At 72.5% G+C, this 56,684-nt stretch carries 51 protein-coding genes, 1 tRNA gene and 1 riboswitch (1 of these 53 running past the window's edge); of the genes, 19 read left to right on the top strand and 33 right to left on the bottom strand.

The genetic code is table 11. From position 1 onward, the window contains the following. The 8 genes from ACFYW1_RS12950 to ACFYW1_RS12915 all read right to left on the bottom strand — a co-directional run. On the bottom strand, nt 1-660 hold the 5' end (the start) of the coding sequence (locus ACFYW1_RS12950; RefSeq protein ID WP_388990890.1) for an ABC transporter ATP-binding protein. 1,242 nt of this gene lie to the left of the window's left edge; 660 of the gene's 1,902 nt are visible here — the first part of the coding sequence; it begins with the start codon at nt 658-660; its stop codon lies off the left edge, out of view. Next, nucleotides 657-1,469 (bottom strand): class I SAM-dependent methyltransferase, encoded by an 813-nt coding sequence (locus tag ACFYW1_RS12945; protein ID WP_388990887.1) that lies wholly within the window; start codon nt 1,467-1,469, stop codon nt 657-659. The genes ACFYW1_RS12950 and ACFYW1_RS12945 overlap by 4 nt, the downstream gene beginning before the upstream one ends. Further along, nucleotides 1,466-2,074 (bottom strand): hypothetical protein, encoded by a 609-nt coding sequence (locus ACFYW1_RS12940; RefSeq protein WP_356932527.1) that lies wholly within the window; start codon nt 2,072-2,074, stop codon nt 1,466-1,468. Before ACFYW1_RS12940 ends, ACFYW1_RS12945 begins: the two co-directional genes overlap by 4 nt. Continuing rightward, a complete protein-coding gene (locus ACFYW1_RS12935) occupies nt 2,071-3,921 on the bottom strand; it encodes an alpha/beta fold hydrolase (protein WP_388991416.1) in 1,851 nt (616 codons plus the stop codon). Before ACFYW1_RS12935 ends, ACFYW1_RS12940 begins: the two co-directional genes overlap by 4 nt. Nucleotides 3,922-4,490: 569 nt before the next feature. Further along, nucleotides 4,491-4,691 (bottom strand): hypothetical protein, encoded by a 201-nt coding sequence (locus ACFYW1_RS12930; protein WP_283855167.1) that lies wholly within the window; start codon nt 4,689-4,691, stop codon nt 4,491-4,493. 57 nt (nt 4,692-4,748) lie between these two features. Beyond that, a complete protein-coding gene (locus tag ACFYW1_RS12925; protein WP_356932529.1) occupies nt 4,749-4,943 on the bottom strand; it encodes a hypothetical protein in 195 nt (64 codons plus the stop codon). Nucleotides 4,944-5,016: 73 nt separating this feature from the next. Next, nucleotides 5,017-5,190 carry a hypothetical protein gene (locus ACFYW1_RS12920; protein ID WP_187439020.1) on the bottom strand — a complete coding sequence of 58 codons (174 nt, stop codon included), beginning with the start codon at nt 5,188-5,190 and terminating at the stop codon, nt 5,017-5,019. A 290-nt stretch (nt 5,191-5,480) separates the two neighbouring features. After that, a complete protein-coding gene (locus ACFYW1_RS12915) occupies nt 5,481-5,684 on the bottom strand; it encodes a hypothetical protein (protein ID WP_388990884.1) in 204 nt (67 codons plus the stop codon). 462 nt (nt 5,685-6,146) lie between these two features. On the opposite strand from ACFYW1_RS12915, the gene ACFYW1_RS12910 reads away from it, so the two are divergent. Next, on the top strand, nt 6,147-6,515 hold the full coding sequence (locus ACFYW1_RS12910; RefSeq protein ID WP_388990882.1) for a VOC family protein: 369 nt from the start codon (nt 6,147-6,149) through the stop codon (nt 6,513-6,515). A 553-nt stretch (nt 6,516-7,068) separates the two neighbouring features. On the opposite strand, the gene ACFYW1_RS12905 is transcribed toward ACFYW1_RS12910, so the two are convergent. Next, a tRNA-Pro gene (locus tag ACFYW1_RS12905) sits at nt 7,069-7,142 on the bottom strand. A gap of 125 nt (nt 7,143-7,267) precedes the next feature. On the opposite strand from ACFYW1_RS12905, the gene ACFYW1_RS12900 reads away from it, so the two are divergent. Next, nucleotides 7,268-7,969, top strand: coding sequence for a transketolase (locus tag ACFYW1_RS12900; RefSeq protein WP_388990880.1), 702 nt, complete (start codon nt 7,268-7,270; stop codon nt 7,967-7,969). 57 nt (nt 7,970-8,026) lie between these two features. Further along, a complete protein-coding gene (locus ACFYW1_RS12895; RefSeq protein ID WP_388990878.1) occupies nt 8,027-8,929 on the top strand; it encodes a transketolase family protein in 903 nt (300 codons plus the stop codon). A gap of 73 nt (nt 8,930-9,002) precedes the next feature. Here ACFYW1_RS12895 and ACFYW1_RS12890 read toward each other — a convergent pair whose 3' ends face one another. From ACFYW1_RS12890 to ACFYW1_RS12870, 5 genes are all read right to left on the bottom strand, one after another. Beyond that, nucleotides 9,003-11,216: a right-handed parallel beta-helix repeat-containing protein gene (locus tag ACFYW1_RS12890; RefSeq protein ID WP_388990876.1), complete on the bottom strand. Its 2,214-nt coding sequence runs from the start codon at nt 11,214-11,216 to the stop codon at nt 9,003-9,005. Then, a complete protein-coding gene (locus ACFYW1_RS12885; protein ID WP_388990873.1) occupies nt 11,213-12,682 on the bottom strand; it encodes a M1 family metallopeptidase in 1,470 nt (489 codons plus the stop codon). The genes ACFYW1_RS12890 and ACFYW1_RS12885 overlap by 4 nt, the downstream gene beginning before the upstream one ends. Continuing rightward, nucleotides 12,679-14,352 (bottom strand): extracellular solute-binding protein, encoded by a 1,674-nt coding sequence (locus ACFYW1_RS12880; RefSeq protein ID WP_388990871.1) that lies wholly within the window; start codon nt 14,350-14,352, stop codon nt 12,679-12,681. The genes ACFYW1_RS12885 and ACFYW1_RS12880 overlap by 4 nt, the downstream gene beginning before the upstream one ends. 74 nt (nt 14,353-14,426) lie before the next feature. Beyond that, nucleotides 14,427-15,287 carry a carbohydrate ABC transporter permease gene (locus ACFYW1_RS12875; RefSeq protein ID WP_388990869.1) on the bottom strand — a complete coding sequence of 287 codons (861 nt, stop codon included), beginning with the start codon at nt 15,285-15,287 and terminating at the stop codon, nt 14,427-14,429. A gap of 82 nt (nt 15,288-15,369) precedes the next feature. Beyond that, nucleotides 15,370-16,383, bottom strand: a complete 1,014-nt coding sequence (locus ACFYW1_RS12870) for an ABC transporter permease (protein ID WP_388990867.1) — start codon at nt 16,381-16,383, stop codon at nt 15,370-15,372. Nucleotides 16,384-16,725: 342 nt separating this feature from the next. Here ACFYW1_RS12870 and ACFYW1_RS12865 point away from each other — a divergent pair, with 342 nt between their 5' ends. The 5 genes from ACFYW1_RS12865 to ACFYW1_RS12845 all read left to right on the top strand — a co-directional run bounded on the left by ACFYW1_RS12865 (nt 16,726) and on the right by ACFYW1_RS12845 (nt 24,830). Continuing rightward, nucleotides 16,726-17,712, top strand: coding sequence for a hydroxyacid dehydrogenase (locus ACFYW1_RS12865; RefSeq protein WP_388990864.1), 987 nt, complete (start codon nt 16,726-16,728; stop codon nt 17,710-17,712). 62 nt (nt 17,713-17,774) lie between these two features. Beyond that, nucleotides 17,775-18,869, top strand: coding sequence for a LacI family DNA-binding transcriptional regulator (locus tag ACFYW1_RS12860; protein ID WP_388991414.1), 1,095 nt, complete (start codon nt 17,775-17,777; stop codon nt 18,867-18,869). Between the two features lie 156 nt (nt 18,870-19,025). Continuing rightward, the gene (locus ACFYW1_RS12855; RefSeq protein WP_388990862.1) at nt 19,026-20,441 is read left to right on the top strand and encodes a M60 family metallopeptidase; all 1,416 of its coding nucleotides are present in this window, start codon (nt 19,026-19,028) and stop codon (nt 20,439-20,441) included. A 22-nt stretch (nt 20,442-20,463) separates the two neighbouring features. Next, a complete protein-coding gene (locus ACFYW1_RS12850) occupies nt 20,464-22,884 on the top strand; it encodes a polysaccharide lyase 8 family protein (protein WP_388990860.1) in 2,421 nt (806 codons plus the stop codon). A gap of 35 nt (nt 22,885-22,919) precedes the next feature. Beyond that, nucleotides 22,920-24,830 carry a DUF2264 domain-containing protein gene (locus tag ACFYW1_RS12845; RefSeq protein WP_388990858.1) on the top strand — a complete coding sequence of 637 codons (1,911 nt, stop codon included), beginning with the start codon at nt 22,920-22,922 and terminating at the stop codon, nt 24,828-24,830. A 75-nt stretch (nt 24,831-24,905) separates the two neighbouring features. Here ACFYW1_RS12845 and ACFYW1_RS12840 read toward each other — a convergent pair whose 3' ends face one another. The 7 genes from ACFYW1_RS12840 to ACFYW1_RS12810 all read right to left on the bottom strand — a co-directional run bounded on the left by ACFYW1_RS12840 (nt 24,906) and on the right by ACFYW1_RS12810 (nt 32,815). After that, nucleotides 24,906-25,469 (bottom strand): GAF domain-containing protein, encoded by a 564-nt coding sequence (locus tag ACFYW1_RS12840; RefSeq protein ID WP_388990856.1) that lies wholly within the window; start codon nt 25,467-25,469, stop codon nt 24,906-24,908. A gap of 20 nt (nt 25,470-25,489) precedes the next feature. Continuing rightward, nucleotides 25,490-26,047 carry an ATP/GTP-binding protein gene (locus ACFYW1_RS12835; RefSeq protein WP_388991412.1) on the bottom strand — a complete coding sequence of 186 codons (558 nt, stop codon included), beginning with the start codon at nt 26,045-26,047 and terminating at the stop codon, nt 25,490-25,492. Nucleotides 26,048-26,531: 484 nt separating this feature from the next. Then, nucleotides 26,532-26,903 (bottom strand): DUF742 domain-containing protein, encoded by a 372-nt coding sequence (locus tag ACFYW1_RS12830; protein ID WP_356932511.1) that lies wholly within the window; start codon nt 26,901-26,903, stop codon nt 26,532-26,534. A 2-nt stretch (nt 26,904-26,905) separates the two neighbouring features. Next, on the bottom strand, nt 26,906-27,340 hold the full coding sequence (locus ACFYW1_RS12825) for a roadblock/LC7 domain-containing protein (RefSeq protein WP_148840873.1): 435 nt from the start codon (nt 27,338-27,340) through the stop codon (nt 26,906-26,908). Between the two features lie 7 nt (nt 27,341-27,347). Next, a complete protein-coding gene (locus ACFYW1_RS12820) occupies nt 27,348-29,294 on the bottom strand; it encodes an ATP-binding protein (RefSeq protein ID WP_388990853.1) in 1,947 nt (648 codons plus the stop codon). Between the two features lie 465 nt (nt 29,295-29,759). Further along, nucleotides 29,760-32,111: an ABC transporter permease gene (locus ACFYW1_RS12815; protein ID WP_388990851.1), complete on the bottom strand. Its 2,352-nt coding sequence runs from the start codon at nt 32,109-32,111 to the stop codon at nt 29,760-29,762. After that, nucleotides 32,108-32,815: an ABC transporter ATP-binding protein gene (locus ACFYW1_RS12810; RefSeq protein ID WP_388990849.1), complete on the bottom strand. Its 708-nt coding sequence runs from the start codon at nt 32,813-32,815 to the stop codon at nt 32,108-32,110. The genes ACFYW1_RS12815 and ACFYW1_RS12810 overlap by 4 nt, the downstream gene beginning before the upstream one ends. Before the next feature lie 215 nt (nt 32,816-33,030). On the opposite strand from ACFYW1_RS12810, the gene ACFYW1_RS12805 reads away from it, so the two are divergent. Together ACFYW1_RS12805 and ACFYW1_RS12800 are read left to right on the top strand one after the other, a co-directional pair. Beyond that, complete coding sequence (locus ACFYW1_RS12805; RefSeq protein WP_388990847.1) at nt 33,031-34,341, top strand: sensor histidine kinase; 1,311 nt, start codon at nt 33,031-33,033, stop codon at nt 34,339-34,341. Further along, nucleotides 34,338-35,066: a response regulator gene (locus ACFYW1_RS12800; protein WP_388990845.1), complete on the top strand. Its 729-nt coding sequence runs from the start codon at nt 34,338-34,340 to the stop codon at nt 35,064-35,066. The genes ACFYW1_RS12805 and ACFYW1_RS12800 overlap by 4 nt, the downstream gene beginning before the upstream one ends. A gap of 29 nt (nt 35,067-35,095) precedes the next feature. Here the strand turns inward: ACFYW1_RS12800 and ACFYW1_RS12795 are convergent, their stop codons facing one another. Next, a complete protein-coding gene (locus ACFYW1_RS12795; protein WP_388990843.1) occupies nt 35,096-36,295 on the bottom strand; it encodes an MBL fold metallo-hydrolase in 1,200 nt (399 codons plus the stop codon). 111 nt (nt 36,296-36,406) lie between these two features. Continuing rightward, nucleotides 36,407-36,847 (bottom strand): PPOX class F420-dependent oxidoreductase, encoded by a 441-nt coding sequence (locus ACFYW1_RS12790; RefSeq protein WP_388990841.1) that lies wholly within the window; start codon nt 36,845-36,847, stop codon nt 36,407-36,409. A 198-nt stretch (nt 36,848-37,045) separates the two neighbouring features. Here ACFYW1_RS12790 and ACFYW1_RS12785 point away from each other — a divergent pair, with 198 nt between their 5' ends. Continuing rightward, entirely contained in the window at nt 37,046-37,609 is a 564-nt protein-coding gene (locus tag ACFYW1_RS12785; RefSeq protein WP_388990839.1) for a carboxymuconolactone decarboxylase family protein, read from the top strand. Nucleotides 37,610-37,800: 191 nt separating this feature from the next. Then, nucleotides 37,801-38,412 (top strand): TetR/AcrR family transcriptional regulator, encoded by a 612-nt coding sequence (locus tag ACFYW1_RS12780; RefSeq protein ID WP_388990837.1) that lies wholly within the window; start codon nt 37,801-37,803, stop codon nt 38,410-38,412. 56 nt (nt 38,413-38,468) lie between these two features. Here ACFYW1_RS12780 and ACFYW1_RS12775 read toward each other — a convergent pair whose 3' ends face one another. Continuing rightward, nucleotides 38,469-39,470 (bottom strand): DUF6745 domain-containing protein, encoded by a 1,002-nt coding sequence (locus ACFYW1_RS12775; protein WP_388990835.1) that lies wholly within the window; start codon nt 39,468-39,470, stop codon nt 38,469-38,471. A 179-nt stretch (nt 39,471-39,649) separates the two neighbouring features. Next, a complete protein-coding gene (locus ACFYW1_RS12770; protein ID WP_148840887.1) occupies nt 39,650-39,976 on the bottom strand; it encodes a hypothetical protein in 327 nt (108 codons plus the stop codon). Nucleotides 39,977-40,164: 188 nt separating this feature from the next. On the opposite strand from ACFYW1_RS12770, the gene ACFYW1_RS12765 reads away from it, so the two are divergent. The 6 genes from ACFYW1_RS12765 to ACFYW1_RS12740 are packed head-to-tail and all read left to right on the top strand — an operon-like array spanning nt 40,165 to nt 46,320. After that, nucleotides 40,165-41,115, top strand: a complete 951-nt coding sequence (locus ACFYW1_RS12765) for an STM4015 family protein (RefSeq protein WP_388990833.1) — start codon at nt 40,165-40,167, stop codon at nt 41,113-41,115. A gap of 6 nt (nt 41,116-41,121) precedes the next feature. Then, the gene (locus ACFYW1_RS12760; RefSeq protein ID WP_388990831.1) at nt 41,122-42,093 is read left to right on the top strand and encodes an STM4015 family protein; all 972 of its coding nucleotides are present in this window, start codon (nt 41,122-41,124) and stop codon (nt 42,091-42,093) included. Then, nucleotides 42,074-43,228: an STM4014 family protein gene (locus tag ACFYW1_RS12755; protein ID WP_388990828.1), complete on the top strand. Its 1,155-nt coding sequence runs from the start codon at nt 42,074-42,076 to the stop codon at nt 43,226-43,228. The genes ACFYW1_RS12760 and ACFYW1_RS12755 overlap by 20 nt, the downstream gene beginning before the upstream one ends. A gap of 37 nt (nt 43,229-43,265) precedes the next feature. Next, the gene (locus ACFYW1_RS12750; RefSeq protein WP_388991410.1) at nt 43,266-44,081 is read left to right on the top strand and encodes an STM4013/SEN3800 family hydrolase; all 816 of its coding nucleotides are present in this window, start codon (nt 43,266-43,268) and stop codon (nt 44,079-44,081) included. Next, nucleotides 44,078-45,442, top strand: coding sequence for an STM4012 family radical SAM protein (locus tag ACFYW1_RS12745; protein WP_388990826.1), 1,365 nt, complete (start codon nt 44,078-44,080; stop codon nt 45,440-45,442). Before ACFYW1_RS12750 ends, ACFYW1_RS12745 begins: the two co-directional genes overlap by 4 nt. A gap of 8 nt (nt 45,443-45,450) precedes the next feature. Next, nucleotides 45,451-46,320, top strand: a complete 870-nt coding sequence (locus tag ACFYW1_RS12740) for an STM4011 family radical SAM protein (protein WP_388990824.1) — start codon at nt 45,451-45,453, stop codon at nt 46,318-46,320. A gap of 70 nt (nt 46,321-46,390) precedes the next feature. Here ACFYW1_RS12740 and ACFYW1_RS12735 read toward each other — a convergent pair whose 3' ends face one another. The 3 genes from ACFYW1_RS12735 to ACFYW1_RS12725 all read right to left on the bottom strand — a co-directional run bounded on the left by ACFYW1_RS12735 (nt 46,391) and on the right by ACFYW1_RS12725 (nt 50,957). Further along, entirely contained in the window at nt 46,391-47,224 is an 834-nt protein-coding gene (locus ACFYW1_RS12735) for an SGNH/GDSL hydrolase family protein (protein WP_388990822.1), read from the bottom strand. 210 nt (nt 47,225-47,434) lie between these two features. Continuing rightward, a complete protein-coding gene (locus ACFYW1_RS12730) occupies nt 47,435-48,406 on the bottom strand; it encodes a peptidoglycan DD-metalloendopeptidase family protein (protein WP_388990820.1) in 972 nt (323 codons plus the stop codon). 3 nt (nt 48,407-48,409) lie between these two features. Continuing rightward, a riboswitch (cyclic di-AMP (ydaO/yuaA leader) is annotated at nt 48,410-48,564 on the bottom strand. Nucleotides 48,565-48,860: 296 nt separating this feature from the next. Then, a complete protein-coding gene (locus ACFYW1_RS12725; protein ID WP_388990818.1) occupies nt 48,861-50,957 on the bottom strand; it encodes an alpha-galactosidase in 2,097 nt (698 codons plus the stop codon). Between the two features lie 223 nt (nt 50,958-51,180). Here ACFYW1_RS12725 and ACFYW1_RS12720 point away from each other — a divergent pair, with 223 nt between their 5' ends. After that, the gene (locus tag ACFYW1_RS12720; RefSeq protein WP_388990816.1) at nt 51,181-51,993 is read left to right on the top strand and encodes a tyrosine-protein phosphatase; all 813 of its coding nucleotides are present in this window, start codon (nt 51,181-51,183) and stop codon (nt 51,991-51,993) included. Nucleotides 51,994-52,045: 52 nt separating this feature from the next. On the opposite strand, the gene ACFYW1_RS12715 is transcribed toward ACFYW1_RS12720, so the two are convergent. From ACFYW1_RS12715 to ACFYW1_RS12695, 5 genes are all read right to left on the bottom strand, one after another. Beyond that, nucleotides 52,046-52,213: a DUF6126 family protein gene (locus ACFYW1_RS12715; protein WP_177328335.1), complete on the bottom strand. Its 168-nt coding sequence runs from the start codon at nt 52,211-52,213 to the stop codon at nt 52,046-52,048. A gap of 29 nt (nt 52,214-52,242) precedes the next feature. Next, nucleotides 52,243-52,851: a helix-turn-helix domain-containing protein gene (locus ACFYW1_RS12710; RefSeq protein ID WP_388990813.1), complete on the bottom strand. Its 609-nt coding sequence runs from the start codon at nt 52,849-52,851 to the stop codon at nt 52,243-52,245. Nucleotides 52,852-52,925: 74 nt separating this feature from the next. Then, entirely contained in the window at nt 52,926-54,323 is a 1,398-nt protein-coding gene (locus tag ACFYW1_RS12705; protein WP_388990811.1) for an aspartate aminotransferase family protein, read from the bottom strand. Further along, on the bottom strand, nt 54,320-56,221 hold the full coding sequence (dxs, locus tag ACFYW1_RS12700; protein ID WP_388990809.1) for a 1-deoxy-D-xylulose-5-phosphate synthase: 1,902 nt from the start codon (nt 56,219-56,221) through the stop codon (nt 54,320-54,322). Before dxs ends, ACFYW1_RS12705 begins: the two co-directional genes overlap by 4 nt. A 27-nt stretch (nt 56,222-56,248) precedes the next feature. Then, a partial coding sequence (locus tag ACFYW1_RS12695; RefSeq protein ID WP_388990807.1) for a flavodoxin-dependent (E)-4-hydroxy-3-methylbut-2-enyl-diphosphate synthase occupies nt 56,249-56,684 on the bottom strand: 436 nt, incomplete at its 5' end.

Raw genomic sequence — 56,684 nt, 5'->3', positions numbered from 1 at the left:
CTGCTCACGGCCCTCGGCGTTGGCGGCCTTCACCGTCGTCAGGGCGGCGAGCACGCGCTGCAGGTCGGCACCGAAGTCGCCGGTGTCCTCCCGGTTGGCCAGGGCGGCCCGGCGCAGCGCGCGGGCCAGCCACACCGACCCGGTCCCGGCGATACCGAGGCATCCGACGGCGACCAGCAGCAGCCAGATGTCGGTGAACGCCATCATCACCACGGCGCCGACCACGATCAGCCCGTTGAGGACGATCTGGGCGAGGCTCTGGGTGAGCGCGATCTTCATCAGGGAGGTGTCGGCGACCAGCCGGGTGTGCAGGTCGCCCTGGCGCCGGGTGTCGAGGTGCGCGCAGTCGGCCCGGAGCACCTTGCCCGAGAGCAGGACCCGGGCGTCGCGGACGATGTTCTCCCCCGCCCTGCCGATGAGACAGCCCTGGGCGGCGGAGAGCACGGCGTCCAGCAGGAACAGCACGACCAGCGCCACGACGATCCCGACCACCGGGCGGTGGTCCCCGGCGTTCCTGATCAGGTCGGCCAGCAGCACCGGCTGCGTCAGGGTGCACACCACGCCCAGCAGTCCGAGGGCGGTGCCCCCGAGCAGCAGCCGCCACTGCCCGCGCGTCAGGTTCCGCACGGCGCCGCCGGACGCCGCCGCGGTGGCCGTCATGACCGCTCCTCACCGGAGGCGGGGCGCCGGTAGCGGCTGATGTGGACGCCGCTCCCCTCGGGCAGGAACGGACCGCCCGCCCAGTCGCCCTGCCGGGACACCAGGACGAGACCGGCGTCGGCGGCGTAGGAGTCGACGTCCTCGGCGGTGGTGAGCCGGGTGATCTCGGTGCCGATGCTCACCCGGCCGCCCTCGTGCACCAGGTGCGAGGCGTGCCAGAGCCCGCCGGGTATCAGGGTGGAGTAGGTCTGCACGCCGGTGCCCGGTTCGGCGTAGGGAATGAAGAAGGAGGTGCGGGCGCGCCCCTCGTGCAGGGCGGTCACGAAGCCGGGGTTGTGGGTCTCCACGACGAGGGTGCCGCCGGGTGCCAGGTGCCGGGCCGCGCGCGCGACGGCCGTCCGCTGCTCCGTCGGGTCGCAGATCAGTGAGAGGGTGGCGCAGACGCAGTAGACCAGCCCGTACCGGGAGTCGTCGGCGTAGGTGCGGATGTCGCCGTGCACCGGGGTGACCGGGGCGCCGGTGGCGTCGATGGTTTCGCACAGCCGCTGGAGCATCTCCGGCGAGGAGTCCACACCGACGACCTCGCCGGAGAGCCGGGCAAGCGGGACGGCGACGCGTCCGGTGCCCACGCCGAGTTCGAGGGTGCCTCCGCCGGGGTGCCAGGAGGCGAGGACCTCGGCGGTGCGTTCGGCGGAGCCGTCGTGGGGCAGCAGGCGGTCGTAGAAGTCGGCGAACACCCTTCCGTAGCCGATGTCCTGGACATCGGGGGCGGTGGCCACGGAGGCCCAGGAGGGGGCGGCGGTGCTCATACGGTCTCGCTTTCTCGCGCCGGTGCCGCGGTCTCGCGCATCGGTGTGTAGGGGGAGAGGAAGAGGATCTCGGGCTCCTCGGTCTCGTCGTAGCCCGAGTTCTGGACCAGGGCGAACTGGAAGCCCTTGACGTCCGGCGTGCCGGACCGCTCGATCTCCTCGCGGAAGAATTTGCGCAGGATACGGAAGGAGGGCAGGGTCACGGCCACCTCGAACCCGCGGTCGAGGACGCGCAGGATCTCGCTGCCCAGGTCGTACACCGCCTTCTCGCTGCGCCGTTCGGGGAACCAGACGAACTGGCGGGCGCGGCGGCCCTGGATGACCTCCAGCGCGGACCAGTCGGAGGTCTCGCCCGCCTCGTCGAGGGTGCGGTAGTAGAACTGGAAGTCGTGCTGGGCCGGAGTCGGGGCGAAGAAGCGCCAGTTGGGGAAGATGCTGGAGAGCGGGTCGAGCCGCTGGACCCGGCCGAAGGACGGGTGCGGGTGCTGGCAGCAGACGGCGCCGAGGAAGGTGAGGCCGGCCACGAGGCGGACCTTGCCGTCCGTGCCGCCGAAGGCGCGGGTCAGCAGTGAGCCCGTGGCGCGCGGGAGACGGGGGTTGCTCATCGGTTCTCCTCCTCGGACGCGGCGGTCCGGCCGGACGGCTCCGTCCCGGTCAGGGGTCCGGGCCCGGCCCCCGGTTCCCGCCCGGCGGTGTCGGCCAGGAAGGCCAGCAGGTGGCGGAGCGTCTCGGCGGCGTAAAGGGGGTCCGTGAGGATGCCGTCGTGGTCGGCGCTCTCGATGACGACGTTTCGGACGGTCCGGTCCCCGCTGTGGGCGTCGGCGAGGTCCTTGTGCATCAGCAGGTGCTCGGGGTCGCGGTCCACGGTCCGCTGGGCGGAGAGCACCAGGGCGTGGGTGTCCAGCGCGTCGAGTGGCCCGGTGAAGGAGGGGAAGTCCTGCTCGACGGCCTTCCACTCACGCACCGCGGCGGTCCACACGCGGGAGTCCGCGAACTCCATCCTGACCTTGTCCCGCACCTGTTCGGGCAGGTTGGCGACCGGCTCGGGCGTCCGCATCAGCGCCCCGAACCCCAGCCGCAGGCTGATGGCCATGGTGCGCAGGCCCTCCCCGATCCGCGGCGCGGTCGCGCCCTGCTGCGCCGACCGGGTGAGCTGGCCGGGGTGCGAACTGTCCACGTAGACGACGGAGTTCACCCGGGAGCCCAGCCTGACCGCCGCGCGGCGGGAGATCTCGCCGCCCAGGGAGTGGCCCATCAGCACCACCTGGCGCCCCTCGGGGACCGCCGCGTCGATCAGGTCGACCAGGTCGTCGACCGACTCCTCCAGCGTGTACTCTCCGTCCGCGCGGCGCCGGCTGGGGCCGTAGCCGGCCCTGCTGTACATCAGCCACTGCCGGTCCCCGCCGCCGAGGGCGCGGACGATCCAGGCGAAGTACGCGGGGCAGGCGCCCAGTCCGTGGACGAAGACCACCACCGGGTCCGTACTCCGGCCGTCGAGGGTGCTCTGCACGCTCAGTTCGTTGCCGTGCCGGGTGGTGACGACGGAGCCGCCGTGCGGCGTGTCGGTGACGCGCAGCCGCCGGGCCACCGCGACCGTCCCCAGCACGGCCGCGCCGCCCGCCGCCAGCAGGGCCACCGTGGCCGGCATGGTGTCGTCGCGGCCCGCCACCGCCGGGTGGCTGCGCGGCGTGCTGGTGTAGGCGACCATCGGGTGCATCGCGGCGAAGGCCGGGAGGAACCTGCCGAGGCCCATGACGTAGCCGTTGGCCATGTGGAAGAGGACGGCGCCGCTCAGCACCGGGCGGGTCAGCCGGCCGCCCTTCAGGTAGAGCACCGGGAACAGGCACTCCAGGCCCAGCACACCGTAGACGAGGGCGCGGGCCGCCTGCGGGTAGCGCCGGGTCAGCTTCCAGGCCCCCTCGTGCCCGTACGTTTTGGTCCGCATCACCCCCGCCAGCGCGGCCCCCGACCGCCAGTCGGGACCGAGCAGCTTGACCCAGCCGGAGATCAGGTAGGACAGGTTCCCCTGGAACGCGACGTACCAGATCAGGGCGTCCTGGGTGCGGGACGAGGAGGCGAGTCTGGCCAGCCCGGTCGCGGTCTGCACCATGGTGGACGCCTGGTCGGAGCCGTCGGTGCCGTAGCGCTCGGCCGGGTAGAGCAACGCCCCGCTGACGCCGAGGTAGAGGGTGGCGGCCCCGCGCCACCGGCCGTTGCCGGGCAGCATGAGGGCCGCGCTCGCGGCCACCCGTCCGGCGTGCAGCGCCCGGTTGGTCCGCTCGTCGGAGGCCAGGTCCAGCAGCTTGCGGAAGGGCCTGCCGTAACGGGCGTACGCGTCGCGGGAGATGGCCCATTCGTTCAGCCGGCTCGACCGGTGCTCCCGGCGGCGCGCGAGGTGCTCGACGCTGGACAGCAGGGACGTCGCCGCCGCCAGCCGCTCGGAGGCGCCCATGGCTTGCTCGCGGGAGAGGGGGACGGGGCCTTGCAGGGCGGACAGGACCGCGCGCAGCGTCGGCCGCTGTCTGCGGGGGCCACTCGGTCGGGTGGGGCGTGAGGGCATGGACGGGCCTTCCGTGCTGGGGACGAACGAGGTCGGGCCGCCGGTGGGAGGCGGGGGTGTCGGGGTGACGGGTGACGGGGCGGAGGGTGGCGGGCGGCTTCCGGGCCGGTACGGGGTCCCACGGGCCGGGCGGGCCGGGCAGGGTGCTGTCCGGGGTCGTACCGGGTTCCTGCCGGACCGGGCTCGTGCCGTGCGGGGTCCGTGCGTGCCGGGGCCGGGCCGTGAGTCCGGGCGTGGTGGTGGCATGGGCGGGCGACCGCCCTGGAGGCGCTCGTCCCCACGTCACCCACGCACCGTCGCTTCCGGCCGGCCCCGGCACGGTGGCCGCGGCTCCCCGTGCCGGGGCCGGGGGCGACGGGCCTACCGCTCGGCGCCCGTGCCGCCGGGGCGGCCCACCGCCCCCTGGGACGCCGCCGCGTTCACGGGGCGCCCCCACCGGGGACGGGGACGGCGCAATGGGCTCACATGGGGAGCTCGATATCGCTGCCGGTGTAGTTGTAACCGGCGACGAAGGCGTTCACCAGGGCGACGCCGATGGCCACGCCGGCCACGACCCCGGGGGTCGCGGCGACCGGTGCGAAGGTCGACAGCGCCCGGCCGGGGTCGGACTCGGACAGACCGCCGGCACCGCGCAGGGCGGCCGGTGTCGGAGACGTGCTCACAGGGTTCTCCTCACTGGAGTGATGGAACGAAATGGTCTGGTGTCGGGGAAAACGCGACTACATCGGGAGTTCGATGTCGCTCCCGGCCGTGCGGCCAACCGCGTAACCGGCGAGGAACGCGACTCCCACGCCGGCCACGATGGCCACCGGGGTCGCGGCGACCGGCGCGAGGGCCGACAGCGTCACGCCGGGGTCGGACTCGGTCAGGGCACCGGTCGCGGTCAGGACGGCCGGAGCCGAGGATCTGCTCATGAAACTCTCCTACTGGTGAGGTGTCGGGTACTGATGAGGTGCCGGGCCACCCGCAGCGGGCGGCCCGTCGGGCCTACTGCGGGAGCTGTGTGGTGCTTCCGGTGAGGCAGACCGAGATGTCGACGCAGGCCGTCATGGTGAACGTGACGGAGGCGACCGGAACGGTGTCGAGCGGCGCCCGGCCGGGGTCGGACTCGGACAGGGCACCGGTCTCGGACAGGACGGCCGGTATCGAAGCGGTACTCAAGGACTTCTCCTTGCTGGTGGGCGGCCGGTGGGGTGACGTCATGGGCGGGCGGCGCCGACGGGACGGACCCACAGATCGGGGCGCCGAGTGCCGTCGGCCGCGTACCCGGCCGACGGACGGCCTTCGCGTCGTGGAGCCGTCATGGGTACGGCAACCGACGAGGGCGGCCCCTGACGGGACACGGCTCCGACGGGAGGGGTCGGGACGGGCCGCCCCGGGGGGAGCGGCGGGTGTCCGGGCCACGCGCCGGGCGTCTTCCCCGGCCGATACGGGTGGCGGGGTGCCGCCGCCTACATCGGGAGCTCGATGTCGCTACCGCCGGCCAGCTCGCGGACGGCTACACCGGCCGCGAAGGCGACCACCACGGCACTCGCGGTGGCCACGACGGCCGGGGTCGCGGCGACCGGGGACGCGCCCCCGAACACCCGGCCACCGGCGCTCTCGTCGAGCGGGGCGATGCCCCTGGTCCAACCGGGCTGTCTGAATTCGGGCATGTTTCTCCTTCATGGGCGGGCCGCCACCGGGGCGCCCTCATCCAGGCGCGCGCAAGCGCACCCGGGGCCCGGCACCCCGCGTGAACAGACGTTCTGTGATGCGCTCCACACGATGCCGAGAGCCCGGGGGAAAGGGAAGACCGCTCCACTGGCATGAGGATGCGGACTCCGAAGCAACATCCTGCGGGTTCGGGCACGGAGGTATGCGGCGCGTACCGTTTCCGTTAATCCGTCCTGGAACGCGTGGCGTTGGGAGAGGGCCATTGACACGTTTCACCAGTAGTGAAGCGGCGCCGTCTTGAAGTGGCCGGTCAGCGGGGTGGCGTGACTCGTTTCGGGGTGCTCGGGCCGTTCGTGGGCAGCAGTCCGTGTTGCAGATCGTCCGGCGGGGTGGTTTTGCCGATGAGTTCGCCGTCCTCGAACGGTCTACCCAGCGACACGACCGTTCTCGACAGGAGTGCCATGTCCACCATCCAGCCGGTGATCCTGACTGCCGACCAGGACGTTCTGCTCGGCTTCCATACGAAGTTGTTCGGCGCCGAGGAGATCTTCCGGGTGCCGGCGGAAGGCCCGGCCTTCTACCTCGGCCTGCGCATCGGCGACACCGACCTCGGGGTGGTGTCCAAAGCGGACCCGGGGACCGGGGCGGCACCGCGGATCCTGCTCAGCATCGGTGTCGACGACGTCGACGAGACCCTCGGCCGGGTGGAGGTGCTGGGCGGCTCGGTCCGCAGCGGCCCCAACGACATGCCGTGGGGACAGCGCGTCGCCCACATCCAGGACCCCGACGGCAACCCGGTGAACCTCACCCAGCCGATCCCGGCCCGGTGACGCCGTTCCGGGGGCATGCGCTGATCGTGGGCTGCCTGCGGTAGAGGTCGATTGTCGGTGGTGGCCTCGATGTTCGTCAGGACGAGCAGCGCGAAACAGGTGGGCGGCGCGGGCGGGGTCCGTGCGGAGCCCGGTGAGGATCCACCAGCTCTTCAGGTGGGCGAAGCCGCGTTCCGCGGGGGCGCCTCCGGCGGCCAGGGCCCGGTCGGCTTCCTTCTCGGCGGGTGTGAGCCTGCGAGCGCGGGTGGCCTTGAAACCGGTGACGGCCACGGGGTCGTCCAGGCCGAGGAAGCCCAGGTCGGCCGGGGCGCCGAGGCCGGCAGCACGCAGGTGGGCCAGGATGCGGTCGCGGCGGGCGGCGGTGATGACGTGGGTGCGGCCGGGCGGCCGATATCCACACCGGGGAGCAACAGCTTCCTCCCGGAGGCGATCGCCATGCGTACCAGCCCCGGCCCGGGCGTGCGACCGCACTGCGACCGCCACACTCCCGGACGCACGAAAGGCCGCCCTCCCACGAATGAGAGAACGGCCTCCGACTTGCGTTTCCGCACAGTCGGGACGACAGGATTTGAACCTGCGACCCCTTGACCCCCAGTCAAGTGCGCTACCAAGCTGCGCCACGTCCCGATGCCCGCCTGACCTGGGGTTTCCCCTGGCCGAACGCGCATGAGAACAATACCGCACTCGGCGGGGTGGTCACGAACGCCTTTGACACTTGACCTCAACCAAGCTTGATGTTCAACGCTGGTCCCATGACGAACACGACCACCGCACGGACCTTCGACCACCACGACATGAACCGCCTGATGGGCCTGATGACCGGGGACGAGAAGCACGGCCCCGCCGCCACGTCCACGCTGGACGTGCTGTGGGTGCTGTACGACCGGGTGCTGCGGGTGACGCCCGACACCGTCGACGCGCCCGGCCGCGACCGGTTCCTGCTGTCCAAGGGGCACGGGCCGATGGCGTACTACGCCGTCCTGGCCGCACACGGGTTCTTCGGCGAGGAGCTGCTGCCCGGGTTCGGGTCGTACGACTCGCCGCTCGGGCACCACCCGGACCGGACGCTGGTGCCGGGGGTGGAGATCGGCAGCGGGTCGCTGGGGCACGGGCTGCCGCTGGCCGTGGGGAGCGTGCTCGGGCTGCGGGCCCAGGGGCTCACCGACCCCCGGGTGTGGGTACTGATCGGCGACGCCGAGCTGGACGAGGGCAGCAATCACGAGGCGATCGCCTACGCCGGCCCGGCCGGGCTGGAGCAGCTGCACACCGTGGTGATCGACAACGCCTCGTCGTCCCACGGCCGGCCCGGCGGGATCGCGGCACGTTTCGAGGCCGCGGGCTGGTCGGTCGAGTCCGTGGACGGCCGGGACCACGAGGCGCTGTACGCGGCCTTCACCGCGCCGCACCCCGGACGGCCGCGGGCCGTGGTCGCCCGGGTCGACCCGAAGGACTGAGCGCTCCGGACGAGCGAGGCCCCACCGAAACCGCGATGCAGGAGAGGGACACTTCACATGGACACGATGCGTGACCGCTTCATCTCGACCACGTCACAGCTGCTGGACGAGGACCCGCGGCTGGCCCTGGTGCTGGCCGAGATCAGCCGTGACGGCTTCGCCCGGGCCGAACGGGCCCATCCGGACCGGGTCGTCAACGTCGGCATCAGGGAACAGCTGCTGATCGGGGCGGGCGCGGGAATGGCGCTCACCGGTCTGCGGCCGATCGTGCACACCTTCGCCAGTTTCCTGGTGGAGCGGCCGTTCGAGCAGGTCAAGCTGGACTTCGGCCACCAGGGGGTGGGCGGGGTGCTGGTGAGCGCGGGGGCCTCGTACGACTGGCCGGCCGGCGGCTTCACCCACATGGCGCCGGGCGATGTCGCCCTCATGGACACCCTGGAGGGGTGGACGGTCCAGGTGCCGGGCCATCCCGACGAGGCCGAGGCCCTGCTGCGGGAGGCCGCGGCCGGGGAGGGCCGGGTGTACGTGCGGCTGTCGCTGCAGTCGAACGCGGTGGCCCGGCCGGTCGGTGCGGGGGCCGGGTTCCTCCCGGTGCGGGAGGGGACGGGCGGGGTGGTGGTCGCGGTCGGGCCGATGCTCGACAACGTTCTCGCGGCGACCGAGGGGCTGGACGTGACCGTGCTGTACGCGACCACGGTGCGCCCGTTCGACGGGGCCGGGCTGCGCCGGGCGGTCGGCGGGCAGGACGCCGCCGACGTGGTGGTCGTGGAGCCCTACCTGACGGGCACGTCCACGGCCGCGGCGAACGACGCCCTCGCCGAGCTGCCGCACCGGGTGCTGGGGCTCGGCGTGGGGCGGGCCGAGCTGCGCAGGTACGGGCAGCTGGACGAGCACCTGGCCGCCCACGGGCTGGATCCGCGGGGGCTGCAGGAGCGGATCGGCGCGTTCCTGCGCCGCTGACCGGCGCACGGCGGTCGTCCGGCGCCGCCGGTGGTGTGACCGGTGGCGCCGGACGGGCGTGGATCGCGGGGGGCTACGGGTGGACGAGCACCTGGGAGAGGGCCACGCGTCCGGTGCCGGACGTCACGATCCTCACCGTACGGGTGCGGCTGTCCAGGTCCAGGACCGTCGGGCGCAGCGCCTTCCCGTCGACGTGGACCGTCGTGTCGTCGGTGACCACGTCGAAATCGGCGGTCGTGGCGGAGGAGTCGTTCCAGATCTCGATTCGGCGGACGCGTCGCTCGTCGCCCAGGTCGACCTGCCACCGGGCGCCCGCCTCGGACCGGGTGCGGGTGTCCGTGGTGGTGTCGGCGTCCAGGGCGAGTTCCGGGCCCGCCGTGCCCTCGGTGGAGGACTGGGTGGCGGTGCCGGTGCGGGCCAGGTCGGTGCGCAGTTGCTCGACCGGGCCGCCGCGGGCGCCCGCCCGTCCCGCGACGGCGAGGGCCTCGGCGGGCAGCCGGTCCAGGCCGGTGCGGTTGTCCGTCATGACCGAGCCCGTGCCGCCGAGCGCGGGTGCCGCGGTGTCGGTCCAGTTGTCCCGGGCGGTGTTCCGGATGCCGTAGTCCGCCCAGTTCGAGATCCACTTGTAGCCGACGCGGGTGACCACGTTCTTCTCAACGAGGATGTGTGAGGACTGTTCGTCCAGGTAGATGCCGTTGCCGTCGCGCTCGGTGTTGCCGAAGGCGGAGCGGTTGATGTAGTTGCCGGAGATCACCGTGCCCGGCTGCGCGCCCTGGGTGTAGATCGCGCCGCCGTCGTGCTGTTCCCGGGCGACCTGCATGACGTCGGTGATCCGGTTGTCCGTCACCCGGTTGTCGCGCAGGACGGACCTCTGGGCCTCGGGCTGGTTCCATCCCCAGCCGACCGAGATCCCGGAGTAGGGCAGTCGGTCCAGGCTGTTGTGGTCGACGGTCAGTTCCGCCTCGTAACCGGCCCAGATGCCCACCGAGTCGGTGTACTCGACGCCGGTGCGGGAGATGGTGTTGTACGCGACCGTGTTCCGCTCCCCCGCGCGTTGTGCCCCGGGCATCGGCTCGGTGTCGCCCACGTACACGGCGCCCGAGGACAGGTCGGTGAAGGACGAGCGGGTCAGGGAGCTGTCCCTGGTGCCGGCTTCGAGGATCGCGCCCGCCCCGCCGAGCCGGTCGAACCGGGCGTCGTCGATGGCGATGTTCCGTCCGCCGCGGACGGTCACCGCGGCGGCCGGCTTGGTGTAGAAGCGGCCCGCGTGGTCGACGGGGCCGGTGGCGCCGGTCAGGGTGAGACCGGCCTGCGTGCCCGCGTAGCCCTCGTCGGTGCCGGGCCGGCGGTACGCCGCGTACGCGAAGCCGATCCCGCTGACGGTGATGTCGTGGGCGCCGTCGACGAGGAGCAGTCGTTCGGTGTGCGGGGTGACGGTCCGCGCGCGGCGCATGTTCTCGCCCGGGCGCGGCAGGTAGGTGACGGTGCGGGCCTCGGAGTTCCAGACGAACTCGCCTGGTTCGTCGAGGAGTTCGGGGGCGTTCTCGAAGAAGGCGACGCCGCTGTAGCGGGCGGAGTCGACCGTGGTGGAGTCCCAGGAGGGCCCGGTGCGGTCGGTGCCGCTCGCCGAGTTGGCCCAGCAGGGTTGGGCGAAGGTCATGGCGTCGCCGTTCACGCCCGTGATCCGGCAGTGGTAGTTGCGCCAGCGGATCCGGATGACGGCCTCGGCGTCGGTGGGGCGCTGCCAGGTGGCGATGCCGGTGGCGGTCGCGCCGGTCATGCCGGCCTTCGTGGCGTCGCAGGTGCTCGCCGCACAGGACTCGCCGCGGGCGCGGGTGGCGCGCCTGCCGTCGACGAAGAGCTGGCGGGGGGTGACGCCGGCGGGGACGTCGGCGGTCCAGGTGCCGTCGGTGTTCTGCCGCCAGCCGGTGAGGTCCCGCCCGCCGGAGAGGACGGGGCGGGCACCGGGGGCGGCGGTCCAGGTGACCGTGCGGCCGTTGCCCCCGGAGTCGGCGGCGCCGAGGACGAGGGGTTCGTCGAGCTCGTACGTGCCGTTGCGCAGGAGTACGCGCACGTCGCGGCCGGTCTCGGTGCGGGCCAGGTCGCGGGCGCCCCCGGGGGTGCAGGGGCGGGCGGCGGTGCAGGAGGAGCCCCGGCCGTCGGGGGCCGCGTACAGGGTGCGGGGTCCGGGTGCGGCCTGGGCGGGCGGGGCGGTGAGGAGCCCGGTCAGCAGGGCGGCGAAGGCGGCGGCGACGGTTGTTCGTACGACGTTCACCGGTCGGTTCACGCGGTGGCCCTCCAGTCGGGGTGGCCGGGCATGGGCGGGTTCACGGCCCCGAAGAGCCAGTCGCGCAGGAACGGGTCGAGGGACCTGTCGCCGGTGACGTCGACGGCGTGCCGGATGAAGTCCTCGCTGGTGTACGTGGAGTCCTTGAAACGCCGCACCCACTCGCGCATGATCCGGTCGAACCTCCGCTGTCCGACCTGCTTGTTGAGGGCGTACAGGACGAGTGCGCCGCCGTCGTAGATGTTGGTTCCGCCCAGTGCCCCGGGCAGTCCGGGCGGGCCGTCGGCGGCGCGGACGGCGTCCAGCTTGGCGTAGGTGGCCTTCATCTTGTCTTCGAGGACCGACCAGCCGCGCTCCTCGCCGTACACCCCGGCGTAGTACACGGCGGGGCCCTCGTTGAGCCATGCCTGCTGCCAGTCGTTCGGGGTGACGGAGTCGCCGAACCACTGGTGGACCAGCTCGTGGACCATGGTGGTCTCGTAGCCGGGCTGACCGTTGGCGTTGGGTTTGAACCAGTTGGTGGAGAACAGCGAGAGGGTCTGGTTCTCCAGGGCGTCGGTGTAGCCGTCGTAGATGTGGACGCCGTAGACGGAGAACGGGTAGCGGCCGAACTTCGCCTCCAGCCAGGCGAGATGGTCCGCGGTGCGGGCGACGATCGGGGCGTACTCGTCCTCCCGGCCCTGCGGGACGATGTGCCGCAGCGGCAGTCCGCGGTGGCTGGTGCCGTACAGGTAGGTGCCCTTGACGACGGCGATGCCGATGAGTTCGGTCGCCATGCGCTCGCGCAGGGCGAAGTGCCAGACGGTGGAGCCGTCGGCGCGCGGGGACTTGTGGAGCAGTTCGCCGTTGGCGGCGGCGACGTAACCCTCGGGCGCGCTGATGTGGAAGGTCCAGGTCGCCTTGTCGGAGGGGGTGTCGTTGCAGGGCAGGAAGGTGTCGGCGCGGGAGGACTGGGCGGCGGAGGCGAAGCCGCCGTCGGTGCCGAACTTCCAGCCGGTCAGGCCGAGTCGGGGTGCCTTGCCGTTGCCCCGGTAGCGCACCTCGGTGGTGAACGCCCGGCCGTCGCGCAGCGGGCGGGCCGGGGTGACGGTGAGTTCCTGGCCGCTCTTTCCGGGCGAGATCTCCCAGGTGGCGGGTCGGCCGGCGACGGTGATGGAGTCGATGGTGTGGCCGTCGGTGTCCAGGTTGAACGAGGAGAGGTCCTGGGTGGCCCTGGCCTCGATCCGCACGGTGGCGGTGAAGTCGTAGGTGACCGGGGTGAAGTCGAAGGTCAGGTCGTAGTGGACGACCTGGTAGCCGCCGTTGCCGAGGGTCGGGAAGAGCGGGTCGCCGACGCCGTCCGAGCCGGGGCGCGGGTCGAAGCCGTGCGACCGGGCGGCGGCGGGCGAGCCGAGGGCGGGCACGGCGACGGCGGCCGCCACCGCCGCACCGCCGAGCCGGAGGGCCGTGCGTCGTGTCGTGGTCACTTCTTCCCCTTCTGGAAGGCTTCCTCGAATTCGCCGCGGGCCTGCTCGCCGCCCTTGGCCAGGTAGTCCTTGACGAGCTGGTCGTAGGCGGACATGGGCTTGCGGCCCGCGACGATGTCCTTGAGCGCGTCCTGCTTCAGCGTGTAGAGGCTGCCGGTGCCCTTCGAGTCCCAGGTGGGCGAGGAGTACTGGAGCGTCGGGTCGGGCACCATCATCGGAATCATCCTGGTGAACGCCTCGTGCACGTGCCGGACGCCCTGCTCGGAGTCGGCGCTGAAGATCGCGGGGACCGCCGAGGCCATGAACTTCCAGGGCACGGTGACGTCCTGGGTGCCCTGCTTGGTGAGGGCCGGGTTGCCCCGGGCGTCGCGGGTGAAGTCCTTGCCCTCGACGCCGTAGTTGATGAGCGTGTACTCCTGGCTGCCGAACGGCGAGGCGGCGAAGTCGGCGAGGGCCAGGACCTGCTTGACGCGGTCCCCGTCCGCCTTCTTGACGTGGGTGTTCTCCAGCTTGACGTTGTCCATCCAGGTGACGGCGTCCTTGCCGAAGGGGACGAACGGGCGCGGGTCGTACTTCTCGTCGATCGCCTTCATCGCGGCGATGTAGCCGACGCCGGGCGCCAGGTAGGTGGGCATGCCGTCGTAGACGTACGCGCCCTTGCCGTTCTTGAACATGTCCGTGTACTGGGCCTTCTGGGCCCCGGACATCTGGAGGGTGCCGGGGTAGAAACAGCCCGCCTTGTACAGCAGCCGGGCGGTTTCCACCGCCTTGCGGTACTCCGGCGTCTCCAGGTCGAGGGTGAACTTCCCGGTCCTCTCGTCCAGCCGCCAGGCCGAGGGCGCGCCCGCGGACATGGCGAGCATGGTGGTGGCGCCCGCGATGATGGCGTACTGGTCCTTCTTGGGCCGGGTCAGTTCCTTGCAGAACTCGACGAACCGGTCGAGGTCGGTGATCTGGTCGAGGCTGGTGACGCCGGCCTCCTCGAACAGGTCGTGGCGGTAGAAGCCGGCGCCGCCGGTGCCGGTGCGGGCGATCGGGATGCCGTACAGCTTCCCGCCGAAGATCGCGGCCTGCCAGGCGCCCTTCGGGATCGCGGCCAGGTTCGGGTAGTCCTTGATCTTGTGCCCGGCGAGGTGCGGGGTCAGGTCGGCGCACTTGGCCTGGAGGAAGGCGGCCTTGTTGTCGACGCCGCCGCTCTCCGGGTACATGAAGAGGTCGGGCAGGCTGTCGCTGGCGACCATGGTGGAGAACTTGGTGCCGTAGTCGTCGGCGGGGACGGCGGTGATGTCCACCCGGCCGCCGAGGAGCTTCTCGATCTCCTGCCAGGCGACGTTGGAACCGCGCGAGGGCGGCGGCGGGGAGAACGTCTCCAGCGTGGCGCTGATCGGCTTCGCGCCCTTGAGCGGGGTGCCCTTCGTGGCGCGCAGCGGCTTGGCCGGGTACTTGAAGAAGCCCTGCGGGACACCGGTCGCGGTGCCCGCCAGATCGGGTTCGAGGCCGATGTTGCGGACCGCGGTGTCGGGCAGCAGCGAGGCGCTCTTGGCCTCCGCCTTCGCGGTCGCGCCGCCGTCGCCGCAGGCGGCGAGCAGCGGGGCGGCGGCCAGGCCCAGACCGATGCCCGCGCCCATGCGGAAGAGTGCTCTGCGATTGATGGGGGTGGAGCTCGACACCTGGATCTCCTTGGGAGAGGGGAAGGAAGGAGTGGGGGGCGGCGGTTGCGTTCGAAAGGCCGTCGGGCGGTTTCTCAGCCCTTGATGGCGCCGGTGAGCACGCCCTTGGTGAAGTAGCGCTGGAGGAACGGGTAGACGCAGAGGATCGGTACGACGGCGATCACCAGGACGGCCATCTGCACGGCCTGCTGCGGGGCGAGCGCCTCGCCCGCCGAGGCGGCGTTCAGGCTCTGGCCCTGGAGGACGTAGGTGCGCAGCACCATCGGCAGCGGCCACTTGTCGGAGTCGTTGAGGTACAGGAGCGCGTTGAAGAAGGCGTTCCAGTACGTCACCGCGTAGAAGAGGCTGATCACGGCGAGGACGGCCTTGGACAGCGGCAGGACGATCCGGACCAGGATGCGGAAGTCACCCGCTCCGTCGACCTTCGCGGCGTCGTACAGCTCGTCCGGCAGGTTCATGAAGAAGGACCGCAGGACGACCAGGTTGAAGGCGCTGACCAGGGTGGGCATGACGAGCGCCGCGTAGGTGTCGTACAGGCCGAGTCCCTTGACCAGCAGGAAGTTCGGGATGATGCCCGCGTTGAAGAGCATCGTGAACAGGGCGGTCATCAGGATGAAGCGGGAGCCGGTGACGTCGCGGCGGGAGAGGCCGTAGGCCATGCCGACGGTGACGAGGAGGCTGGCGAGGGTGCCCAGGACGGTGATGCCGACGGAGACGATCAGGGCCCGGGTGACGACCCCGCCGGTGAAGATGGTGCGGTAGGCGTCCAGGGTGGGGTGGTCCGGCCACAGGACGAGGCCGGAGCTCTTGATGATGTCGGTCTGCGAGGCGAAGCTCGTGCCGATCACGCCGACCAGCGGGTAGGCGACGGCGAGGACGACCACGACGATGGCGACCGCCTTGGCGGTCTGTCCGAGGCGGGTCGGCCGTTCCATCCACGGGGGCCGTCCGTCGGACTTCCGGGCGGGGGCGGGGCGGGGCGCCGGTGCGGTGGATTTCGTCGTGGCGCGCGTCTTCTCAGCGGTCAGCACCGCGGTACACCCCTTCGTGGCCGAGTCGGTGGGCGAACTTGTTCGCGCCCAGGACGAGTGCGGTGCCGATGACCGCCTTGACGAGGCCGACGGCGGCGGCGACGCCCCAGTCGTTGTCCTTGATGCCGTGGTAGTAGACGTAGGTGTCGAGGACCTCACCGGCGTCCGGGCCGACCGCGTCGCGCTGGAGCAGGATCTGCTCGAAGCCGACGGAGAGGATCTGCCCGAGGTTGAGGATCAACAGCAGGATGAGGACGGGGGCGATGCCCGGCAGCGTCACGTGCCACAGCCGTCGTCGCGGTCCGGCGCCGTCGATCGCGGCGGCCTCGTACTGCTGTTTGTCGATGTTAAGCAGCGCGGCGAGGATGATGATCGTGCCCCAGCCGGCGTCCTTCCAGGCCACCTGGAGCGTCAGCAGCCAGGGGAAGGCGTCGGGGTCGCTCATCATGTCGTAGCGCGGCAGGCCCATGCCGCCGAGGACGTCGGGCAGGAGTCCCGCGCCGCCCAGGATCTGCTGGAAGATCGAGACGATGATGACCCAGCCGATGAAGTGCGGCAGGTAGACGACGCTCTGCACGAAGCGCCTGACGCGGTCGCTGGCGATGCTGTTGAGCAGCAGGGCCAGCGCGATCGGGATCGGGAAGAAGAACACCAGCTGGACGAGGGCGATCTCCAGGGTGTTGAACGTCGCGGACCAGAAGGCCGGTTCGCCGAACGCGGCGGAGAAGTTGGCGAACCCCACCCAGACGCTGTGCATGTAGCCGAGGTACGGCTGGTAGTCCTGGAACGCCACGACGTACCCGAGCAGCGGGACGTAGTGGAAGACGACGAAGTACAGCAGGCCGGGCAGGGTGAGCAGCAGCATCACCCGGTCCCGCTTGAGCCTCTGGCGGAGCGTGAGCCGGTGCTGTGCGACGGGGGCCCCGGTGGTGGACGGGGCGGGCGTCTCGGCCTTCGGTCGCCGTTTCTCCCGCGGCAACGGGGGTGCTGTTTCAGCCATTGGTGCGTCCTGTTCGGCTGGGTGGCGCGTGGTGGGCCTTCTGGGGCCGCAAGTTAGTAAGCGGTTAACCCAAGCGTCAAGGGATCAGAACGAACACCATGCGATCCGCATCGCCTTCAATGGTCGAATCCGGCGTCAACAGTCCACAAATATGCGAGTGAAACGGACAGTTGATGCGGGCGGGAGCTTGACGGTCGACCATCACGCTCCTTAGCGTGCCGGTCATTCCATAGAACGCGATTACTATCCGGAGGCAGGGTGCGAACCACCGAAGAGGCACCGGCTCATTCCGGTAGCGATGCTGCGGCCGCGTCCCCACGACGACCGCGCACGGTCCTGGTCATGAACCCCGGTCTGCTCGACGACGTCTTTCCGCCACCCGTACGGGCCCGCCTCGAGGAAACCGCCGACCTCCTCACCCCGTCCGCGATCAGCGAGTTCGACTCCCCCGAGGCCGCGGCGGCGCTGGGCCGCGCCGAGGTCCTGCTCACCGGCTGGGGCTGTCCGCCGGTCGATGCCGGACTACTGGACCGGGCACCCTCGCTGCGGGCCGTGATCCACGCGGCCGGCACGGTGAAGACCTTCCTGTCCCCGGTCGCGTTCGACCGCGGGCTGGTCGTCTCCTCGGCCGCCGCCGCCAACGCCGTGCCGGTCGCCGAGTTCACCCTGGCGGCGATCATCATGGGCGCCAAGCGGGTCTTCCCGCTGGCCGGCCTCTTCCGCACCCGGCGCACCCACCGCACCCACGCCGACCTCGACCGCCAGCACTGGCTCGGCACGCACGGACTGACCGTCGGCGTCGTCGGGGCGTCCCGGATCGGCCGCCGGGTCATCGAGCTGCTGCGGGTCCTGGACGCGGAGGTGCTGCTCCACGACCCCTATGTCGACGCGGCCGAGGCGCGGTCGCTCGGCGTCACCCCGGCCGATCTGGACACCCTGGTCGCGACCAGTGACGTGGTGACCGTCCACGCCCCGGACACCCCCGAGACGCGCGGGATCATCGACGCCCGCCGGATCGCCCTGATGCGCCCGGGGACCCTGCTCGTCAACACCGCGCGCGGGCCGCTGGTGGACACCGAGGCGCTGACCGGACACCTGGTCAGCGGGCGGCTGGACGCGGTCCTGGACGTGACGCACCCCGAGCCGCTGCCCGACGACCACCCGCTGTGGGACCTGCCCAACGTCTTCCTCACCCCGCACCTGGCGGGCGCCCAGGGCAACGAGGTGGGGCGGCTCGGCGCCCTGGCCGTCGAGGAGCTGGCCCGTTACGCGCGGGGCGCGGCGCTGGAACACCCGGTGCACCGGGCCGACCTGGGGAGGATCGCATGAGTCCCGTGCCCCCGCAGGCTCTAGGCTCGGCGTCACACAACAGCCTCCAGGGGGTGAGCCGGATGCGCCGGCAGAGCACAGCCGCGGACGGACAACGGCGCGCGACGGTCACCGACGTCGCGCGGCGCGCGGGCGTATCGACGGCCACGGTCTCCCGTGTGCTGAACCGCAACTACCCGGTCGCGGAGGCGACCCGGGAGCGGGTCGAGGCCGCGATGCGCGAGCTCGGCTACGTCGTCAACGCCCACGCCCGCGCGCTGGCCGGGGTCTCCAACCGCACCGTCGGCATCATCGTCAACGAGGTCGTCGACCCGTTCTACGCGTACATCGCGCGCGGGGTGGAGCGGGAGGCGGCGCTGGGCGGACGGCTCTGCCTGGTCTGCTGCACCCAGGGCGATCCGCAGCGCGAACTGGCCTTCATCGACCTGATGCACGAGCGCAGGGCGGACGCGGTGGTCGTGGTCGGCGGCTCCATCGCGGACCGCGGCTACACCACCGAACTGGCCCGCCGGGCCCGCGAACTGGACGCGGGCGGTTCGAAACTGGTGCTGTGCGGCAGGCCGCCGCTGGGCGAGCAGGCCCCGACCGTCGCGGTCGAGTACGACAACGAGGGCGGCGCCTTCGCCATCACCGACCACCTGCTGATGCAGGGGCACGAGCGGATCCTCTACCTCGGCGGCCCGCCGAAGCTCTCCACCACCCGCGACCGGCTGGCCGGCCACCGGCGGGCCCTGGAGCTGCGCGGGATCGCGCCGGATCCGGACCTGGTGCACCCCGGCGCCTTCAGCCGCGGCTTCGGCCACCGACGGATGGCCGAACTGCTGCGGGACGGGCCGGAGTTCACCGCGGTGTTCGCCGCCAACGACATGGTGGCGGCGGGCGCGGCGCAGGCGCTGGAGGAGGCCGGGGTGCGGATCCCGAAGGACGTGTCCCTGGTGGGGTACGACGACATCCCGGTGGCCCAGGAGCTGCGGCCGCGCCTCACCACCGTCCACGTGCCGCTGGAGGAGATGGGCCGTCAGGCGGTGCGGCTCGCCGTGACCGGCGGGGACGAGGACGACTGGCGCGAGCCCACCACGGGCGCACTGCGGCTCGGCACCCACATCGTGGTACGCGATTCCGTCGCGCCGCGTTCCGCCCGGTCCACCGGCATGTGACCGGTTACTTCCTGCCTGTCCGCAGTCGGCCATAGAAAATAACAGTAACTCCCCACCTCCTCTTGCCTCTCCATAGCAACCGCTTACATGCTGGCGCCGAGCAGCACTCGTTCCGCACGCCTTCTGCCCCTCACTCGTTCGCAGGGAGAGTTCCGCATGCGCATGTCCACCGAATCCGCCGGCTCCTCCACCACGCCTTCCGTCGCGCCCTCCACCACGTCCGCCGCCGCTTTCCCCGTCGGCCGTCGTCGCGTTCTCGCCGCGGTGGCCGGGGCGGGCGCGGCGCTCGCGCTCGGCGCCGGAACGGCCCGGGCCGCCGGGGCCGGCACCACCGCCGGGCACCCGGGTTCACGCCCGGTCGGGCTGACCGTGACCGCCCGGCCCGCCGCCGAGGCCGAGCGGCTGCGGCTCGGACAGGCCCTGCGCGGCTCGGAGTTCCGGCCCACCGGCCTGTACGTCCCCGGCGGCGCACCCCTCTCCCTCACGGTCCAGGCGTACGACGGTCTGCTGCCCACCCTCTGGATCGGCGCCTGGGACTACTACGGCGAGATCACCGAGCCCCGCGGCTATCCGCTCGTCGAGGGCGCGAACACGGTGACGGACCCGCACGGCGGTCCGGTCTACCTCACCCTGACCGGGAACGGCGAGAAGGCGGGCGTGCTGTTCCGCTCCGGCGCGGCGCCCATGCCGGTCTTCGCCCTGGGCCGCACCTCGGAAGCGGACTACCAGCGGCAGTTGGACACCCTCACCGCTTCGCCGTACGTGGAGCTCCACGCGCCGCGCACGATCATGACGCTCACCCGCGAGGGCGCCCTGCTGTACCGGGACCAGGACCACGCGGCGCTGCTCGAACTGGTCGAGACGATCATCGAGTCGCACGCCCGGATCAGCGGCCTGGACGGTTCGCGGCCGGTGCACCGACGCAAGGCGGGCCCGTACCACTTCACCGAGGTCAGCAAGGTGCCCAGCGGCGTCGGCGCCTACGCCACGCACGGCTACAACGGCTTCCCGCGGGCCTATCTGGACCGGGCCACGACCGTGGAGGGGCTGCGGACCCGCGGCTGGGGCCTGTACCACGAACTCGGCCACCTGCACCAGCAGATGGCGTACAAGCCCGGCGGCCTGACCGAGGTCACGGTCAACATCTACTCGCTGGCCGCACAGCGCACCCTCGGACAGCCGTCCAACCTCCTCACCGTCGACCCGAAGACGGGCCTCAACCCCTTCCAGTCCGCCCGGCAGAAGTTCGGCACACCCGGGCTGACGTACGAGAAGTCCTTCGGCGCGTACGAGAAGCTCGTCCCGCTGCGCCAGCTGGAGCTGGCCTTCGGCGAGGACTTCTGGCCCCGGCTGCACCGGCTGGTCCGCGAGGAGAACCCGCAGTCCCACTACACCGAGAACGAGAAGCGCTACCGGGCCCTGGCCACGTACTCCAGCCGGGTCGCCGGTCACGACCTGACGGACTTCTTCGTGCACACCTGGGCGTTCCCGATCGATGCCGTCGGCCGGGCCGAGCTGGCCGCGCTCAACCTCCCGAAGCCCCTCGTCGACCCGTCCGCCCTGGCCGACTGACCGCCGCGACAAGGAGTCCATCGTGGACCTCGGCAGAAGAACCCTCCTGATGGCGGGCGGCGCCACCACCGCCACCGCCCTGCTGGCCGCGCCCGGCACCGCCCTCGCCGCCCCCGCCGCGCCGGAGGCGGCCGACAAGGCGGCCGTCGGTTTCGACACCCTGCTCCGGCGGGCCGAAACCCTGCTCACCGGCGGCGTCCCCGACCCCGCCGACCCCGACCTCGCCGCCGCCGTCGCGGCCCTGGACACCACGGCACGGGGTCTGTGGGACACCCTCGACCGCGGCGCGGGACGCACCGCGCTCTGGTCCGACCTCGCACCGCTCACCGCCCCGGGCAACTTCGGCCAGAGCTACACCCGGCTGCGCACCCTCGCTATCGCCTGGGCCACCTCGGGCACCTCCTTCGCGGGCAGTGCCGAGGTGGCGGACGCCCTCGTCGCGGCGCTGCGCTTCACCCACGACACCGCGTACAACCCGACCAGGCCCGAGACCGGCAACTGGTGGTTCTGGGAGATCGGCGCCCCGCGCGCGCTGATGGACTGCGCCGTCGTCCTGCGTGACCGGCTTCCCGCGGCCGACCTCGCGGACTACCTCGCGGTCGTCGACCGGTTCTGCCCGGACGCGGACCGCCGCACCAACTACCCCGCGCTCGCCGAGACCGGTGCCAACCGCACCGACAAGGCGGTCGTCGTGGCGCTGCGCGGGCTGCTGGGGCGGGACCCCGGCAAGCTCGTCTCGGCCCGCGACGCGCTGTCCGACGTGCGCGACGCGGGCCGCAACAGCCTCTTCCGGTACACCGCTTCGGGGGACGGGTTCTACGAGGACGGCTCGTTCGTCCAGCACGACGTGGTCGCCTACACCGGTACGTACGGCGTCGTGCTGCTCAGCGGCACGGCCCAGCTGCTGGCGCTGCTGGCCGGCTCCGAGTGGGCGGTGACCGACCCGAAGGTCTCGGTGATGTATGAGGCCGTCGAGCGGACCTTCGCCCCGGTGGTCTTCGACGGGCTGATGATGGACGCGGTGCGCGGCCGGGCGGTCTCCCGGGAACGCGCCGGTGACCACCGCGACGGCGCGGCGGCCCTCGCGGCGATCCTGCTCCTGGCCTCCGGCGCCCCCGCCGCGTACGCGGACCGCTGGCGGGCACTGGTCAAGGGCTGGCTGGTCCGCAACCGCGCCACCCCCTTCGGGACCCTCGCGACCCTGCCCCAACTCGCCCTGGCCAAGGCCGTCCTGGACGACGACACCGTCCCCGCCGGCCCCCGCGGCACCGGCAGTTACGTCTTCGCCGACATGGACCGCGTGGTGCACCGCCGCCCCGGCTGGGCCTGTGCTCTGTCGCTGTCGTCGAACCGGATCTCGGCGTACGAGGCGGGCAACGGCGAGAACCTGCACGGCTGGTACACCGGCGACGGCATGACGTACCTGTACGACGGCGACGACCTGCGGCAGTACAACGACGGATTCTGGCCGACCGTCGACCCGTACCGGCTGCCCGGCACCACGGTCGACACCCGGCCGCGCGCCGATCTCGGCACGGGCTCGGGCACGTCCACCCACCGCCCGTCCAACGCCGTCGCGGGCGGTGCCGTGCTGGACGGCAGGTATGTGACGGCCGCGATGGAGGTGCTCGGCGCCCCGGACACCACGTTGCGGGCCAGGAAGTCGTGGTTCCTGCTGGACAACGCGGTGATCGCGCTCGGGGCGGGCATCACGGCGACCGACGGCCGCCGGATCGAGACGGTCGTGGAGAACCGCAACCTGGGCGCCGACGGCCGCCACCGGCTGCTGGTCGACGGCGTCCGCCAGCCCGTCGAGCAGGGCTGGGCCCATGAGTTCGACGGGGCCCGGTGGGCGCACGTGGAAGGGGTGGGCGGCTATGTGTTCCCCGAACGGACCACCCTGCACGCCCTGCGCGAACAGCGCACCGGCACCTGGCGGGACATCAACTCCGGTGCGGACACCGGCGGCGGCACCGAACCCGTCACCCGCCGCTATCTGACGCTGTGGATGGACCACGGCACCTCCCCCACCGACGCCCGTTACTCCTATGTGCTGCTGCCCGGCGCCTCGGCGGTGGCGACCGCCGCCTGGGCGCGGTCCCGGCCGGTGCGGATCGTCGCCGACGACGCGACCGCGCAGGCCGTGGAGGTGCGCCGGGCGGGGCTGACCGCCGTGCACTTCTGGGGCGCCGGGACGGCCGCCGGTATCACCGCGTCGGGCCCGGCGTCGGTGCTCGTGCAGCACCACGGCGGGCGGGTCCGCGTCGCGGTCGCGGATCCGGGACGGACGCTCACCACGCTCTCGGTCGAGCTGCCGTTCCCGGTGCGGTCGGTGCTGGACGCCGATGCCTCGGTGAGCGTCGCCCCGGGCCGCAGGCCCGTGCTCACCGTCGCCGTCGGCGGCTCCCGCGGCCACACCCACCGAGCCGTGCTTTCCCGCTGATCCGTCCCCGCACCCCCGTTCCGAGGAGCACCACCGTGTCCGTCGCACCACATCTGCACCTGCCGCCGCCCGACCGGCTCCTGTCCTCCCGCACCGGCTGGACCAGGGCCCACTGGGAGGCGACGGCCGACCGGCTGCTGGACGCCCTGGTGCCGTACGCGACCCCCGGCCTCGCCCAGTACCGGTTGCCCGGCCGCGGCAGCTGGTCGGGGGTCGTCTCGGACGGTCTCGAAGGCTTCGCCCGGTCGTTCCTGCTCGCCGCCTGCCGCATCGCGGGCGCGGGCGGGGGGGCCGACCCTGCGCTGGTCGAGCGGTACGCGGCGGGGCTGGCGGCCGGCACGGACCCCGCGAGCGGGGAGGCGTGGCCTCGGCTGACGGACTGCTCGCAGCAGATGGTCGAGGCGGCGTCGGTCGCGGTGGCGCTGCACGAGACCCGGCCGTGGATCTGGGACCGGCTGGACGCCCGGGTGCAGGAGCGGGTCGTCGACTGGTTCTCCGGATTCGTCGGCGGACGCACCTGGGACAACAACTGGCGGCTCTTCCAGGTGGTGTCCGAGCAGTTCCTCGCCTCGGTCGGCGCCCCGTACAGCCGGTCGGACATCGAGAGCAACCTGGACAGGATCGAGGACTGGTACGTAGGCGACGGCTGGTACACCGACGGCGACGGCCGGAACTTCGACTACTACATCGGCTGGGCGATGCATCTGTACCCGCTGCTGTGGTCGCGGATGGCGGGGGCCGACGACGGAGGCAGGACCGAGGTCTACCGGCAGCGGCTCGGCCGGTTCCTGGAGGACTACCAGCACTTCTTCGGCGCCGACGGCGCCCCGGTGCACCAGGGCCGTTCGCTGACCTACCGGTTCGCCGCCCTGGCGCCGGTGTGGATGGGGGCGCTGGCCGACTGCACCCCGCTCGCGCCGGGGCTCACCCGCCGGCTCGCCTCGGGCACGATGCGGCACTTCGTGGAGCGCGGGGTGCCGGACGAGCGCGGGCTGCTGACACTGGGCTGGTACGACACGTTCCTGCCGAGCACCCAGCCGTACTCCGGTCCCGCCTCGCCGTACTGGGCGAGCAAGGGCTTCCTCGGACTGCTGCTCCCGGCGGACCACGCGGTGTGGACGGCGCGCGAACTCCCGCTGCCCGTCGAGGAGTCCGACCGGTACACGGCGCTGCCCGCCCCGGGCTGGCTGCTGCACGGCACCCGCGACGACGGCATCGTCCGGCTGGTCAACCACGGCAGCGACCACAATCCGCCGTACGACGGGGCGGCCGACCCGGCCGAGGGGACGGCCGATCCGCACTACGCGGGTTTCGCCTTCTCGACGGCGACGGCTCCGGAGGCCGCCCCGCACGCGGTGTCCCGCTCGATCGACGGGCACCTGGCGCTGGTGGCCCCGGACGGCACCCCGTCACGGCGCCGCCGCATCCATCCGCTGCGCTGCGCGGACCGGGTCGCCGCTTCCTGGTACGCGGCCCGGCTGCCGGGCGACGAGCGGGCGTACCGGATCGAGACGACGAGCGTGCTGCACGGTCCGTGGGAGATCCGGGTGCACCGGGTCGAGGCGCCCGAGGGGGCGGTGGTGCGGGAGGGCGGCTACGCGGTCGCGCACGCGCAGAGCCCGTTCGCCGTGTCGGGGCCGGACTGGGCGCTCGCCCGGACGGTCGAGGGGCTGAGCAGCGCCCTGATCGCGCTGCACGGCTGGGACGGCGGCGCCGAGGGGGCCGCCGTGGCGCGTGACGTCCAGTCCAACGCATACGGTCCGCATTCCGCGGTCCCGTATCTGCGCAGCCGTCCGCATCCGGGCGGTCGCAGCGTCCATGTCTCGCTGGTCGCCCTGTCCCGGGACACCGTGCATCCGGAGGCGCTGCGCGACGCGGTGCGGGTGCGGGCGGGGGCGGACTCGGTGGTGCTGACCTTCCTGGACGGTACGACGGTCGAGGTCTGAGGCGGCACGACGGGCGGGGCGGACCGGTCCGGTCGGCCGGTGGGACCGGCCGCGGGCCGGGTGGGCGGGACCGGTTCAGATGCCGATGCCGTTCTCCTCCCGCCGGTGGATGTGTCCGACGAGTTCCCGCGCCAGGGACTTGATGGTGTCGAGCCCTGCCCTGCCCCACGGGCGGGGCACCGTGTCGACCGCGCAGACGGCGCCCAGGGCGACGCCCGTGCGGTCGATGAGGGGGGCTCCGAGATAGGAGCGGATGCCTATCTCGTCGACGACCGGGTTGCCGGCGAACCGGGGATAGTCGCAGACGTCCTCCAGGACGAGCGCCTTGCGCCGTACGACGACGTGGGGGCAGTAGCCGCGGTCGAGCGCCACGTACCGGCCGCCGCGGCTGCTGCCCGCGGCCGCGGCCCCGAGGTCGGAGCCCCTGTGCGTGCCGGTCGGGGTGTGCAGTCCCGCGAAGAACTGCCGGTTCCCGTCGATGAAGTTGACCATCGAGAAGGGCACGTCGGTCACTTCGGCCACCCTGTCGGCGAAGGCGTCGAAGTTGTCGAAGGACGCGTCGGCACGCTCTCCGAGCCCCAGGGTCCGCAGCCGTCGGGTGCGGACCGGGGCGTCGCGGTCGACGGGCGTGATCAGCATCCGTCGGGTGGTACTCCGGGTCACGGGTGGGCCCCGAAGCCGGTCAACGGGGCCGGTGCCGAGGTGGCGTTGATCAGGTGCTGGACCAGGGTGACCAGGGCACCGGTTCCCGAGCTGGCGATCCGGGCGTCGCAGAGCACCACCGGCACGTCCGGCCCCAGGTCGAGCGCGGCGCGCACCTCCTCGGGCGCGTAGCGGAAGGCGCCGTCGAACTCGTTCACCGCGACGATGAATCCGATGCCGCGCCGCTCGAAGAAGTCGACGGCGGCGAAGCAGTCCGCGAGCCTGCGGGTGTCCGCGATCACGACCGCCCCCAGCGCCCCCTGGGACAGCTCGTCCCACATGAACCAGAAACGTTCCTGGCCGGGGGTGCCGAACAGGTAGAGCACGTGCTGTTCGTCGAGGGTGATCCGGCCGAAGTCCATCGCCACCGTGGTGGACGTCTTGGACTCGATGCCGTCGAGGCTGTCGGTCGCGGCGCTGACCTGGGTCAGCAGCTCTTCCGTGCTCAGCGGTGCGATTTCGCTGACCGCGCCGACGAAGGTGGTCTTGCCGACGCCGAATCCGCCCGCCACCAGAACCTTGAGCGCGACGGGAAAGCCCTCGCAGACGGCGGGACCGGTGGTGCCGGCAGGGCCCGCGGGGTCCTGGGCGCCATCGGAGCCGCCGTACTCCGGTCCGGCTCCGTGGTCCTGCGCCTCGCCGTGCCCCGGCCCGGTGCCGTAGTCCGGTGCGCCCTGCGAGGGCACCGCCCCGAACTCCGCCCCGGCGGTTCCCCGCTCCCGGGCGTCCCCGTAGTGGTGCGCGTCGCCGTAGTACTGACCGCTCCCGTAGTCCTGCGGGACGCCGGGGCCCTGGGCCTCTCCGTAGGGCTGCGGGACGCCGTACCCCTGTGGTGCTCCGTAGCCCTGCGGAGTTCCGTAGCCCTGGGTTTCCCCATGGACCTGCGGGACGCCGTAACCCTGAGCTCCTCCGTAGCCCTGCGGCATCGGGTAGCCCTGCGGGCCGCCGTAGCCCTCCGGGCCCGCGGTGTTCTCGTACGCGGCGGGGCTGCCGAAGTCGTCAGAGCTGTCGTCGTAAGCCATCGAGCACTGCCTCCAGCAGGGATCGGTCGGTGGGCATGTCTTGGAAGGCGGGCGGGTGCGCGGTGACTGCTCCGCAGTCGACCAGGTCGGAGACGAGCACCTTGGTGACGACCGCGGGCAGCCGCAGGTGGGCGGCGATCTCGGCCACCGACGTGGGGCCGCCGCACAGCCCCAGCGCGACGGAGTGCTCGGGCCCGAGGTGGATCTGCGGCTCGGTGCCCGTGGCCATCACCAGGGAGAGCAGATCGAGCACGGCCGTCGGACGGGTACGGCCGTTGCTCACGGTGTACGGGCGGATCAGCCGGCCCGCCGCGTCGTCGAGCAGCGGCCCGTCCTGCTGGACCGACACCCTCACAGTCCCGTGGGGCTCGGCGTGCCGGCCGCTTGTCTCGTCGGCGTCATCAGGTAGGGCCGGACGCTCTTGACCAGCATCGTCATCTCGTAGCCGAGCACCGCCGCGTCCGCCTCGCGTCCGGCGAGGACGGCGAGGCAGGTGCCGGAACCCGCGGTGGAGACGAACAGCAGGGTCGAGTCGAGTTCGACCACCACCTGACGCACCTCGCCGCTGTCGCCGAAGCGCGCGCCGGCGCTGCGGCCCAGCGAGTACAGGCCGGCCGCCAGCGCCGCCATGTGGTCGGCGCTGTCGGCGTCCATGCCATGGAGGGATTTCACCAGCCCGTCGGCGGAGAGGAGAACCGCACTGCGTGTGTACGGGACGCGCTGGACCAGTCCGCTCAGCAGCCAGTCGAGGTCCGAGACCTGACCGGACGGCATATCGGTCGCCATGGTGCATCTACTCCTTGGAGGGGTTCGTTTCGAGGGGGTCGTCGGCCGGGGCCGCGCCCGTTCCGGGGCCCGGGGTCGTGCCGGGGACCGGGTACGGGGTGGCGGTCGTGTTCCGTCCGCGTACCGGCAGCGGTTCGAGCGGGGCCCGGGTCTGCCACGTCTGCGGGGCCGTCCGTGCCTCGGGGGCCGGGTCCGGTTCCCGGGCGGTGTCCGCCTCGGACTCGGATTCGGTGCGGGCCTCGGCGAGTTCGATGCCCCGGCGGAAGGCCGCCATGAGACCCGGGTCGTGCAGGGCCTGCTCGTCCTCGGTGCGCGGCGCGGGTGCCTCCCTGAGCTGCGGGACCAGGTGTTCCTGGTTGGTGCGCCTGGGCAGTTGGGGGCGGTTCATGGTGCCGCGCACCGCTCCGGGTTCGGGCCGGGGGGCTCCGGGGGCCTCGGCCTCGGGACGGGGCCCGTCCGGTGCCGGCCGGTCCGCGCGCAGCGGGAGCGGCGGCGGGGCCTCGCCCCGGTCCGGTGCCGGCTCGGGCGTCTGGTGCAGACGCAGCGACTGGCTGGGGACGTACGGCTGAGGGGCGGTGTCCGCCCGCGGTCCCGGCACGGGGTCCGGGGACGGGCCCGGGGCCCGGTCCGGCCGGTGGTGGCCGCCGGGCTCGGCCGGCGGGTGGTGCACGGCCCCCTGCTGCGGGGCCGGGGCCGCCTCGTTGCCCTCCCCGCTGTCCCCGTCCCCGCCCAGCAGGGTCTGCGGAAGGACGAGGACGGCCTGGGTGCCTCCGTAGATGTTGCTCTGCAGCCGGACCGCGATGCCGTGCCGACGGGCCAGGGACGCGACGACGAACAGCCCGATCCGGCCGTCCTGCAACAGGCGGGCCACGTTGACCTGGTCGGGGTCGGCGAGCAGTGCGTTCATCCGCTTCTGCTCGTTGCCCGGCAGGCCCAGCCCCCGGTCCTCCACCTCCAGCGCCAGCCCGGCGGTGACCTGCTGGGCGCGCAGGAGCACCTGGGTCTGCGGGGCGGAGAAGACGGTCGCGTTCTCCACCAGTTCGGCCAGCAGGTGGATCACGTCCGCCACGGCGTGGCCGCGCAGCGTGCCGGCGATCGGCGGCACGAGCTTGACCCTCGGGTACTGCTCGACCTCCGCGATCGCCGAGCGCAGGACCTCGGTCATGCTGACCGGGTTGCTCCACTGCCGCCGGGAGACCGCGCCGCCGAGGACGGCGAGGTTCTCGGCGTGCCTGCGGATGCGGGTGGCCAGGTGGTCGACGTGGAAGAGGCCCTTGAGCAGGTCGGGGTCCTCGACCTCGTGCTCCAGCTCGTCGAGCAGCTGGATCTCGCGGTGCACGAGCGACTGCAGCCGCCGGGCGAGATTGACGAAGACCTCGACCTTCTGGTCCTCGCCGGAGTGGTCGGCGAGCCGGGACGCCTCGACGACCGAGGCCATCGCGGCCTCCTGCTGACGGCCCATTTCCTGGGCGAGCAGCTCGAAGGCGTCGCCTCCCGGAGCGACGGGCGGGGCGGGTTTGCGTACGGACACCTGCTCGCCGTTGCGGAGCTGTTCCACCACGCGCTGCAGTTCCGCCTGCCCCTGGACGCTGACGCGGCGGAGCGCCAGGCACCGTCCGAAGACGGTGGTGGCGACCCGGTTGGCGGCGAGGAACGCGGCCAGCACCGCGGCGATCGCGAGCGCGCCGGCCGCGCCCAGGGCGATCCAGAGCGCGGTGGACGGCCCGGCTCCCGTGGAGCGGACGGTGAAGATGACCGCTGCGGCCCCGCTGAGCACCGCGGCGACGGTCGGCAGCACCGCGGTGCGCAGCAGTTGGGGGCGTATACGCGTCTCGGGGGACGGCTGGGCGGCGCGGGGTCTGGCCGCGGCCGAGTGGGAACGGGCACCGGGTCGGCCGTGCCGTCCGCCCTCTCGGCGTTCCGGTCGCGCTGCGGGTGCGCGAAGTTGAGACATCAGTGTCCTCGGTACGTGGGGCACCAGGAATCGGCATCCATGCGGTGGCACCTACGGTGGTCGGTCAGGCTCGGTCGGGCGGTCGGGCGGGCTCGGGCTCCATGAGCCCACTGTTGATCACCGGCAACACACGGTAGTCGTCCATCGCACGGGCGCGGCGGGCAGTTGTCGAACTTGCCCGCCATCCGTCCCGCTCTGGTATGAGAGCTCGCACGAAAGACCGATTACTCCGCTTCCATGCCCGGTCGACGACCACCCGAACGGCCGAGCGGAGCAAACCCATGAGCACCCGGAACGCCTCGGCCCGCCCGGTCGTCCCGGACGGGCCGGAGCGGTGAGCCGTGCACCCGCACGGCCTTCCCCTCGTCATTGCCAGGGCCCGGGCCGCGCTCCCCCGTCCCCGGGACCGTGCCGGCGGGGGCCGGGGCCTCGGGTGCCGGAGCCGCGAGTCCCGGGTCCGGCCCCCTATTCGGTGCGCAGGGCCGTGGCGGTACGGGCCCCGGCGGCCCAGGCGGCGGGCAGGAGCGCGCCCAAGACGGCGATGAGCAGGCCGCCGAGGGCGAGCACGAGCAGTTCGCCCCCGCCGTGGACGGCCAGGACGGAGCCGGGGAGGCGGAGCCCCACGCTGTCGCCCATGGCCGGCAGGACCTGCCCGTGCAGCGCCACACCGAGCGGCACGCCCAGCGCGCCCGCGGCGAGTCCGGTCACGAGGACCGGGGTGAGGACCATCACGACGGTCTGCCGGGGGGTCATGCCCAGGGCCTTGTGCACCCCGAGTTCCCGGACGCGCTCGCGGGTGTCGAGCAGTACGCCGTTGAACACGCCGAGCGCGGCGACGGCGACGAGCATCAGGGTGAGGATCGCGGACAGCGTGTTGAGGGTGAGGACCATGTCGCTGCCGCCGTGGAGCGCGCCGGTCCGTGCGGTGACGCCCAGCGGTGCCAGGGCCCTGTTCAGGGCGGTGACGTAGGCGGTCACGTCGGTGCCCGGGGCGACCGCGATGTGATGGCTCGTGTCCGTCGGGTCGGGGTGTGCGGCCGCGAGGGTCGGGGCGTCGACGAAGACCTGCATGCCGTCGTTGCGGGGGTCGAGGACCTCGCCGACGATCCGGACCGTGACCGGCCCGGCCGGACCGCCGAGGGTGACGGTGTCGCCGACGCGGGTGCCGGTGGCGGCCAGGAAGGGGGTGGGGACCACGGCCTCGCCGGGCTCGTGGAACCAGCGGCCCGAGACCATCGTGTAGCCGCCCCAGGAGGCGTCGCCGGTGAAGGCGATCACGTCGACGGTGCCGCTCGGGCCGGACACGGTCGCCCGGACCGTCGCGGCGCGGTAGTACCTCCCGGTCCCGTCGGCGGCCCCGACGATCGCGGCGACCGCGGCCGGATCGGCCCGGGGCCGCTGCTTCCCGGGGACGGGCCCCCGGGGGCCGAAGTCCGGCACGGGCGCGGGTACGACCACGTCGGCGGCGTCGTGCGCCTTGGCCTTCACCACCCGGCCGAGGGAGGCGCCCATCCCCACGGTGAAGGTGACGGCGACGGTGCCGAACAGGATCGCCGTGCCCATGGCCAGCGTGCGGGCGGGCCGCGCGAAGGGCCGGGCCAGGCCCAGGGCGACCGGACGTGGCAGCGGCAGCCGCCCGGCCAGGCGCGCCGCCCGCCGGCCGCGCCCCGCGGACGCGGTGCGCCCGGCGAGGAGCGCGTCGACCGTACGCAGCCGGCCGGCCCGCCGGGCGCTCGCCCACGCGGTCGCCGCCACCAGGCCGAGCATCCCGGCGACCACCGCCAGGTCGACCCCCGGCTCGACGGCCGGCGACGAGGTGCCGTACACCTCCTCGACCTCGGCCAGCACGGGGACGGCGAGCAGGTGGCCGGCGAGCACCCCGAGGGCCGTGCCGACGGCGGCCGGGATCAGCGCCTGGCCCACGTAGGCGCGCACGACCTGGGCCGGAGTGAAACCGATGGCCTTGAGGATGCCGATGCGGCGCGTTCCCGTGCCGACGGCCGAGGCGATGACGTTGCCGACGACGAGCACCGACATGACCAGGCCCAGTGCGCCGAACGCGACGAGGAACGGGACGTAGAGGGCGGTTTCGCGCTCGGCGTTCTTCCTGACGGTGAGCCAGGACTGCTCGCCGACGACCGCACCCGCCGGGAGGGAGGCCGTCACGGCCCTGCCGCCCGCGGCGATCCGCGCCGCGCTGCTCGCCCCGGTGAAGCGGTAGAGCATCTGGTAGCCGCCGCTGCCGGAGGCGGTGAGCGCCGGCATCTGGGAAGGGAGCACCCAGGCGTCCGCGGTCCGGGTGACCGAGCGGGCGACGCCGACCACCGTCAGCGTCGGTTCCCCGGGCAGCCCGGAGAAGGTGATCCTCCTGCCCGAGGCCGGGATCTGCGGGGATTCGGCGGACAGCACGATCTCGCCGGAGCGGGCGGGCCACCGCCCCTCGGTCAACGCCACCTCGTCCACGTCGTGGCCGGGGCCGGGACGCCCGGCCACGGTCATCGGCCATCCGGGTCCCCCCGCGTCGGCCCGCGGGGTGACCGTGGCCGTGCGGAAGGGACCGGCCGCGGCGCTGACGCCCTCGGCGTCCTTGGACCGCGTCAGCCGTGCGGCGCTCACCTCGCGCGCGTCGAACCGGACGGACAGGTGTGCGCCGTGCTGCCGGGCGAAGGCGTCGTCGAAGGGCGCGCCGGAGACCACGAGGAGTGTCCCGCCGAGGACGGAGGCGGCCACCGCCATCATCGTGGTGAGTCCGATCAACAGCGTCTGCACCCGGCGTCGGCCCATGCCCGAGCGCACGACCCCGCCGAGCGCGCTCATCGGGCGGCCCCGGCGGCGAGGTCCCGCGACGGGACGTCCTCGGTGATCCGGCCGTCGGCGATCCTGACCGTACGGCTGGTGCAGGAGCGGGCCAGGGCGAGGTCGTGGGTGACCACGACCACGGTCTGGCCGTCGGCGTTGAGGTCGGCGAGCAGTCCGCCGACGTCCCGTCCGGCGGCCGTGTCCAGGGCTCCGGTCGGTTCGTCGGCCAGGAGCAGCGGCGGCCGGTTCATCAACGCCCGTGCCACCGCGACGCGTTGCCGCTCGCCGCCGGACAGCCGCCCCGGGCGGGCGCGGGCGTGCCGGTCGACGCCGAGGCTTTCCAGGAGCTCCGCCGCGCGCCGGTCCGCCTCCGCGCGGCCCATGCCCGCGAGCCGCGCGGGCAGCACGACGTTGTCGGCGACCGTGAGGTCGTCGAGCAGGTTGAAGAACTGGAAGACCATGCCGATCCGGTTCCGCCGGTGCAACGCCGCCCCGGTCTCGCCCAGTTGGTCCACGCGCACCCCGGCCACGGTGACGGTCCCGGTGTCCGGCCGGTCCAGGCCCGCGAGCAGATTGAGCAGGGTGGACTTGCCGCTCCCGGAAGGGCCGAGGACTGCGACGGACTCACCCCTCCGCACGGTCAGCGACACGTCCCGCAGCGCGGGCGGGCCGTCGTCGTACCGTCGGCTCACCTCGCACAGTTCGATCATCGGCATGGTCATGAAAGGGCTCCTTCGACACGGGCATCGGACCCCGTGGACGCTAGGAGCGCGCCCGGCTCCCGCGCGTCGGCCGCCCGGTCCCTTCGCCGTACCGCATCGGGACGAGCCGCCCTGACGTCATCCCTGCGATGTAGGCGCCCGATGTACGCGGGCGCCGGAAACCGACCGCCGGGGCGGACTCCGACGGATCGGGCGGCGGCGACAATGAGCCGGTGATGAACGTACGTACGACACCGGCGCGGCCGGCGGGTTCGGTCCGCCGGGCGTTCCGCGACGCCAGGGTGCCGGCCGGTCCGCCGTTGCGACTCACCCGGCGCGCCCGGCAGTTCGACGTACTGCTGGCGCTGGTGCTCGGAATCGTCACCGTCTACTACGGCGTCGACAACGTCGGCAATGTCGTGGTGCGCGAGATCGCGCCAGGGGTGCGGATCGAGAATCCGCGTCCGTCCGGTACCGGCGGCCTGGTCCTCATGGTGACCCTCGCGGCCGTCGCCTCGGGTGCCCTGGCGCTGCGCCGCCGCTGTCCGCTCGCCGTGCTGTGCGTCGTGACGGCCGCGACGCTGGCGACGCCGCAGAGCGTCCTGCGGCTGACCTTCTACGCGTTCGTCATCGCCGTCTACAGCGCGGCCGTGTTCAGCCCGTACCGGACGGCGACCCTGGCGGCCCTGCCCGTGTCGGTCCTCCTGGTCAGCACCTCGGGGAACTCGGTGACACCGGTCGTCCCCAACGAGTACGTCGTCCTGCTGATCCTGGTCCCGATGGCCGGGGCCGCCCTCGGTCTTCGTACCTGGAAACTCCGCACCGACGAGGGCCGGGCCCGGCTCGCCGCCCTGGAACGGGAACAGGCCGAGACCCTGCGCCGGGCGGTCGAGCACGAACGCGCGAGGATCGCCCGCGAACTGCACGACGTCGTCACGCACAACGTCAGCGTGATGGTCATTCAGGCCGGTGCCGCCCGCAAGATCATGAAGACCGCCCCCGAGCAGGCCGGTGAGGCCCTGCTCGCCGTCGAGGCCGGCGGCCGAGCGGCCATGACCGAACTGCGGCACGTCATGGGCCTGCTCACCATGGCCGGGGACGACGAACCGGCGGACGGGGCCGGGGGCTTGGCCGACGGGGGCACGGAGCTGACCCCGCAGCCCGGCCTGGCTCAGCTGGACACGCTCGTCGGACGCGTACGGGACGCCGGCCTGCCGGTCGACGTGACCGTGACCGGCCCGCCCCTGGAACTCCCGCCCGGCATCGAGCTCGCCGTCTACCGGGTGGTCCAGGAGGCCCTGACCAACACCATGAAGCACGCGGCCGGGGCCACCGCCCGCGTGACCGTCGAGCACGGACCAGAACGGCTCCGGGTGGAGGTCACCGACACCGGTGGGCCCCCGGGCGCGGGTGCGGACACCGGAAACGGCCGGGGCCTCATCGGCCTGCGCGAACGTCTCGCCGTCTACGACGGAACCCTGAGCACCGGCAGACGCCTGACCGGCGGCTACCGTGTGGAAGCCCTGATCCCCCTGGAGACACCGTGACCGAGCAGCCGCCGCGGGTGGTCCTGGCCGACGACCAGACCCTGGTCCGCACCGGGTTCCGGATGATCCTCGGCGCCGACGGCATCGACGTCGTCGCCGAGGCGACCAACGGGGCCGAGGCGGTCGAAGCGGTCCGCCGCACCCGTCCCGACGTGGTCCTGATGGACATCCGGATGCCGGAGATGGACGGCCTGGAGGCCACCCGCCGCATCCTCACCGCTCCCCGGGTCCCCGGCTCCGCCCCGGCCGGGGAGGCCCCGTTCCCCGGCGAACCCCGCGTCATCATCCTGACGACCTTCGACCTCGACCGGTACGTGTACGCGGCCCTGTCCGCCGGGGCCAGCGGCTTCCTCCTCAAGGACGTCACCCCCGAGCACCTGGCCTCGGCGGTGCGCACGATCCGTACCGGTGACGCCCTCCTCGCGCCCGCCATCACCCGTCGCCTCGTGCAGCGGTTCGCCCGGCACGGCAGCGACGCCGCCGCCCTCCACCGAGACCTCGCCTCGCTCACGCCGCGCGAACTGGAGGTCCTCGGCCTGCTCGCCCGGGGACTGAGCAACGCCGAGCTCGCCGCCCGCCTGCACCTGGCCGAGACCACCGTCAAGACCCACGTCGCCCGCATCCTCGCCAAGCTCCGGCTGCGGGACCGGGTCCAGGCCGTCATCGTCGCCTACGAGACGGGACTGGTCGGCGCGGGCGCTCACGGAGCCGCCGAGCAGGTGTAGGCCGTCCCGCCGCGCCGCACGGAGCGGCGTCACCGCCCGCCCGCGAGGTCGAGGTCGTCGCTGCGCGACCCGACGGCCGCCCCGGCCGGCCGGGGCCGGCGCCACGGGTGGGCGATCGGGTGGGACACCCCGCGCCACCAGGGGTCGGCGGGCAGCTTCCCGGCGGGTTCGAACGGCTCGCCGGGACGGGGGAGCGCCACCGCCTGGCCCGCCTCCTCGGCCGCGTCCTTCGTCCACTCCCCCGGCTCCGCCCACGGGTGCGGGGCCAGGTTGAAGGTGCCCCAGTGGATGGGGAGCATCACGCCGGACGGGCTGCCGCCCTGGAGATCCAGGTGGGCCCGCACGCCCTCGGCCGGCGTCATGTGGATGTCGGGCCAGTACTCGGAGTACGCGCCGATCTGGATCATCGTCGCGTCGAACGGGCCGTGTGCGGCGCCGATCTCCGCGAAGCCGGGGAAGTAGCCCGTGTCCCCGCTGTGGTAGATCCGGTGCTCGGGCCCCGCGACGGCCCAGGACGCCCAGAGCGTGTGCTGCTGGTTGCGCAGGCCGCGGCCGCAGAAGTGCCGGGCCGGGGTGGCGGTGAGGCCGATCCCGGCGACCCGCGTGGTCTCGTTCCAGTCCAGCTCGCGCATCCGGTCCGGGGTCACGCCCCAGCGTTCCAGATGGGCGCCGACCCCGAGCGGGACGACGAAGACCGTGTCCGTGCCCGCGAGGGCCCGGACCGTCGGCAGGTCGAGGTGGTCGTAGTGGTCGTGGGAGATCACCACCGCGTCCACCGGCCCGAGCGCGGCGAGCGGCAGCGGCACGGGGTGCAGCCGCCGGGGCCCGGCGAAGGCGAAGGGCGAACAGCGTTCGCCCCACACCGGGTCGAAGAGCACCCGTCGGCCGTCGATCTCGGCGAGCACACTGGAGTGGCCCATCCAGGTGAGCCGCAGTCCCGTGGCGGGCGGCTCGGCGAGATCGGCGTAGGTGGTGGCATGGACGGGCACGGTGCCGGACGGGGCCCGGCGCGCCCGCTCCTCCTTGCGGAAGTAGACCTTGGCGAACTCCAGGGCGGAACCGGACGGCCTGGTCCGCGCCCCCACCGGGTTCTGGAAGACGCCGTCGGCGAAGTTGGGCGAGCGGCGGATGCGCTCCATCCGGGCACCGTCCGGATCCGCGCCGAAGGCGAGGGGACGCTGCGCACGCAGCCGGGTGCGCAGCGGAGGCAAGGGATCGGCGCCGGTCACAGCAACTCCTGAGAGGGTCGGTCTTGTCCCATTATGGGGAGGGGGTACGGCAGTGCGGGAACGGAACGGCCGGCGAGGCGCCGCACGGGGCGGCGGCCCGGCCGGGCCGCGTCAGCCACGCGGCTGCCCGTACACGTGCTCGATGTGCAGTCGCAGCACGACGCGCCGGTCCCGGACCATCGCCGCGCGGTAGTCGTCCCAGTCGGGGTGTTCGCCCTGGACGTCGCGGTAGAGCGTGATCAGCTCCTCCACCGTCGCGTCGTGCGGTTCGGCGGCGACCGGGGACAGCTCGGCGGTGGCGTCCACCGCCGTCCACGCCCAGCGGTCCGCGCTGGTGACGTGGTAGCTCGCCCGCGGGTCGCGGCGGAGGTTCCTGGTCTTCACCCGGCCGTCGGTGATCGAGACGCGGACGATGCGCTCCTGCGGATAGTAGAAGTGATTGACATTGGACAGCTGGGGCCTGCCGTCCTGCCCGAGTGTCGCGAGCACTCCGCCGTTCTCCTCGGCGAGCAGCCCGAGCAGTGCTTCCTGCCGTGCGTCGAATCCCGTCATGCAGGGACCAACGTCCGTGCCCGCCTCAGGATTCCGCTTCCGGTGGCGTGCCGTGTCACATCCGCGGGGCCGCCATCCGTCGCATCGGTGCGAACGGCCCGCCCGCGGCGTCCCACGGCACCGCCGGACGGCATCCGCGTCGCATCGGATTCGCATCCGGAAGCCGTATTCAGAAGTCGTACGCGAAGGAGAATGGACATGACCACCCGCATATCGCTCGACCCGCCCCGCACGCTGCTGTTCCGTGCCGTTTCGTGGTACTCGAAGCGCACGTACGGCAAGGTCGTCGATCCCGTACGGGCCTACGCCCACCACACCGGGGTGCTGTGGTCCCTGCTCCGTCTCGAACTGGCGGCGGGCCGCTGGAAGAAGCTCGACCCGCAGCTCAAGGCGCTGGCCGTGATGACGTCGGCGGCCACGGTCGGTTGCAGCTGGTGCCTGGACTTCGGCTACTGGGAGAACCACCGTCACGGCATGGACCCGCGCAAGCTGCGCGATGTGCCGGTGTGGCGGGAGAGTGAGGCGTACACCCCGCTGGAGCGTGATGTCATGGAGTACGCGGAGGCCATGAGCGTCACCCCGCCCGAGGTCGGTGACGAGTTGGCCGAGCGGTTGCGGACCGTGCTGGGCGAGGAGGCGTTCGTCGAGCTCACGACCATGGTGGCGTTGGAGAACATGCGTTCTCGGACCAACTCCGCGCTCGGTCTGACCAGCCAGGGCTTCAAGGACCGGTGCGACATCGAACGTCCCGCGCCCCGCTGACCGCCACGATCGCTCCGGTCCGTCGGTCGGCCGGTCGCCGACCGGCCGACCGGTCCCCGTTGCCGCAACGTCCGGCACGGGCGGGGCGTCGCGGCAGGTCCGGAGCCGGGGCGTCGGCCGAACCGGGACGGAGCCGGACACGGCTGCGCCCCCGGTCTTCCCGCCGGAGGCATATTCGTTAGGGTGACGCCGTGGCAAGAGTGCGGTTGAGCGTGGCGGAACGACGCGAAGAGCTCCTGCGCGCTGCCGTCGAGCAGATCGAGGTGCGGGGTGTCGCGGCGGTCCGGATCGCCGATGTCGCCTCTGTGCTCGGGGTGAGCAACGCGCTCGTGCTCTATCACTTCTCCACCAAGGAGAAGCTGGTCGCGGCGGCCTTCGCCCATGCCGCCGAGGCCGATCTCGCTCATCTGCGCAAGCTGTTGGGCCGTCGCACGAGCGCGGTGCGCCGGCTGCGCGCCGCCGTCCGCTGGTACGCGCCGACGGGGCAGGCCAAGGGCTGGCGGCTGTGGATCGAGGGCTGGGCCGGCTCGCTGCGCGATCCGGCACTGCGCAACGTGGCCGGCGATCTCGACCAGCAGTGGAAGGCGGAACTGGCCGAGGTCATCGAAGAGGGTGCCGCCGCCGGTGAGTTCCAGTGCGACGACCCGATGTCGGCCGCCTGGCGGCTGACCGCCCTGCTGGACGGTCTGGCCGTGCAGATGATCTCGTACGCGGGCCCGCTCTCCCGCACCACGATGCTGGCCTGGACCGAGGAGGCGCTGGCCCGCGAACTCGGCATCGACCGCGCGACGCTGACGGCCTGAGCCGACGGTCCGCCCCGTCGGGCACGGGGCGGCACTCCGTCCGGCCGACGGGGGGGTCAGGTCTGCTGCAGGGGCGCGTACTCCTCGCTCCCGACCCCGAACGTCCAGGCCACCCCCGCCTTCGCGGTCCGGGTGTTCGGCGGCACCCGGAGCCAGTAGACGCGGTGCGTCCCGTCCGGCTCCGGGGTGGAGTTGACCACCTCGACCATCACCACGTCCTCGTCGCCGTCCAGCGCGATCCGCCAGAGGACACCGGTCTCGTCCCGGTGCACCGGCTCGGCGCCCGACTCGCTCAGGTAGCGGTCGTAGCCGTAGAACTCCAGCATCACGCGGCGCAGTTCGGCGTTCTCCTCCTCGCGTATCCGCTTCGGGGTCAGCGCGTTGAGCTCGTCGAGGAACTCGGCGGGCACCGGCATGCCGCGCCAGGCGTAGAGGGCGAAGCCGTCGGCGTAGGCGAGCGCGGGGCCGTCCCCCCGGTCGAGCCTCCCCGCCTCGTCCCGGTGCAGCACCTGCGGTCGTTCGCTGATCACCACGGCACGCTCGTAGGGCCACCACCAGCCCGCGTTCCTGGCCACCTCGGCCAGGCCGTTCAGCCGGTCTCCCCGGCCGTCGAAGGCCGCGAGCCAGGCCGCGTCGTGCTGGCCGAGGACGGCGTCGAGCAGCACCAGCCGGACGTCGGACTCGTCCTCCGGGCGCTTCGCGAGGTCCGCGACGACCCCGGCCCGGATCCGGTCGGCGAGCGCCGCCGTGGTCTCCCACAGCTGGGCCCCCGTCGCGGACCACAGGGCGGACCAGCCCGCCGGACCCAGTTCGTCGTACATCCGGCGGCGCTCCTGCGCCCAGGGCCTGGTCCGCACCTCGTCGCGCACCGAGCGGCCGGCGTCCACCAGCTTCTCGACGGCCTCCACCGCGGCTCGGGGCGATTCGACCCAGACGATCCGCTCCGGCTCGGCGAGCCCCGCGCTGCGGTAGGCGAGCCGCAGCCCGTCCTCGGCCGCGGCCCGGTCCGCCGTGCCCGTCGCCGCCGCCACGGTCCGCCATGAGTCCACGTACTGCATCGGTCTTCCCCGTCCCCTGTTGTGATTCCGTGTGTTCGCGTATCCGCGTGTCTGCGTATTCATGTGTCCGTGCGTCCGTGCGCAGCGGCTGCGCACGGGGCGTCCCGTGCGGGGGCGCGGTGAGCGGTGCGCCGTGGCGATCCGGTGTGCCGCCGTGCCCCGCACCGTTCTCCGGCGCGTCAGTCCGCGACGATGCGGATCGCTCCCGGCGCGTACTCCCGCTGGCGCACCACCCGGTACCAGCCCTTCGGCAGCGGTATCGTCGCGTGCTCCTCGTGCACCACCCGTCCGCCCTCGGGGAGATGGAGCAGCATCGGCCCGAAGGCCCCCGCCTCGCGCATCAGCCGGCCCGGCCCCTGGATGGCGTGGGCGTGACCCGTGACCTCCCCCAGCGCGAGGACCATGCGGCCCCGGGCGTCCCTCGGCTCGCCCGGCGCCTCCAGGAGCTGCGCGGGCACCTCCGACTCCTCCAACGACATGATCAGTACATCGCCCTGCCGGTACACAGACGTCTCCCCTCGATGGCCGCACCCGCTGTGCCGGCCACGCAGAAAACGCTACGACGAGGGTCTGACAATCGGCCGCGGCACCGCCCGGCCGTCCCGCCGCGGGAGGTCCCGGCCGTGCCGTTGTCAGTGTGACTTGATAAACCTTGGGGACATCAGTCGTCCCCCAGTACCAGGAGCTCAGGGTCATGTCCGGTGTGGACCATCTGCACGAGTTTTTCGGCCTTCCCGTCGTCCAGTTCCAGCACACGGCGGAGGAAGCGCCCGTGCAGGCCGCCGACGCGGCAGCCTGGCGCATCTCGGTCGAGCCGTACGAGGAGGAGACGACCTGGGAAGAGGCGTTCGAGGCGTTCCTGCGGACGGTCGATCCGGCCGGGGTGCGGGCTCTGGTCATTGGCCAGTGGGGCGAGTCGTACGAGGAGAAGTCGTCCTACCCGATCGACCTGATCATCGCCGCCGCCGACCGGTTCACCTCACTGCGGGCCGTCTTCGTCGGTGACCTGATCATGGAGGAGAGCGAGATCTCCTGGATCGAGCAGTCGGACGTCACGGCGCTGCTCAGGGCCTTCCCCGAGCTGGCCGAGCTGGGGGTGCGCGGCGGTTCGGAGCTGGTCTTCACGCCCTCGAAGCACGAGCGGCTGAGCGCGCTGACCATCGAGACCGGGGGTCTGCCGGTCGAGGTGATCCGCGGCATCCTGGACAGTGAGCTGCCCGCGCTGGAGCGGCTCGACCTCTGGCTCGGTGTCTCCGCGTACGGCGGCGACGCCGATGTGGCGGACCTGGCCCCGCTGCTCTCCGGCACCCGCTTCCCCCGGCTCACCCATCTCGGCCTGCGCAACAGCGAGTTGCAGAACGAGATCGCCTCGGCCGTCGCCAGTGCCCCGGTCGTCGCGCAGCTGAAGGTCCTCGACCTGTCCAACGGCACGCTGGGCGACGAGGGCGCGGCGGCGCTGCTGGACGGCCAGCCCCTCACCCATCTCGAACGGCTCGACCTGCACCACCACTTCATGACCGAGCCGATGGAGCGCCGGGTCACGGAGGCGCTGGAACCGCACGGCGTGCGGGTCGACGTGTCGGAACGCAACGAGCCCTGGGGCGATCGCGGCGTCGAGGGCCGCTACACCTCGGTCGCGGAGTGATGCGCGGTGTCGGACATCGGCCACCCCGAAACGTTCCACGGCCTGCCCGTCCTCACCCTGCCCGGCCCTGACCGGGCCTCCGACGTCCCTCTCCCGGACGCCGGCTCGGTGGCGTGGCGGCTGGAGAGCGCCTGGCAGGACGACCTGACCTTCGGCGCGCTGTGGCAGCACTTCGTCGACACGGTCGACACGACGCGGGTGCGGGCCCTGCTGATCGGTCCCTGGTGGCAGGAGGAGTACGAGAGCTTCGCCCCCGTCGTCGAGCTGCTGACCGGTCACGCGGACCGGTTCCCGGCCCTGCGGGCGCTCTACCTCGCCGATGTGGTCGGTGAGGAGTGCGAGCTGTCCTGGCTCGAGATGTGCGACATCACCCCGGTGGTCGAGGCGTTCGGGCAGCTGGAGGAGCTGACGGTGCGCGGCTGCGGCGAACCGGTCGGCGACCGAGAGGTCCTCGCCCTGCGGCCGGTCCGGCATCCGGCTCTCAAGTCGCTGCGGTTCGAGTCCGGCGGGCTTCCGGCCGGGGTCGTGCGGGCGGTCGGGGCGTCGGAGCTGCCCGCGCTGGAGCGGCTCGAACTCTGGCTCGGCGTCACCGAGTACGGCGGCGACGCCACGGTCGCGGACCTCGCTCCGCTGCTGTCCGGGGCGGCGTTCCCCGCCCTGCGCCATCTGGGGCTGCAGAACAGCGAGATCCAGGACGAGATCGCGGCGGCGGTCGCCTCCGCACCGGTCGTCGCCCGGCTGGAGTCGCTCTCCCTCGCGATGGGCACCCTGGGAGACGAGGGGGCCCAGGCGCTGCTCTCGGGCCAGCCCCTCACCCATCTGGCCTCACTGGATCTGCACCACCACTACATCGGCGCCCCGCTGGTGGACCGCCTGCGGGACCTGCTGGGTCCCGACCGGGTGAACACCGATATCGACGAGGCCGAGTACTGGGACCCGGAAGAGGACGAGCACCGTTATGTCGCCGTCAGCGAATAGCGCGGCCGGCCCGGTGCCGCGCTTCGCCGTCGTGGGTGTGCCCGGCAACCGCCGGGTCGCGTTCTTCCAGGACGCCGTGCGTGCCGCCGGGCTGCCGGCGGCACGCGTCGTGCCCTGGCTGGACGTCCTGCGCGGCGAGGCGGCCTTCCGGCCGGACGAGACCGTGCGGATGGACTCGCCCGGCGAGGACGCCGAGGTGGAGCGGCTGCTCAGGGCGGTCGACGATCCGACCAGGGTCGAGGGGACCGCGCTCTGGTACGCCCGGTTCACCGGGGCCGTCCGGGCGGTGGCGCGGGCGGCGGACGCCGCCGGGGCCGTACTGCTCGACGATCCCGGCGAGGCCGCCGTGCTGTTCGACAAGCGGCTCTGCCACGCCGTGCTGGACGGCGCCGGGGTGCCCGTCCCGGCGTCTCCGACGTCGGGCGCCGCGGCGCCGGTGGTGCGGGACTGGGCGGACGTGCGCGAGCGGATGGCGGCCCTGGGCACGCCCCGGGTCTTCGTGAAGCTCGCGCACGGTTCGTCCGCCTCGGGGGTCCTGGCCGTGGAGACGGCCGGGCCCGGCCGGATCAGGGCCACCACCTCGGTGGAGCGGGACGCGTCCGGACGGCTGTTCAACTCGTTGCGGGTGCGCCGCTGCACGACGGAACCGGAGATCGCCGCGATCGTCGACGCGCTGGCACCCGACGGGCTGCACATCGAGCGCTGGCTGCCCAAGGCGACCCGGCGAGGCCGGGCGACGGACCTGCGGGTCGTGGTGGTGGCGGGCAGGGCCACTCACGCCGTCGTGCGCACCAGCAGCTCCCCCATGACCAATCTTCACCTCGGCGGCGAACGCGGAAGCCTCGACGAGGTGCGTGCGGCCGTCGCGGCCGCGGGCGGCAGCTGGGCCGACGCCCTGGCCGTGTGCGAGCGGGCGGCGGCGTGCTTCCCGGACACGCTGTGCGTGGGCGTCGATCTGCTGCCCTCGACCGACTGGCGGCGCTTCGCCGTCGGGGAGGTCAACGCCTTCGGCGACCTGCTGCCGCGGCTGACCGGACTGCCCGGCAGCGGCGCCGAGGGACTGGACACCTACGCGGCGCAGGTCGCCGCCGTACAGAACAGAGCAAGGAACCACCGTGCAACCGCCACCGCCTGACACCTCGCCCACTCCTGCGGAGGCTCCGGCCCCGGACATGGGCGAGATCGTGGGCAGCCACGATCTGCTGCTCGTCACCCTCGACACGCTGCGCCACGACGTGGCGGCGGAGCTCGCCGCCGCGGGACGCATCCCGAACCTGGCGCGTCACCTGCCGGGCGGGGTCTGGGAGGAACGCCATGCGCCGGGCAGTTTCACCTACGCCTCCCACCAGGCGATCTTCGCGGGCTTCCTGCCGACCCCGGCCGGTCCCGGACCGCACCCCCGGCTGTTCGCGGCACGTTTCGCCGGCAGCGAGTCGACCGCGTCGGGCACCTTCGTCTTCGACCGGCCGGACCTGATGTCCGCCCTCGCCGACGTGGGCTACCGCACGGTGTGCATCGGCGGTGTCGGTTTCTTCAACCGGCGGCCGCCGCTCGGTTCCGTGCTGCCGGACATGTTCCAGGAGAGCCACTGGGAACCGGAGTTCGGGGTGGCATCGCCCACCTCCTTCGAGGCGCAGGTGACCCGCGCCGAGCAGGTGGTGGCGGAACTCCCGGCCGAGCAGCGGCTGTTCCTCTTCGTGAACGTGTCCGCCCTGCACCAGCCCAACTGGTTCCACCTGCCGGGCGCCACCCGCGAGGCGGGTGACTCCCGCGCCACCCACGCCGCCGCCCTGGAGTACGTCGACGCCCACATCGGCCGGCTCTTCGCCGCCGCGAGCAGCCGCCGCCGCTGCTTCGCCATCGTGTGCTCCGATCACGGCACGGCGTACGGGGACGACGGCTACACCGGTCACCGGCTCGGGCACGAGTCCGTCTGGACCGTCCCGTACGCGCACTTCTTCCTGGAACCGGGGGCCACCGCACCATGAACCGCACCACGACCGCCGCACCGGCCGTCCGCCCGTATCAGAGCTACGTCTACGCCTACCCGCACAAGACCGCCTACCGGCCGCTCGCCGACCGGCCGGAGCTGCGCGAGTTGTGGGCGGGCGAGCGCAGGGACGCGCTCTCGCTCTATCTCCACATACCCTTCTGCGAGGTCCGCTGCGGCTTCTGCAACCTCTTCACCAGGATCGGCGCACCCGACGAGCTGACGACCCGTTATCTCGACGCGCTGGACCGGCAGGCCACGGCCGTCCGGGAGGCGCTGGGCGACGCCGAGCCGGTACGTTTCGCGGCGGCCGCGTTCGGCGGGGGCACGCCCACGTTCCTGACCGCGGCGGAACTGGAGCGGCTCTGCGACATCGCGGAGAAGCGGATGGGCGCCGATCTGCGCTCCGTCCCGCTGTCGGTCGAGACGTCTCCGTCGACCGCGACCGCCGACCGGCTGGCCGTCCTGGCCGACCGGGGCGCGACCAGGATCAGCATCGGGGTGCAGAGCTTCGTCGAGGCCGAGGCGCGTGCCGCCGTGCGCCCGCAGCGCCGTGCCGACGTGGAGGCGGCGCTCGACCGGATCCGCGACGCCGGGGTCCCGATCCTCAACATCGACCTGATCTACGGCATCGACGGCCAGACCGAGGACAGCTGGCGCACCTCGCTGGACGCGGCGCTCGGCTGGCGGCCGGAGGAGCTGTACCTCTACCCGCTGTACGTGCGCCCGCTGACCGGTCTGGGGCGGCTCGGCGCCGACGGCGAGGCGGCCGCGGACGCGGCCTGGGACGAGCAGCGGCTGCGGCTGTACCGCGCGGGCCGGGACCATCTCCTCGCCCACGGGTACGAGCAGGTCTCGATGCGGATGTTCCGCCGCGCCGACGCCCCGCGCACGGACGGCCCGGACGACCACGCCTGCCAGACCGACGGGATGATCGGCCTGGGGTGCGGGGCCCGCTCGTACACCACGAGGCTGCACTACTCCTTCGACTACGCGGTGGAGATGCGGGAGGTGCGGGCGATCATCGACGGCTACACCGCCACCGAGGACTTCTCGCGCGCCGAGGTCGGCCGGTACGTCGACGGCGACGAGGCCCGCCGCCGTCACCTCCTCCAGTCGGTCCTCCAGGCCGAGGGGCTGCGCATCGACGACTACCGGGAGCGGTTCGGCAGCTCGCCCGCCGACGACTTCCCCGCCGAGCTGGCCCGCTTCGAGGCCCGCGGCTGGCTCGACGCGCCGGCCGGCGGGGCCGGGCTGCTGCGGCTCTCCCCCGAGGGACTGGCCCACTCCGACGCCCTGGGTCCCGAGCTCTTCTCCCCCGGTGTACGGGCCGCGATGGCCGCGTACGAACTGAAGTGAGCGGGCCCATGGACCTGACCATCCTCTACCGCGGCCCGCTCTCCTCGTGCGACTACGACTGCCCGTACTGCCCGTTCGCCAAGCGGCGCGACAGCCGGGAGCAGTTGCGCGCCGACCGCGCCGCGCTGGAGCGGTTCACGGCGTGGGCCGCGGCGCAGACCGGTGACCGGCTCTCGGTGCTGTTCACTCCGTGGGGCGAGGGTCTGGTCCGCTCCTGGTACCGCCGCGCGCTGGTCGAGCTGGCACAGCTGCCGCACGTCCGCCGGGTCGCGATCCAGACCAACCTCAGCGGTCGTACGGGGTGGCTGGCCGAGGCGGGCGGGGCCGGCCGCGAGAAGATCGCGCTCTGGTGCACGTACCACCCGGGGCAGACGCCGTACGAGAGGTTCCTCGGCAAGTGCCGGGAGCTGACCGCGCTGGGCGTTCGGCACAGTGTCGGGGTCGTCGGGCTCGACGAGCACCTGGCGGAGGCGCGACGGCTGCGGGCCGCGCTGCCGGACGAGGTCTACCTGTGGGTGAACGCCGCGGAGGGCCACGCCTACACGGACGAGGAGGCGGACCGCTGGACGGCCCTCGACCCGCTCTTCCCGTACAGCCGGCATCCGCACCGGTCGGCGGGGCTGCCCTGCCGGACCGGTGAGTCGGTCGTCTCGGTGGACGGGGAGGGCACCGTGCGGCGCTGCCACTTCGTACCGGCGGAGCTCGGCAACCTCTACGACGGGAGCTACCGGCGGGCGCTCGGGCCGCGGGCCTGCCCGCTGGCGGTCTGCGACTGCCACATCGGGTACGTGCATCTGGAGACGCTGCCGCTGTACGACGTCTTCGCGGGCGGCGTGCTGGAGCGGATACCGGCGTCGTCGCCGCCGTCCCTCCTCTGACGGGCCCGAGGCCCGGATCCGTCCGTCGCACGGCCGGGTCCGGGCCACACCGCCCGGGGGGGGGATCCCTCTAGAGCGGCAGCAGGTCCGGCCGCTTCGCCTCGACGTGGTCGCCGGAGGACTCGCCGCGCAGCCGTCGGCCGATCCACGGCACCAGGTACTCGCGCGCCCAGTGGATGTCGTCGCGCCGCACTTCGAGCGTGCCGCGCTGGGCCTGCGGGGGCCATTCCTGGTCGGGGTCAGCCGGCACCTCCATGCCGAGGACCTGGGCGGCGCGCAGTGCGACCCTGGTGTGCCCCTCGGGCGAGAGGTGGAGCCGGTCGTCGTCCCAGGCGCGCCGGTCCTGGACGGACCGCAGCGACCACAGGTCGAGGACCGGGCACCCGTAGCGGTCCGCGACGGCCCGCACATGGGCGTTGTACGTGGCGATCTTGCCGCGCAGGTGGCGCAGCACGGGAACGCCACGGGTGTCGAAGCCGGTGGTGATCATGACCGTTCCGACCGATCCGGTCAGGTCGGCGACCGCGCGCTCGAAGCGCTCGGCCACGTCGTCGGGGTCGGTGCCGGGGCGGATGATGTCGTTGCCGCCCGCGCAGAAGCTCACCAGGTCGGGGGCGAGTTCCTTGGCGCGGGGCACCTGCTCCTCGATGATCTGGTCGAGGAGGCGTCCACGTACGGCGAGGTTGGCGTACCTGAAGTCCCCGTGGGGACCCGCGTCCGTTCCGGTGTCCGGGAGTTGGTCCGCGAGGAGTACCGCGAACCGGTCCGCCCAGCCGACGAAGGTCCCGTCCGGACCCGGGTCGCCGACTCCCTCGGTGAAGCTGTCGCCGATCGCCGCGTACGACCCGATGACACCATGTCGGTTGATGACGCCACGTTGATTTTTTCTCGAATCGTCTGCCACAAGCGCTTATCCTGCACCGCCGAATGTGACCTACGCGACCGTAATATGGGGTTGACGGGAGGTGAGATAGACCACCCGGTCAGTTTTTGGCAAAGGGGGAATACGACGAAGGGGCGGTGCGCCGCCGCGCACCGCCCCTTCCGTGTCGCCGGGGTCGGATTCCGCCGTCCGGCTTCCCGGCCGTGCGGATCGGACGTGGATCCGTACGGATCAGACGTAGATGCCGTGCGAGGCCAGGTAGGCGATCGGGTCGATGTCCGAGCCGTACGCCGGGCCCGTGCGGACCTCGAAGTGCAGGTGCGGGCCGGTGGAGTTGCCGGTGGAGCCGGAGAGGCCGATCTGCTGCCCGGCGCTCACGCTCTGGCCCGCCGAGACGGAGAGGGAGGACATGTGGCCGTACTGCGAGTAGCGGCCGTCGGCGTGCTTGATGACGACCTGGTTGCCGTACGCGCCGCCCCAGCCGGCGGTGACGACGGTGCCGGAGGTGATGGCCTTCACACTGGTGCCGGTGGAGACGGGGAAGTCGATCCCGCTGTGGCTGCCGCTGGACCAGTTGGATCCGGAGGCCCGGTAGTTGGTGGTGTGGTTGCCGGGAACCGGGTGGACGTAGCCGGAGCCGGTGCTCTGGGCGGCCGGAGCGGAGGTCGCGGCCTTGGACTGGGCCACGGGCGCGGACTTGACCGGGGCCGACTCGGCCGGGGCGGCCTGGGCCGGGGCCGACTTCTTCGCGGCCGACGGCGCCGAGGGGGCCTTCGACGGGAGGGAGGAGCCGGTGCCCGTGCCGGTGGACGCGGCACCGGCGGACGCCTTGCCTCCGATGGTCAGCTTCATGCCCGGGAAGATCAGGCCGGGGTTCTCGCCGACGACCTGGCGGTTGTCCTGGTACAGCTTCTGCCAGCCGCCCTGGACCTTGTGCTCGGTGGCGATCTTCGCGAGGTAGTCGCCGGAGACGACGGAGTACGTCGTGGTGGCGGGGGCCTGCTTCTGCGCGACCGGCTGGGCGTGCGTGGTGGTGACGGGGGCCTTCTGCGGCACGGCGGCCGGGGCGGCCTGCTCTGCGGCGTGGGCGCCGGTGGCGCCGAGCAGCGGGAGCGCGATGACGGCGCCGCCGGCGCTCGCCGCGACGACGCCGCGGGCGATGGGGCCGGCCTTGGGACGACGGTGCTTACCCGAGATGGGCATGAAGTGTTTCCTCTCCGGCGCCTGCGAGGTGAGCTGTCGGGTTCGGGCTGGAGATGCCCGGCCGCGCGAACGCGACTTCACCCCTAGCCGGCCGGATTCACCGGTCGGCGACTTACCTGGTTCCCCCGCTCCTGCCACGCGATCAGTGGATATGAATTCCGGTCGGCGGCAGGATTGGGCGGTCCGTCCGGATTGACGGTGACCGTAGGCGAGCCGGGACGGTGAGAACAAGCCATGGGTTCCACTCCGGATTCCGCACCCGGGAAATCGGTGCGGAATTCCGGTCACACTCCGTGGATTAAGGATCTTGCCTTTCCGCGCCACGCACGGAATTCCCGGCCGCCCCTCCGCCACACACCGTCACGGATATGATCCCGCTCACGAGCGGGCAACCATCCCCCATGCACCTCGGGCAAGTTGCGACAAAATACGCATTACGGACACTCTACGCGGGTCACCCTTTTCTGAGCCTCAGCACGCGCGCGTCGAGGTCTCCCCGGAGCCCGGTGTGCAGTCCGCGGTGCAGCAGCACCGAACCGTGGTGCACCGCCCCCGTCTCCAGGCAGGTGTACGTGGCCCCGGGGTCGATCCCGCGCAGCCGCAGGGCCGGCGGCCGCTCCCGGTGGCGCTGGGTCTCCAGCCACATCAGGACCACGGTCTCCTCGCCACGGACGTACTGGACCGCGCCGAGGCCGCCGCCCGGGGGGCGCAGCCGGTACAACTCGCCGTGCTGCACCACCGGCCGGATCTCCTTGTACAGCTCCACCCATTCCCGCGCCTCGGTGAGCTCCCCCTCGCTCCACTCCGCGAGGTCCCCGCCGATGCCGAGCACTCCGGCCATCGCGCTCACGAAGCGGAAGCGCAGGGAGCTGACCCTGTCGTTGAACTGGACGTTCGGGCTGTCGGTGACCCAGGCGGCCATCACCCGGGCCGGGTGGATCTGGCCGAAGCCCTCCTGGATGGCGAGCCGGTCCAGCGGGTCGGTGTTGTCGGAGGTCCACACCTGGTCCGTACGGGACAGGATTCCCAGGTCGATCCGCCCGCCGCCGCCCGAGCAGGACTCGAACGCGACGGAGGGGTGCGCGGCCCTGAGCCGGTCGATCAGCCCGTACAGGGCGCCCACGTGCTCGACCCAGAGCTTCTGCGGATACTCCTCGCCCGGCCACCCCGCATCGGTGAAACAGCGGTTGAAATCCCATTTCACATAGTCGATGGGAGCGCTGGAGAGCAGGGTGTCCAGCTGCTCCAGGAGATATTCGCGCACATCGGCACGGGCCAGGTTGAGCACCAGCTGATTGCGGTACTCGGTCCGCTTCCTGCCCGGGAAGTGCTGCACCCAGTCGGGGTGCGCGCGATAGAGATCACTGTCCGGGTTGACCATTTCCGGTTCGACCCAGATACCGAACTGCATGCCGAGTGCGTGCACTTCGTCCGCGAGCGGCTTCAGCCCCTCGGGAAAGCGGTCCGGGTTCGGTGTCCAGTCGCCGAGCCCGGCCCGGTCGCTGGTCCGCTGCCCGAACCACGCGTCGTCCACGACGAAGAGTTCCACGCCCACCTCGGCGGCGCGGGCGGCGAGGGCGCGCTGCTGCTCCAGCGAGACGTCGAAGCCGGTCGCCTCCCAGGAGTTGTAGAGCACCGGCCGGAGGCTCTCCGCGTTCGGGACCACATGGGCCAGCTGCCAGGCGTGCCAGGCGCGGCTCGCCCCGCCGAACCCCCGCCCGCTCCACAGACCGGCGAACACGGGCGTGGTGTACGACTCCCCCGGGGCGAGCCGCAGCAGTCCGGAGTCGTCGTGGCCCGCGCCGCCGGTGATCTGCACCAGCCCGTCGGGAAGCCGCTGCACGCAGATCCGCCACGATCCGGACCAGGCGAGCGCGCAGCCGTACACCTCCCCGCTCTCCTCGGTCGCCGTGCCGTCGGCGTCCAGCGCGACCCACGGCAGGTGCTGGTGGCCGGTGTGGCCGCGCCTGCTGGAGGTGACGCTCTCGCCGTGCATCAGCTCCGCCCGTTCGAGCTGCGACTCCGCCGCCCAGCGTCCGTGCAGCCGGCTCAGCCGCCAGCCGTCGCGGGCGGGCAGCGACCAGGCGGCCGCGTCGGCGCGCAGCAGTTCCAGCGGCGGGCCGTCCGGTCCGGCGTGGGTGACGGTGGCCCAGCGCTCGACGACGTCGGAGTCCTCCCGCATCCGGTAGTGCAGTACGAGGGCGAGCCGGTGCACGGCGTCGGTGAAGCCGACGCGCAGCTCGTCCCCGTCCACCGCGGCCTCGGTGAAGGACCACTCGGTGCCCCGGACCTGCGGGGTGCGCACCGAGAGGGCCGGGCGGGCGAACCGGGGGCCGCCCTCCACCGGGTACTCCTCGCGCCCGTCGAGCCAGGACTCGAAGGCCCAGGAGGACGGCTCCGGCTCCTTCGCCAGGGACTCGGCCGCCGCGAGGGAGAGCTTCGGCCCCCAGTGCAGATGGATCAGCTCGTCCCGCTCGGTGAGGCGCAGCGCGTAGCTGCTGTCCGCCCCGGTGAGCAGCCAGATCCGGCCCGTGTTGCCCGTCTCGATCATCGCATCCCCACATTCCAACAGTTCCGCACATCATCGAGCATCACCGGACGCCGGGCAACGGCGCGCGGGCAATTCGCCGGACGGACTGGCCGCGGGAGCAAGGGAGTTCACGGGGTATCGACAGGAAATGGCCGAGATGATTGCCTGAGGAATCCATGTCGTATCGTCGCGGGAGTGGCCTTGCCGGCGACTCGCGCCGGCCCCAGACACTCCAGGAGTCGCCGTGACCCAGCAGTTGCCGCAGATCCCGTCGACGGAACCCGAACTGGCGGGCGTCCGCAACTTCCGCGACGTGGGCGGCCTGCCCACCGCGGACGGCCGACGGGTGCGGCACGGGCGGCTCTTCCGCAGCGGTCACCTCGCGCACGCCACGGCCGAGGACGCCGCCTTCCTCGGCGGCCTCGGTCTGCACACCGTCTTCGACTTCCGCAACGAGACCGACCGGCGGCTCGACGGCCTGGACGTGGAGCTGCCCGGCGTGCGGAGCGTGAACATACCCCTCTCCGACCCGGCCGACGGGGCGGAGTTCTGGCACGTGGTCCGGGACGGCGACGTCTCGCAGCTGCACGCGATACTCGGCGACGGCAAGGGGGTGAACCGGATGGTCGCCTCGTACCGGTCGATCATCCTGGACCGGACCGCCGAGCACAGCCGAGTCCTGCACGCCCTGGCCGAGGACAGCGTCCCGGCACTGATGCACTGCGCGGCGGGCAAGGACCGGGCCGGCCTGGCGATCGCGGTGTCGCTGCTGGCCGTGGGCGTCGGCCGCGAGGAGATCGAGGCCGACTACCTGAAGTCCAACGACGCCCACCGCCGCTACAAGGTGCGCCGCAGCGACATGTCGGCGAAGGGCATGTCGGACGAGGTGATGGAACTGCTCAACCCGCTCTTCGGCGCCCGTGCCGAGTACCTGTCCGCGGCCTTCGCCGTCATCGACGAGACCTGGGGCGGCACGGACCGCTACCTCTCCGAGGGGCTGAAGCTCTCCGCCGGGACCCGCGAGCGACTGCGCGACCGGCTCCTCGACGAGTCCTGAGCGGGAACGGGACGCGGCCGGAAGTGGTGTCCGGCCGCGTCCCGGCGCGTGTTCAGCCCTTGCCGGCCACCGCGAACAGCAGGTAGAGGAAGGCCGCGAAGATGTGCCCGGCGATGAGGTAGGCGAACAGCCGGATCACCACACCGCGGGGGAACTTCCGTTCCTGGGCCTCGTACTTCTTCGTGGACCCGAGCGGGTCGAAGTTCTCCGAATCGGACATGACGGTCCTCTCTGGTGACCGGGCCGGTCTCAGCGCCGGTGGATGCCGCCGCCGAGGCACAGCTCGGCGGCGGGGCTCTGCAGCAGGGTGTGGACGAAGAGCAGCTCCGCGCCGTCGCGGTCGAGGGCCGCGAGCCGGTGCGGGGTGAGCGAGTCGAAGTGCGCGCTGTCGCCGGGGGCGAGGTCGTGCACGGTGTCCCCGAGCGTGACGCGCAGGTGTCCGGCGAGCACGTACACCCACTCCTCGCCCGGGTGGACCCGCACGAGGTCGCCCTGCGCGCCGTGGGGAACCCGGACCCGGAGGGCCTGCATCGCCCGGCCCGAGCCGCCGGCCTGCTGGTAGGACCAGCCGTCGGCCTCGGCCCCCTCGAACTTTCCGCCGCGGATGATCGCGTCGCGTTCGGGGGGTGTCTCGCCGAGCAGCTCGGAGACCGTCGTACCGTAGATCCTGGCAAGACCGAGGAGCATCGGCAGCGAAGGCTGGCGCCGGCCCGTTTCGAGCCGGGAGAGGTGGGCGGGGGAAAGCCCCGCCCGCTGGGCGGCGGTCTCCAGGGTGAGACCGCGGCTGCGGCGCAGATCGCGCAGGCGTGGTGCGACTCCGGGCAGCTCGTCGGCCGCCCCTCCGTCCGGAGGATTCATGTACCCATTGGGCCAGGATCCTGCCTCGGAGGCAAATTTCTTGCCTCCGAGGCAAAAGCGTCCGGGAGCCCGGGTCAACGGTTGGCCACGGCCTGCTTCACCAGGGTCCGGCCGAAGTCCCACATCAGTCCGCCGCCGCTGTGGGCGTCGTCCATGACCTCGGTGAACGCCGTGACGAACCGGTCCACCTCCGGCTCCCCGATCACCAGCGGCGGGATCAGCTTGATCACTTCCATGTGGTCGCCCGAGACCTGGGTGAGGATGCGGTGCTTCTGGAGCAGCGGCACCACCACCATCTGCGCGAACAGTCCCTTGCGGGCCGCCTGCAGCATGGTCCAGCGGCTGCGCAGCTTCAGCGACGACGGCCGGCCGAACTCGATCCCGATCATCAGTCCGCGCCCGCGCACCTCGTGCAGCAGCTCGTAGCGGTCGACCAGCGCGCCCAGCCGTTCCCTCAGCAGGTCGCCGGTGCGGCGCGCGCGGGCGACGATCTGCTCGTCCTCCATCACCGCGAGGACGGCGAGTCCGGCCGCCATCGCCTGGGCGTTGGAGCCGAAGCTCGCGGAGTGGACCAGGACCCGGTCCATCGACGAGTAGACCCGCCGGAAGATCCAGTCCTTGCCGAGGGTCGCCCCGACCGGGACGTAGCCGCCGGAGAGTGCCTTGGCGACGCAGACCAGGTCGGGTTCGACGCCCTCCTCGTGCTGGTACGCGTAGAAGTCGCCGGTCCGGCCGAGGCCGGTCTGCACCTCGTCCACGATGAGCAGGGCCTTGTGCCCGTGCAGCAGCTCCTGGGCCGCCCGCAGGAAGCCGGGGGGCGCGGCGTGGACCCCCTTGCCCTGGATCGGCTCGACGATCAGCGCCGCCACGTCGCCGCGCCCCAGTTCGCGCCGCAGTGCGCCGAGGTCGCCGAGGCCGATGGCGGTGTCCGGCAGCAGGGGGGCGAAGCCGTCCCGGAAGCCGTCCTCGCCGTTGACCGAGAGGGAGCCGGTCGTCAGCCCGTGGAAGGAGTGGGCGCAGTGGAGGATCCTGGGCCGGCCGGTGGCGCGGCGGGCGAACTTCAGGGCCGTCTCGACCGCTTCCGTGCCGCTGTTGCCGAAGAACACCCGGTCCAGGTGCGGGCTGTGCGCGAGCAGCTTCTCGGCCAGCAGGCCGGGCAGCGGCTGGCAGTCGAACCGGGTGAGGTCGGCGAGCGAGGCGTCCAGGACGTCGTGCAGGGCCTTGCGCACGACGGGGTGGTGCCGGCCGATTCCCATCACGCCGAACCCGGCGAGCATGTCGAGGTAGTCGTTGCCGTCCGCGTCCCAAAAGTACGCGCCCTCGGCCCGTTCGTAGACCTTGTCGAAACCGATGGTGCGGAGCATCCGGGGCAGCTGGTGGTTGAGGTGCTTCGTGTGCAGTTCGTAGCGTTCGGCGCCGCGCTCCGCGAGGAGCCGCGCCAGGTCGAAGCCCTTGGGGTCGTCGTCCTTCATTCCCCGCTCTCCTCGGTGCTCGTCGCCGCCTCCCTGGCGGCCAGTGCGGCGCTGATCCGTCCGGCGATCTCCACCGGGGTGAGCCCGATGTCGGCCAGTACCTCGGCCCGCTTGCCGTGGGCGAGGAACTGCTCGGGGATGCCGAACGTCCGCAGCGGTACGTCGATCCCGGCGTCCCGCAGCGCCTGACCGACCGCCGAACCGACGCCTCCCGCCCGGCTGTTGTCCTCGACGACGGCGACCAGCCGGTGCCGTGCGGCGAGCGGGGGCAGTTCCCCGTCGACCGGTTTGACCCAGCGCGGGTCGACGACGGTGCAGCGGATGCCGCCGCCGGCCAGCAGGTCCGCCGCCCCCAGGCAGACCGGGGCGAGCGCGCCGACGGCCACGAGCAGCACATCGGGGTCGTCCGCCCGGTGCAGCACGTCCATGGAGCCGATCCGGTCGAGCGCCGGGACCGGCTCCCCCACCGACTCCTTGGGGAACCGGATCACGGTGGGGGCGTCGTCGACGGCCACCGCCTCGCGGAGCTGGGCCCGCAGCTGGCCGACGTCGCGCGGGGCGGCGATCCGCAGCCCGGGCACGACCTGGAGCACGGACATGTCCCACATCCCGTTGTGCGAGGGTCCGTCGGGTCCGGTGACCCCGGCCCGGTCGAGGACGAAGGTCACCCCGCACCCGTGCAGCGCGACGTCCATCAGCAACTGGTCGAAGGCCCGGTTGAGGAAGGTGGCGTAGACGGCGACGACCGGGTGGAGTCCGGCGGTGGCGAGCCCGGCCGCGGAGACGACGGCGTGCTGTTCGGCGATGCCGACGTCCCAGACCCGGTCGGGGAACGCCTCGGCGAACCGGGTGAGCCCGACGGGGTCCAGCATCGCCGCGGTGACGGCCACGACGTCCGGCCGTTCCGCGCCGATCAGGGCGATCTCGTCGCCGAACACCGAGGTCCAGGACGGCCCGCCGGGCGGGGCCAGCGGTGCGCAGGTCAGCGGGTCCATCGCGCCGACGGTGTGGAAGCGGTCGGCCTCGTCGTGGAGCGCCGGCGGGTAGCCGCGGCCCTTCTCGGTGATGCAGTGCACCAGCACCGGCCCGTGGAAGCGCTTCGCCCGCTTCAGGGCGGACTCGACGGCCGCGATGTCGTGCCCGTCGACCGGACCGACGTACTTGAGCCCCAGGTCCTCGAACATGCCCTGCGGGGCGAAGGCGTCCTTGAACCCCTTCTTCGCGCCGTGCAGCGATTCGTACAGCGGCGGTCCGACGACCGGTGTCTGCCGCAGCACGCCCTTGCCCCAGGAGAGGAAGCGCTCGTAGCCGTCGGTGGTGCGCAGGGTCGCGAGGTGGTCGGCGAGGCCGCCGATGGTGGGGGCGTACGAGCGCTCGTTGTCGTTGACCACGATGACCAGCGGCCGGTCCCGCGCGGCCGCGATGTTGTTGAGCGCCTCCCAGGCCATTCCGCCGGTGAGGGCCCCGTCCCCGATGACGGCCACCACGTGGTCGTCGCGCCCCAGCACCTGGTGGGCCTTGGCGATGCCGTCGGCCCAGCCGAGGACGGTCGAGGCGTGGGAGTTCTCGATGACGTCGTGCGCGGACTCCTCGCGGCAGGGGTATCCGGACAGTCCGCCCTTGCCGCGCAGCTTGGAGAAGTCCTGCCGTCCGGTGAGCAGTTTGTGCACGTAGCTCTGGTGCCCGGTGTCCCAGAGGATCCGGTCCACGGGCGAGTCGAAGACCCGGTGCAGGGCGATGGACAGCTCCACCACGCCGAGGTTGGGTCCCAGGTGGCCGCCGGTCCTCGCCACTGCCTGGATGAGGAACTTCCTGATGTCGTCGGCGAGTTCGCCGAGTCGTGCTTCGTCCAGCGCCTTGAGATCGTGCGGCCCCCGGACGTTCTCCAGAATCGTCATGCTCGGGCCCCCTCTCCTGGTTCCGTTTCAGTTCACGGTGACGGCGGGCGCCCCCGACGGCGTCCCGGTGCCCTCCATGCCCTCGGCGATCTTCAGGGCTTCCTCGATCAGCGTCTCGACGATCTTCGACTCGGGCACGGTCTTGATGACCTCGCCCTTCACGAAGATCTGCCCCTTGCCGTTGCCCGAGGCCACCCCCAGGTCCGCCTCGCGGGCCTCACCGGGGCCGTTGACGACGCAGCCCATCACGGCCACCCGCAGCGGGACCTCCATGCCCTCCAGACCCGCCGTCACCTCGTCCGCCAGCTTGTACACGTCCACCTGCGCCCGCCCGCACGACGGACAGGACACGATCTCCAGCCTGCGCCGGCGCAGGTTGAGCGATTCCAGGATCTGGATGCCGACCTTGACCTCCTCGGCCGGCGGCGCGGACAGCGAGACCCGGATGGTGTCCCCGATCCCC

Source organism: Streptomyces sp. NPDC002669, assembly GCF_042889165.1.
Taxonomy (GTDB): Bacteria; Actinomycetota; Actinomycetes; order Streptomycetales; family Streptomycetaceae; genus Streptomyces.
Note: the sequence above shows the minus strand (reverse complement) of the source record. Positions and strands in the feature narration are given on the sequence as shown.

Bases quoted from the DNA above. Each gene is read 5' to 3' on its own strand.
- ACFYW1_RS12815 (WP_388990851.1), bottom strand. From the start codon at position 32,111: ATGAGCGCGCTCGGCGGGGTCGTGCGCTCGGGCATGGGCCGACGCCGG.
- ACFYW1_RS12875 (WP_388990869.1), bottom strand. From the start codon at position 15,287: ATGGAACGGCCGACCCGCCTCGGACAGACCGCCAAGGCGGTCGCCATC.
- ACFYW1_RS12715 (WP_177328335.1), bottom strand. From the start codon at position 52,213: ATGTCCGATTCGGAGAACTTCGACCCGCTCGGGTCCACGAAGAAGTAC.
- ACFYW1_RS12840 (WP_388990856.1), bottom strand. From the start codon at position 25,469: ATGCTGATCACGCCCGTCGACCGCGACGCCCCGGTCCGCACCCGACGG.
- ACFYW1_RS12750 (WP_388991410.1), top strand. From the start codon at position 43,266: ATGGGCGAGATCGTGGGCAGCCACGATCTGCTGCTCGTCACCCTCGAC.
- ACFYW1_RS12825 (WP_148840873.1), bottom strand. From the start codon at position 27,340: ATGGCGACCGATATGCCGTCCGGTCAGGTCTCGGACCTCGACTGGCTG.
- ACFYW1_RS12775 (WP_388990835.1), bottom strand. From the start codon at position 39,470: ATGCAGTACGTGGACTCATGGCGGACCGTGGCGGCGGCGACGGGCACG.
- ACFYW1_RS12940 (WP_356932527.1), bottom strand. From the start codon at position 2,074: ATGAGCAACCCCCGTCTCCCGCGCGCCACGGGCTCACTGCTGACCCGC.
- ACFYW1_RS12725 (WP_388990818.1), bottom strand. From the start codon at position 50,957: ATGATCGAGACGGGCAACACGGGCCGGATCTGGCTGCTCACCGGGGCG.
- ACFYW1_RS12855 (WP_388990862.1), top strand. From the start codon at position 19,026: ATGCGCATGTCCACCGAATCCGCCGGCTCCTCCACCACGCCTTCCGTC.
- ACFYW1_RS12945 (WP_388990887.1), bottom strand. From the start codon at position 1,469: ATGAGCACCGCCGCCCCCTCCTGGGCCTCCGTGGCCACCGCCCCCGAT.
- ACFYW1_RS12860 (WP_388991414.1), top strand. From the start codon at position 17,775: ATGCGCCGGCAGAGCACAGCCGCGGACGGACAACGGCGCGCGACGGTC.
- ACFYW1_RS12705 (WP_388990811.1), bottom strand. From the start codon at position 54,323: ATGAAGGACGACGACCCCAAGGGCTTCGACCTGGCGCGGCTCCTCGCG.
- ACFYW1_RS12785 (WP_388990839.1), top strand. From the start codon at position 37,046: ATGACCACCCGCATATCGCTCGACCCGCCCCGCACGCTGCTGTTCCGT.
- dxs (WP_388990809.1), bottom strand. From the start codon at position 56,221: ATGACGATTCTGGAGAACGTCCGGGGGCCGCACGATCTCAAGGCGCTG.
- ACFYW1_RS12900 (WP_388990880.1), top strand. From the start codon at position 7,268: ATGACGAACACGACCACCGCACGGACCTTCGACCACCACGACATGAAC.
- ACFYW1_RS12935 (WP_388991416.1), bottom strand. From the start codon at position 3,921: ATGGGCGCCTCCGAGCGGCTGGCGGCGGCGACGTCCCTGCTGTCCAGC.
- ACFYW1_RS12870 (WP_388990867.1), bottom strand. From the start codon at position 16,383: ATGGCTGAAACAGCACCCCCGTTGCCGCGGGAGAAACGGCGACCGAAG.
- ACFYW1_RS12805 (WP_388990847.1), top strand. From the start codon at position 33,031: ATGAACGTACGTACGACACCGGCGCGGCCGGCGGGTTCGGTCCGCCGG.
- ACFYW1_RS12765 (WP_388990833.1), top strand. From the start codon at position 40,165: ATGTCCGGTGTGGACCATCTGCACGAGTTTTTCGGCCTTCCCGTCGTC.
- ACFYW1_RS12865 (WP_388990864.1), top strand. From the start codon at position 16,726: ATGAACCCCGGTCTGCTCGACGACGTCTTTCCGCCACCCGTACGGGCC.
- ACFYW1_RS12710 (WP_388990813.1), bottom strand. From the start codon at position 52,851: ATGAATCCTCCGGACGGAGGGGCGGCCGACGAGCTGCCCGGAGTCGCA.
- ACFYW1_RS12910 (WP_388990882.1), top strand. From the start codon at position 6,147: ATGTCCACCATCCAGCCGGTGATCCTGACTGCCGACCAGGACGTTCTG.
- ACFYW1_RS12730 (WP_388990820.1), bottom strand. From the start codon at position 48,406: ATGCCCATCTCGGGTAAGCACCGTCGTCCCAAGGCCGGCCCCATCGCC.
- ACFYW1_RS12895 (WP_388990878.1), top strand. From the start codon at position 8,027: ATGGACACGATGCGTGACCGCTTCATCTCGACCACGTCACAGCTGCTG.
- ACFYW1_RS12745 (WP_388990826.1), top strand. From the start codon at position 44,078: ATGAACCGCACCACGACCGCCGCACCGGCCGTCCGCCCGTATCAGAGC.
- ACFYW1_RS12820 (WP_388990853.1), bottom strand. From the start codon at position 29,294: ATGTCTCAACTTCGCGCACCCGCAGCGCGACCGGAACGCCGAGAGGGC.
- ACFYW1_RS12915 (WP_388990884.1), bottom strand. From the start codon at position 5,684: ATGCCCGAATTCAGACAGCCCGGTTGGACCAGGGGCATCGCCCCGCTC.
- ACFYW1_RS12925 (WP_356932529.1), bottom strand. From the start codon at position 4,943: ATGAGCAGATCCTCGGCTCCGGCCGTCCTGACCGCGACCGGTGCCCTG.
- ACFYW1_RS12810 (WP_388990849.1), bottom strand. From the start codon at position 32,815: ATGACCATGCCGATGATCGAACTGTGCGAGGTGAGCCGACGGTACGAC.
- ACFYW1_RS12755 (WP_388990828.1), top strand. From the start codon at position 42,074: ATGTCGCCGTCAGCGAATAGCGCGGCCGGCCCGGTGCCGCGCTTCGCC.
- ACFYW1_RS12740 (WP_388990824.1), top strand. From the start codon at position 45,451: ATGGACCTGACCATCCTCTACCGCGGCCCGCTCTCCTCGTGCGACTAC.
- ACFYW1_RS12790 (WP_388990841.1), bottom strand. From the start codon at position 36,847: ATGACGGGATTCGACGCACGGCAGGAAGCACTGCTCGGGCTGCTCGCC.